The 57,671-nt window shown below is 71.2% G+C and carries 54 protein-coding genes (1 of these 54 running past the window's edge); 30 read left to right on the top strand and 24 right to left on the bottom strand.

Annotation, left to right across the window (positions count from 1 at the left end):
- Positions 1-769 carry the 5' portion of an ECF subfamily RNA polymerase sigma factor, BldN family gene (locus VHU88_21395; protein ID HEX3614254.1) on the bottom strand. The gene continues 32 nt to the left of window position 1, outside the view, so only the first 769 of its 801 coding nucleotides appear in the window; its start codon is at positions 767-769; its stop codon lies beyond the left edge, outside the window.
- A gap of 355 nt (positions 770-1,124) precedes the next feature.
- Positions 1,125-1,994: an HAD-IB family hydrolase gene (locus VHU88_21390; protein ID HEX3614253.1), complete on the bottom strand. Its 870-nt coding sequence runs from the start codon at positions 1,992-1,994 to the stop codon at positions 1,125-1,127.
- A 107-nt stretch (positions 1,995-2,101) separates the two neighbouring features.
- On the opposite strand from VHU88_21390, the gene VHU88_21385 reads away from it, so the two are divergent.
- From VHU88_21385 to hemB, 7 genes are all read left to right on the top strand, one after another.
- Positions 2,102-3,610 carry an AMP-binding protein gene (locus tag VHU88_21385; GenBank protein HEX3614252.1) on the top strand — a complete coding sequence of 503 codons (1,509 nt, stop codon included), beginning with the start codon at positions 2,102-2,104 and terminating at the stop codon, positions 3,608-3,610.
- Positions 3,607-3,879: a glutaredoxin family protein gene (locus VHU88_21380; protein ID HEX3614251.1), complete on the top strand. Its 273-nt coding sequence runs from the start codon at positions 3,607-3,609 to the stop codon at positions 3,877-3,879. Before VHU88_21385 ends, VHU88_21380 begins: the two co-directional genes overlap by 4 nt.
- Positions 3,880-4,041: 162 nt before the next feature.
- Complete coding sequence (locus VHU88_21375) at positions 4,042-4,815, top strand: redox-sensing transcriptional repressor Rex (GenBank protein ID HEX3614250.1); 774 nt, start codon at positions 4,042-4,044, stop codon at positions 4,813-4,815.
- Complete coding sequence (locus VHU88_21370) at positions 4,812-6,170, top strand: glutamyl-tRNA reductase (GenBank protein ID HEX3614249.1); 1,359 nt, start codon at positions 4,812-4,814, stop codon at positions 6,168-6,170. The genes VHU88_21375 and VHU88_21370 overlap by 4 nt, the downstream gene beginning before the upstream one ends.
- Positions 6,167-7,129 carry a hydroxymethylbilane synthase gene (gene hemC, locus VHU88_21365; GenBank protein HEX3614248.1) on the top strand — a complete coding sequence of 321 codons (963 nt, stop codon included), beginning with the start codon at positions 6,167-6,169 and terminating at the stop codon, positions 7,127-7,129. The genes VHU88_21370 and hemC overlap by 4 nt, the downstream gene beginning before the upstream one ends.
- A gap of 76 nt (positions 7,130-7,205) precedes the next feature.
- On the top strand, positions 7,206-8,855 hold the full coding sequence (locus tag VHU88_21360) for a bifunctional uroporphyrinogen-III C-methyltransferase/uroporphyrinogen-III synthase (GenBank protein HEX3614247.1): 1,650 nt from the start codon (positions 7,206-7,208) through the stop codon (positions 8,853-8,855).
- Positions 8,856-9,013: 158 nt separating this feature from the next.
- Complete coding sequence (hemB, locus tag VHU88_21355) at positions 9,014-9,997, top strand: porphobilinogen synthase (protein HEX3614246.1); 984 nt, start codon at positions 9,014-9,016, stop codon at positions 9,995-9,997.
- On the opposite strand, the gene VHU88_21350 is transcribed toward hemB, so the two are convergent.
- Positions 9,957-10,733: a hypothetical protein gene (locus VHU88_21350; protein ID HEX3614245.1), complete on the bottom strand. Its 777-nt coding sequence runs from the start codon at positions 10,731-10,733 to the stop codon at positions 9,957-9,959. The two genes, hemB and VHU88_21350, sit on opposite strands and share 41 nt — an antisense overlap.
- 408 nt (positions 10,734-11,141) lie before the next feature.
- On the opposite strand from VHU88_21350, the gene VHU88_21345 reads away from it, so the two are divergent.
- Genes VHU88_21345 through ccsB form a run of 6 tightly spaced genes read left to right on the top strand, consistent with a single transcriptional unit; the run spans position 11,142 to position 17,216 of the window.
- Positions 11,142-11,834 carry a hypothetical protein gene (locus VHU88_21345; protein HEX3614244.1) on the top strand — a complete coding sequence of 231 codons (693 nt, stop codon included), beginning with the start codon at positions 11,142-11,144 and terminating at the stop codon, positions 11,832-11,834.
- A gap of 57 nt (positions 11,835-11,891) precedes the next feature.
- Positions 11,892-13,190, top strand: coding sequence for a glutamate-1-semialdehyde 2,1-aminomutase (hemL, locus tag VHU88_21340; GenBank protein HEX3614243.1), 1,299 nt, complete (start codon positions 11,892-11,894; stop codon positions 13,188-13,190).
- Positions 13,187-13,825, top strand: a complete 639-nt coding sequence (locus VHU88_21335; GenBank protein ID HEX3614242.1) for a histidine phosphatase family protein — start codon at positions 13,187-13,189, stop codon at positions 13,823-13,825. Before hemL ends, VHU88_21335 begins: the two co-directional genes overlap by 4 nt.
- Positions 13,825-14,583, top strand: a complete 759-nt coding sequence (locus VHU88_21330) for a cytochrome c biogenesis protein CcdA (GenBank protein HEX3614241.1) — start codon at positions 13,825-13,827, stop codon at positions 14,581-14,583. Before VHU88_21335 ends, VHU88_21330 begins: the two co-directional genes overlap by 1 nt.
- A gap of 3 nt (positions 14,584-14,586) precedes the next feature.
- The gene (locus tag VHU88_21325; protein ID HEX3614240.1) at positions 14,587-16,173 is read left to right on the top strand and encodes a cytochrome c biogenesis protein ResB; all 1,587 of its coding nucleotides are present in this window, start codon (positions 14,587-14,589) and stop codon (positions 16,171-16,173) included.
- On the top strand, positions 16,170-17,216 hold the full coding sequence (ccsB, locus tag VHU88_21320) for a c-type cytochrome biogenesis protein CcsB (GenBank protein ID HEX3614239.1): 1,047 nt from the start codon (positions 16,170-16,172) through the stop codon (positions 17,214-17,216). The genes VHU88_21325 and ccsB overlap by 4 nt, the downstream gene beginning before the upstream one ends.
- Positions 17,217-17,243: 27 nt before the next feature.
- Here the strand turns inward: ccsB and VHU88_21315 are convergent, their stop codons facing one another.
- The gene (locus VHU88_21315) at positions 17,244-17,624 is read right to left on the bottom strand and encodes a PLD nuclease N-terminal domain-containing protein (protein ID HEX3614238.1); all 381 of its coding nucleotides are present in this window, start codon (positions 17,622-17,624) and stop codon (positions 17,244-17,246) included.
- Positions 17,625-17,742: 118 nt separating this feature from the next.
- Here VHU88_21315 and VHU88_21310 point away from each other — a divergent pair, with 118 nt between their 5' ends.
- Complete coding sequence (locus tag VHU88_21310) at positions 17,743-18,045, top strand: DUF4229 domain-containing protein (GenBank protein ID HEX3614237.1); 303 nt, start codon at positions 17,743-17,745, stop codon at positions 18,043-18,045.
- Positions 18,046-18,195: 150 nt separating this feature from the next.
- On the top strand, positions 18,196-19,428 hold the full coding sequence (locus VHU88_21305) for a hypothetical protein (protein HEX3614236.1): 1,233 nt from the start codon (positions 18,196-18,198) through the stop codon (positions 19,426-19,428).
- Positions 19,429-19,435: 7 nt separating this feature from the next.
- Here the strand turns inward: VHU88_21305 and VHU88_21300 are convergent, their stop codons facing one another.
- Both VHU88_21300 and VHU88_21295 read right to left on the bottom strand, forming a co-directional pair.
- Positions 19,436-20,308 (bottom strand): 1,4-dihydroxy-2-naphthoate polyprenyltransferase, encoded by an 873-nt coding sequence (locus VHU88_21300; GenBank protein HEX3614235.1) that lies wholly within the window; start codon positions 20,306-20,308, stop codon positions 19,436-19,438.
- Between the two features lie 21 nt (positions 20,309-20,329).
- A complete protein-coding gene (locus tag VHU88_21295; protein HEX3614234.1) occupies positions 20,330-21,490 on the bottom strand; it encodes an AMP-binding protein in 1,161 nt (386 codons plus the stop codon).
- 152 nt (positions 21,491-21,642) lie between these two features.
- Here VHU88_21295 and VHU88_21290 point away from each other — a divergent pair, with 152 nt between their 5' ends.
- A complete protein-coding gene (locus tag VHU88_21290) occupies positions 21,643-21,957 on the top strand; it encodes a hypothetical protein (GenBank protein ID HEX3614233.1) in 315 nt (104 codons plus the stop codon).
- Positions 21,958-21,968: 11 nt separating this feature from the next.
- On the opposite strand, the gene VHU88_21285 is transcribed toward VHU88_21290, so the two are convergent.
- A complete protein-coding gene (locus tag VHU88_21285; GenBank protein HEX3614232.1) occupies positions 21,969-22,877 on the bottom strand; it encodes a 1,4-dihydroxy-2-naphthoyl-CoA synthase in 909 nt (302 codons plus the stop codon).
- A 63-nt stretch (positions 22,878-22,940) separates the two neighbouring features.
- On the opposite strand from VHU88_21285, the gene VHU88_21280 reads away from it, so the two are divergent.
- From VHU88_21280 to VHU88_21255, 6 genes are all read left to right on the top strand, one after another.
- Positions 22,941-23,909, top strand: coding sequence for an o-succinylbenzoate synthase (locus VHU88_21280; protein HEX3614231.1), 969 nt, complete (start codon positions 22,941-22,943; stop codon positions 23,907-23,909).
- Positions 23,906-25,600, top strand: coding sequence for a 2-succinyl-5-enolpyruvyl-6-hydroxy-3-cyclohexene-1-carboxylic-acid synthase (gene menD / locus VHU88_21275; protein HEX3614230.1), 1,695 nt, complete (start codon positions 23,906-23,908; stop codon positions 25,598-25,600). Before VHU88_21280 ends, menD begins: the two co-directional genes overlap by 4 nt.
- Before the next feature lie 180 nt (positions 25,601-25,780).
- Positions 25,781-26,335 carry a signal peptidase II gene (gene lspA, locus VHU88_21270; GenBank protein ID HEX3614229.1) on the top strand — a complete coding sequence of 185 codons (555 nt, stop codon included), beginning with the start codon at positions 25,781-25,783 and terminating at the stop codon, positions 26,333-26,335.
- A 42-nt stretch (positions 26,336-26,377) separates the two neighbouring features.
- Entirely contained in the window at positions 26,378-27,349 is a 972-nt protein-coding gene (locus VHU88_21265; GenBank protein ID HEX3614228.1) for an aldo/keto reductase, read from the top strand.
- Positions 27,350-27,734: 385 nt separating this feature from the next.
- A complete protein-coding gene (locus VHU88_21260) occupies positions 27,735-29,237 on the top strand; it encodes a toluene monooxygenase (protein HEX3614227.1) in 1,503 nt (500 codons plus the stop codon).
- Positions 29,238-29,320: 83 nt separating this feature from the next.
- Positions 29,321-31,156 carry a long-chain fatty acid--CoA ligase gene (locus VHU88_21255; protein HEX3614226.1) on the top strand — a complete coding sequence of 612 codons (1,836 nt, stop codon included), beginning with the start codon at positions 29,321-29,323 and terminating at the stop codon, positions 31,154-31,156.
- Positions 31,157-31,163: 7 nt separating this feature from the next.
- Here the strand turns inward: VHU88_21255 and VHU88_21250 are convergent, their stop codons facing one another.
- Entirely contained in the window at positions 31,164-31,871 is a 708-nt protein-coding gene (locus VHU88_21250) for a hypothetical protein (protein ID HEX3614225.1), read from the bottom strand.
- 223 nt (positions 31,872-32,094) lie between these two features.
- Between VHU88_21250 and VHU88_21245 the strand changes: the two genes are divergently transcribed.
- Positions 32,095-32,655 (top strand): YbhB/YbcL family Raf kinase inhibitor-like protein, encoded by a 561-nt coding sequence (locus tag VHU88_21245; GenBank protein HEX3614224.1) that lies wholly within the window; start codon positions 32,095-32,097, stop codon positions 32,653-32,655.
- A gap of 113 nt (positions 32,656-32,768) precedes the next feature.
- Here the strand turns inward: VHU88_21245 and asnS are convergent, their stop codons facing one another.
- Positions 32,769-34,178 carry an asparagine--tRNA ligase gene (gene asnS, locus VHU88_21240; GenBank protein ID HEX3614223.1) on the bottom strand — a complete coding sequence of 470 codons (1,410 nt, stop codon included), beginning with the start codon at positions 34,176-34,178 and terminating at the stop codon, positions 32,769-32,771.
- A 193-nt stretch (positions 34,179-34,371) separates the two neighbouring features.
- On the opposite strand from asnS, the gene VHU88_21235 reads away from it, so the two are divergent.
- On the top strand, positions 34,372-35,754 hold the full coding sequence (locus tag VHU88_21235) for an FAD-binding protein (protein ID HEX3614222.1): 1,383 nt from the start codon (positions 34,372-34,374) through the stop codon (positions 35,752-35,754).
- 67 nt (positions 35,755-35,821) lie between these two features.
- Here VHU88_21235 and rpsD read toward each other — a convergent pair whose 3' ends face one another.
- The 6 genes from rpsD to VHU88_21205 all read right to left on the bottom strand — a co-directional run bounded on the left by rpsD (position 35,822) and on the right by VHU88_21205 (position 40,962).
- A complete protein-coding gene (rpsD, locus tag VHU88_21230; protein ID HEX3614221.1) occupies positions 35,822-36,433 on the bottom strand; it encodes a 30S ribosomal protein S4 in 612 nt (203 codons plus the stop codon).
- A gap of 257 nt (positions 36,434-36,690) precedes the next feature.
- Positions 36,691-37,248, bottom strand: coding sequence for a hypothetical protein (locus tag VHU88_21225; protein HEX3614220.1), 558 nt, complete (start codon positions 37,246-37,248; stop codon positions 36,691-36,693).
- Between the two features lie 182 nt (positions 37,249-37,430).
- The gene (locus VHU88_21220) at positions 37,431-37,781 is read right to left on the bottom strand and encodes a hypothetical protein (protein ID HEX3614219.1); all 351 of its coding nucleotides are present in this window, start codon (positions 37,779-37,781) and stop codon (positions 37,431-37,433) included.
- A 210-nt stretch (positions 37,782-37,991) separates the two neighbouring features.
- Positions 37,992-38,705 carry a pentapeptide repeat-containing protein gene (locus tag VHU88_21215; protein ID HEX3614218.1) on the bottom strand — a complete coding sequence of 238 codons (714 nt, stop codon included), beginning with the start codon at positions 38,703-38,705 and terminating at the stop codon, positions 37,992-37,994.
- Between the two features lie 153 nt (positions 38,706-38,858).
- Positions 38,859-39,734 carry a hypothetical protein gene (locus tag VHU88_21210; GenBank protein ID HEX3614217.1) on the bottom strand — a complete coding sequence of 292 codons (876 nt, stop codon included), beginning with the start codon at positions 39,732-39,734 and terminating at the stop codon, positions 38,859-38,861.
- A gap of 205 nt (positions 39,735-39,939) precedes the next feature.
- Positions 39,940-40,962: a hypothetical protein gene (locus VHU88_21205; protein ID HEX3614216.1), complete on the bottom strand. Its 1,023-nt coding sequence runs from the start codon at positions 40,960-40,962 to the stop codon at positions 39,940-39,942.
- A gap of 252 nt (positions 40,963-41,214) precedes the next feature.
- Between VHU88_21205 and VHU88_21200 the strand changes: the two genes are divergently transcribed.
- Positions 41,215-44,184 carry a glycine--tRNA ligase gene (locus VHU88_21200; protein ID HEX3614215.1) on the top strand — a complete coding sequence of 990 codons (2,970 nt, stop codon included), beginning with the start codon at positions 41,215-41,217 and terminating at the stop codon, positions 44,182-44,184.
- Between the two features lie 145 nt (positions 44,185-44,329).
- On the opposite strand, the gene VHU88_21195 is transcribed toward VHU88_21200, so the two are convergent.
- Positions 44,330-46,213: a helix-turn-helix domain-containing protein gene (locus VHU88_21195; GenBank protein ID HEX3614214.1), complete on the bottom strand. Its 1,884-nt coding sequence runs from the start codon at positions 46,211-46,213 to the stop codon at positions 44,330-44,332.
- Between the two features lie 83 nt (positions 46,214-46,296).
- Positions 46,297-47,019, bottom strand: a complete 723-nt coding sequence (locus VHU88_21190) for a maleylpyruvate isomerase family mycothiol-dependent enzyme (GenBank protein HEX3614213.1) — start codon at positions 47,017-47,019, stop codon at positions 46,297-46,299.
- Positions 47,020-47,121: 102 nt separating this feature from the next.
- On the opposite strand from VHU88_21190, the gene VHU88_21185 reads away from it, so the two are divergent.
- Complete coding sequence (locus tag VHU88_21185) at positions 47,122-47,952, top strand: hypothetical protein (GenBank protein ID HEX3614212.1); 831 nt, start codon at positions 47,122-47,124, stop codon at positions 47,950-47,952.
- Here VHU88_21185 and VHU88_21180 read toward each other — a convergent pair.
- The 7 genes from VHU88_21180 to VHU88_21150 form a co-directional block, all read right to left on the bottom strand.
- On the bottom strand, positions 47,939-48,979 hold the full coding sequence (locus VHU88_21180; GenBank protein ID HEX3614211.1) for an alcohol dehydrogenase catalytic domain-containing protein: 1,041 nt from the start codon (positions 48,977-48,979) through the stop codon (positions 47,939-47,941). The two genes, VHU88_21185 and VHU88_21180, sit on opposite strands and share 14 nt — an antisense overlap.
- 9 nt (positions 48,980-48,988) lie before the next feature.
- Positions 48,989-50,287 carry a malate dehydrogenase gene (locus VHU88_21175; protein HEX3614210.1) on the bottom strand — a complete coding sequence of 433 codons (1,299 nt, stop codon included), beginning with the start codon at positions 50,285-50,287 and terminating at the stop codon, positions 48,989-48,991.
- An 8-nt stretch (positions 50,288-50,295) separates the two neighbouring features.
- On the bottom strand, positions 50,296-50,919 hold the full coding sequence (locus VHU88_21170; protein ID HEX3614209.1) for a BMC domain-containing protein: 624 nt from the start codon (positions 50,917-50,919) through the stop codon (positions 50,296-50,298).
- A complete protein-coding gene (gene eutJ, locus VHU88_21165) occupies positions 50,919-51,752 on the bottom strand; it encodes an ethanolamine utilization protein EutJ (protein ID HEX3614208.1) in 834 nt (277 codons plus the stop codon). Before eutJ ends, VHU88_21170 begins: the two co-directional genes overlap by 1 nt.
- Positions 51,753-51,808: 56 nt before the next feature.
- On the bottom strand, positions 51,809-53,221 hold the full coding sequence (locus tag VHU88_21160) for an aldehyde dehydrogenase family protein (GenBank protein HEX3614207.1): 1,413 nt from the start codon (positions 53,219-53,221) through the stop codon (positions 51,809-51,811).
- 130 nt (positions 53,222-53,351) lie between these two features.
- Positions 53,352-53,645 carry a BMC domain-containing protein gene (locus VHU88_21155; protein HEX3614206.1) on the bottom strand — a complete coding sequence of 98 codons (294 nt, stop codon included), beginning with the start codon at positions 53,643-53,645 and terminating at the stop codon, positions 53,352-53,354.
- 58 nt (positions 53,646-53,703) lie between these two features.
- Positions 53,704-54,003, bottom strand: a complete 300-nt coding sequence (locus VHU88_21150) for a EutN/CcmL family microcompartment protein (protein HEX3614205.1) — start codon at positions 54,001-54,003, stop codon at positions 53,704-53,706.
- Positions 54,004-54,216: 213 nt separating this feature from the next.
- Between VHU88_21150 and VHU88_21145 the strand changes: the two genes are divergently transcribed.
- The 4 genes from VHU88_21145 to VHU88_21130 form a co-directional block, all read left to right on the top strand.
- Entirely contained in the window at positions 54,217-55,218 is a 1,002-nt protein-coding gene (locus VHU88_21145) for a hypothetical protein (GenBank protein HEX3614204.1), read from the top strand.
- 7 nt (positions 55,219-55,225) lie between these two features.
- A complete protein-coding gene (locus tag VHU88_21140; GenBank protein HEX3614203.1) occupies positions 55,226-56,203 on the top strand; it encodes an HAD family hydrolase in 978 nt (325 codons plus the stop codon).
- The gene (locus VHU88_21135; protein HEX3614202.1) at positions 56,200-56,616 is read left to right on the top strand and encodes a PEP-utilizing enzyme; all 417 of its coding nucleotides are present in this window, start codon (positions 56,200-56,202) and stop codon (positions 56,614-56,616) included. Before VHU88_21140 ends, VHU88_21135 begins: the two co-directional genes overlap by 4 nt.
- Positions 56,617-56,655: 39 nt before the next feature.
- A partial coding sequence (locus VHU88_21130) for a hypothetical protein (GenBank protein HEX3614201.1) occupies positions 56,656-57,671 on the top strand: 1,016 nt, incomplete at its 3' end.

Below are 57,671 nucleotides of genomic sequence, written 5' to 3'. Positions count from 1 at the left end.
GCGTGCGCACCGCCCGGTACTGCAGCGTCTTGATCGCACCCTCGTTCTTGCCCATCACCCGGGCCGTCTCGGCAACCGAGAGCCCCTGCAGGAAACGCAGCACCAGGCACTCCTGCTGCTGCGGGTTGAGCCGTTTGAGCGCCTCCAGCAGCGTCGCGTTCGTCCACGCGCGCATCACGGCGTGCTCCGGCCCTTCCGTCGCCTCGTCGCCGCTCTCGGCGGCGACCATGTCGGCGGTGGTGATCTCCAGCCGGAACCGGCTGGACTTGAAGTGGTCGGCGACCAGGTTCCGGGCGATCGTCACCAACCAGGCCGCGAAGTCGCGGCCCTGCCAGGTGAAGGTCCCGATGCGGCGCAGGGCGCGCAGGAAGGTCTCGCTGGTCAGGTCCTCGGCCAACTGCCGGGAGCCGACCCGGTAGTAGACGTAGCGGTAGACGGTGTCCAGGTAGCGGTCGTAAAGCGCGGCGAACGCCTCGGTGTCGCCCGCCTTGGCGGCCTCGACCAGTTGGCCGACCGGGCCGGTGGGGCTGCGGTCGTCGGGGGTGGGCGGCAGGGCCGGTTGGGAACGCTCGACCGACGGGGCCGGTGCGGGGACGCCGTACCCGGCGCCGGCGCGAGCTGCGCTGACGTTGAAGGTGACCGAGGGGCCGCGCGGCTCCGGCGGAAGGCCGGGCCGCGAGCCGGTCGATCCGCGCGGCGGCTCGTGCGCGGAGTGCACGGCCGCGCACAGGCCGGGCAGGCCTGATGCGGACGACGAGGGATGGGACATCGGCTCCCCGGGCGGACGGAGGCGGACGGGCAGTTGGGACGTGCGGTTGGGACGTGCGGTAGGGACGTGCAGCTGTTGCGCGGGCAGCGCAGCTGAGCGACGGGCCACCGGCGATGCGACCGGCGTCCGGCTCGGATCAGCCGCGCTGCTTCTCGTCAACCGCCCGAGCGTGCGCCGGCATGGCATCCGACGTACGGCACTCGTTCGGCCGACATTTGCGATGGTAGGCGCGGATTCGGATGTCGAACAGCTTTTGTGGACGAACCTTGACCATTGCGGCCGATCACGTGAGAACCGGGACGAACGTGGGCATCAGTAGGCATACCGCGCAACTACCGGCGTGCGTTGGTGATCACTATTGGCGGCGTCGATGCACCGATGCTGCCGCGGCGATTCCGCCCGCCAAGGCCCCTGCTCCGGCCGCTGTCGGCAATCCGATCTTCGCGGCTTTCCGCTTGGTCCGGTAATCCCGGATCCGCCATCCGTTCGCCTTTGCGTGGGCCCGGAGTTCTGCGTCCGGATTCACTGCACAGGGGTGTCCGACCATCTCCAGCATAGGTATGTCGTTGGCCGAGTCGCTGTACGCGGAGCAGCGCTCCAGGTCCAGGTGCTCGACCGCGGCGAGCGCCGCGATCGCCTCCGCCTTGGCCGGTCCGTGCAGCGGTTTCCCGTGCAGCCGGCCCGTGTACCTGCCGTTTTCTATCTCGGCCACGGTGCCCAGCGCCCCGGTCAGGCCCAGGCGGTCGGCGATGGTCCGGGCCAGTTCGACCGGCGATGCCGTGACCAGCCACACCTGTTGGCCGGCGTGCAGATGCATCTGCGTCAACGCGCGGGTTCCCGGCCAAATTCGTTTGGAGATCAATTCGTCGAAGATCTCCTCACCGATCGCCTGGATTTCCTCCACCGGTCGACCCTCGATGAACGAAAGGGCGGTGGTCTGGGCCGAATTCATGTGGTCGAGATCCTCGGAACCGGCCACGACGAACTTCAGTTGCATCAGCGCAAAACGTGCTATGTCCCGGTTTGTGAAGAATCGCCGGGCGTAGAGGCCGCGCGCGAGGTGGAAGATGGAGGCGCCGCGCACGACGGTGTTGTCCACGTCGAAGAAGGCCGCCGCGGTGGGGTCCGGCGCACTGCGGCGGGTGTGCGGGGGCGCCGTCCGCGCCCCTGGGACCGGGCCGGCTCCGACTCTCGAGTCGCTTGCCGGAGGCAGGCTGCCAACCATCGCGTTCGAGCCTAACCCGTGCCGCCGACCGTCCGGATCGTCCGCGCGGACAGCCCGGCGAACTGCGGGCGAACTCCAGCGACCCTCAACTGGCAGACTCGGTCGACGTGAGCGCCGCACCCGCAGCCAACCTCGCCGACCTGACGCAGGCTGCCGCCGCACGGACCCCGGACCGGCCCGCGCTTATCGTCGGCGACACCCGGCTGACCTGGGCCGATCTGCAGCGGCGGGTCGAGGACCTGGCCGCCGAACTGCTCTGCCGCGACCTGCGGATGGCCGACCGCGTCGGACTGGCCGCGGGCGGCGCACTGGAGTTCGTCACCGGCTACCTGGCCGCGCTGCGCGCCGGGCTGATCGTCGTCCCGATCGACCACACGGCCGCGGCGGGCGAGGTCACCCGCGCGCTGACGGCCACCGGTGCGCGCCTGCTGCTCGCCGACGCGCGCGGCGAGTCGACGACCCGCGCCGGCGCGGAGGCGGCGGCTCAGGCCGGTTCCCCGGCGCCGGTCCTGGTCCTGGACGCCGCCGGGCCCGCGTCGCGCCCGGCCGGTGCCCGAACCCGGGTCGACTACGGCGGCGAGGCCACCGCGGTGCTGCTCGAGACGGCCGGGACCGGCGGCCGGGCCAAGCGCGCGATGCTCTCCCACCGGGCCCTGCTGGCGAACCTGGCCCAGTGCGCGGCGCTGGACCCCGCGCCGGTCATGCCCGGCGACACCGTGCTGCTGGCGCTGCCGCTGTTCCACGTGTTCGGGCTCAACGCCGTCCTGGGCCACGCGCTGCACGCCGGCGCGACCGTGGTGGCGGCCGACGCCGCAGACCCGGCGGCGACGTTGGCGCTGATCGCCCGGGCCGGCGTCACCAGCGTCGCGGGCACGCCCAGCATGTTCGCCGGCTGGGCCGCCCAGCCGGCGGCCCGTGCGGCGCTGTCCGGGGTCCGGGTGCTGGTCAGCGGTTCGGCGCCGCTGTCGGCGGGGGAGATCGAGGTCTTCCGGGAGGCCACCGGCAAGACCGTCTGGCAGGGCTACGGGCTGACCGAGGCGGCCCCGGTGGTGTCGGCGTCGATGCGGTCGAAACCGGGTTCGGTGGGTCGGCCGATACCCGGCATCGAGGTCCGAGTGATGGACCGGGCCGGCCATCCGGCCGCCGATGGCGACCCCGGCGAGCTCGAGGTCCGCGGGCCGAACCTGTTCTCCGGCTACTGGCCCGACGGCGCCTCGGCCCCGGATCGCGACGGCTGGTACGCCACCGGCGACATGGGCTGGTGCGACGCCGACGGCGACCTGTTCATGGTCAGCCGGCGGCCGGACGTGATCACGGTCAGCGGCTTCCCGGTCTATCCCCGCGAGGTCGAGGACGTCGTCTGCGCCCACCCCGGCGTCGAGCAGGCGGCCGTCGTCGGGATCGCGGACGACGCGGCCGGTCAGGTCGTGAAGCTGTTCGTGGTCGCCGCGGCAGACGTGGGACTCACCGCGGATACGCTGCGGGCCTGGTGCGCCGAGCGGCTGGGCCGGTTCAAGGTGCCGCGGCAGGTGGAGTTCGTCGCCGACCTCCCCCGATCGATCGCCGGGACCATCGCCCGCGGCCGGCTGCGCGCGACCGACGAGGGGGAGCAGTGACCACCGAAGGTCCGCCGGTCCGCGTGACGCTGTACTCGAAACCGGGTTGTCACCTCTGCGAGGTCGCCGCCGCAGTGGTCGCGGAGGTCACCGCGGAGCTCGGCGTCGGGTGGACCGAGATCGACATCACGACCGACGACGAGCTGTACAAGCGCTGGTGGGAGCAGATCCCGGTCACCCTGGTCGACGGCGCTCAGCACGACTTCTGGCGGGTCGACCCGGACCGGTTGCGGGCCGCCCTGCGCCCCGGAGGCCGTCTCACATACTGAGACAACGGGGTCGCGCGAGTTTGTTCCCGTGTTCACAAGTGCTTACTCTGGCGTCCGCCCCGAGGGTTATCGGACCGGAGGCCGAGTGGACGAGCGCAGCGAGCGAACGAGTGTCACAGTGCCCGCCAACTGCGACTCGCACAGGCGAACGCAGGCGTCGCGGTGAGCGAGAACCGCGCCGGCGCCGCTACTGGGCGCCCTCTCGCCATCCGCCCGAGGTCTCGATCCAGCCGACGGGTCGGCCTGCCGGACGCCACCGTCGCCCGGTTGCCGGAGTACCTGCGAGCGCTGCTGGCCTGCGCCGAACGGGGGGTCCAGACCGTATCTTCCGAGTTGCTGGCCGCGGCCACCGGGGTCAACTCCGCCAAGCTGCGCAAGGACCTGTCCTATCTCGGCTCGTACGGGATCCGGGGGGTCGGCTACGACGTCGAGTACCTGGTCCGCCAGATCTCCCGCGAACTCGGTTTGACCCAGGACTGGGCCGTCGCAATCGTGGGTATCGGGTCGCTGGGCCACGCGCTGGCGAACTACGCGGGATTTTCCTCGCGCGGGTTCCGGATCGCGGCGCTGATCGACGCCGATCCCGATCGGATCGGGGAGAGCCTGGCCGGGGTGCGGGTCGAGTCGTTGGCCGATCTCGAACACCTGGTGGCCGCCCGCGGGGTGTCCATCGGCGTGATCGCCACGCCGGCTGGTGCGGCGCAGGCGGTGTGCGACCGGCTGGTCGAGGCCGGTGTGACGAGCATCCTGAACTTCGCCCCGATCCTGCTCACCGTCCCGCCCGGCGTCGACGTGCGGAAGGTGGACCTCTCCTTGGAGCTGCAGATCCTGGCCTGCCACGCACAACGCAAGGCGATGGCTCCGCAACTGCCGTCCGGGCGGACCCGCACCAAGCCGGAACGCACGGCCGCCGAGCCGGCGGTGGTGACACCGTGAGTGTGTTGGTGATGGGGTTGTCGCACCGGACCGGTCCGGTGAGCCTGCTGGAGCGGGTCACGATCGGCGGCGACGCGCTGGTCAAGCTGATGACCGACGCCGCGGCGGCCGAGCACGTCCTGGAGATCGCGGTGCTGTCCACCTGCAACCGGGTGGAGCTCTACGCCGAGGTCGACAAGTTCCACGGCGGCCTGGCCGACCTCTCCGAGCTGCTGTGCCGGCACAGCGGGCTGGGCCTGGAGGAGCTGCGGCCGCACCTCTACGTGCACTACGAGGACCGCGCCGTCCAGCACCTGTTCTCGGTGGCCGCAGGCCTGGACTCGATGGTCGTCGGCGAGAGCCAGATCGTCGGGCAGGTCCGTTCGGCCCTGGCGCAGGCGCAGGAGCTGGGCACGGCCGGTCGGGTGCTGAACGAGCTGGTGCAGCACGCGCTTCGGGTCGGCAAGCTGACCCGCACCTCCACCGGCATCGGCGCGGCTGGGCGGTCGTTGGTCGGGGTCGCGCTCGAGCAGGCCGGCAGTGCGCTGGGCGGCCTGGCCGGTCGCCGCGCCGTGGTCGTCGGCGCCGGTTCGATGAGCGCGCTGGCCGCGACGTCGCTGCACCGGGCCGGCGTCGGCGAACTGCTGATCGCCAACCGGACCCACGCCCGCGCCGAGCACCTGGCCCGGGAGCTGGGTGGTCGTGCCATCCCGCTGGGCGAGGTCCCGGGCGCGCTGGCCGAGGTCGACCTGGTGGTCTGCTGTACCGGGGCCACCGAGCAGGTCATCGGCGTTGCCGAACTCTCCGCCGCGCTCGCCCGACACCCGCGGGGCCGGCTGGTGGCGATCGACCTGGCGATGCCGCGCGACATCGACCCGAGCGCAGCGGAACTGCCTGGCCTGCGGCTGATCGACCTGAACACGCTGGCCGACGACGAGACAGCGGGCGGTAGCCCGGCCGAGGTCGAGGCCGCGCGTCGGATCGTCGCGGCCGAGGTGGCGGTACACGCCGCCGAGCAGCGGGCCTCCCACGTGGCCCCCACTGTCGCCGCGCTGCGCACGATGGCCGACGACGTCGTCTCCGCCGAGATGCTCCGACTTTCCGGGCGGTTGCCCGACCTGGACCCGCGAGCTCGCGAGGAGATCACCCGTGCCGTGCGGCGGGTGGTCGACAAGTTGCTGCACGGCCCGACCGTGCGGGTCAAGGAACTGGCCAGTGGGCCGGACGGCCACGCCTACGCGGCCGCACTGCGCGAACTGTTCGACCTGGACCGCAACGCCGTCGAGGCCGTCACCCGCGCCGATCTCGCGGCCGAGGACATCGCCGAGGCCGACCTCGCGGCGATCCCACCCGGCTCCGGTTTGGGGCTGCTGTGACGGCGGTGCTGCGGCTGGGCACTCGGGGCAGTGCGCTGGCCCTCGCCCAGGCCGAGGACGTCGCGAACGCGGTCACGGCGGCCACCGGCCGAGCGGTCGAGCTGGTCCGGATCAGCACCGCCGGGGACAGCTCCGCCGAGCCGCTGGACCGCATCGGCGGCACCGGGGTGTTCGTGGGGGCGCTGCGCGAGGCCCTGCTGCGCGGCGAGATCGACTTCGCTGTGCACTCGTTGAAGGACCTGCCGACCCAACCGGCCCCCGGCCTGGTCGTCGCCGCGGTGCCGCAGCGCACCGACCCGCGCGACGCACTCGTCACGCGCGGGCTGACGCTGGGCGAGCTGCGGCCCGGTTCGCGGATCGGCACCGGCTCGCCGCGGCGTGCCGCGCAACTGGCCGCGCTCGGCTTCGGGCTGGAGGTCGTCCCGATCCGCGGCAACGTCGACACCCGGCTGCGGATGGTCGCCGCAGGCACGTTGGACGGGGTAGTGGTCGCGCGCGCAGGCCTGCTGCGCCTGGGTCGCGACGAGGAGATCTCCGAGGTGATCGACCCGCTGCAGATGCTCCCGGCCCCCGGGCAGGGCGCGCTGGCGATCGAGTGCCGCGAGCCGAACGATGCCGCCGCCACGGAACTGTTCGCACTGCTCGCCGCCCTGGAGGACCCGGACACCCGGGCCGTGGTCGACGCCGAGCGCACGGTCCTGGCCACCTTGGAGGCTGGCTGCTCCGCGCCGGTCGGCGCGCTGGGTGAGGCGGCCGAGGGCGACGAGGAGTACGAGGCCGAGATCTACCTCCGGGCAATCGTCTGCGCCCCGGACGGGTCGCACAGCGTGAAGCTGTCGACCACCGGGCCCTTGACCGACGCGGATTCCCTGGCCCGCAAGTTGGCCGAGGAGATGCTCGCCGAGGGTGCGGCGGACCTCATGGCCGAGCGCCCGCCGGCCGAGCGAGAACCGGGATGAGGCAGCGATTGAGACCGCTGCCGGCCGCACACGCTTTCCGACCCGCACCGAGCCACTCCGGAACGGAGTACGACAGATGAGCCCGACTCGCAAGGCGCCCGTCAAGGCGGTTGCACCCGAGGCCCCCGCGGCGCGTAGGACGGCGTCCGGAACGGTTGCCTTCGTCGGTGCCGGCCCAGGCGACCTCGGGCTGCTCACGGTCTCGGCCACCGAGCTGTTGGCCGAGGCCCAGGTTGTCGTGCTCGGGGACCACGCCCGCGAGCAGCTGCTGACCTGCTGCCCGCCCGACGTCGTCGTCGTCGACGGCGCGTTCGACCCCAGCGGCGCCGTGTTGACCCCGGCCGCTCGCGCGAAGGCCGTCATCGGTGCGACCAAGGGTGGCCGCCGCGTGGTCCGTCTGATGGACGGCGACCCGGCCCTGCACGTCGGCCTGGCCGAGGAGGCCGCCGCCTGCGTGAAGGCCGGTGTCGAGTTCCAGGTCGTGCCCGGCGTCCCGGCGATGTCGGCGGTGCCGGCGTTCGCGGGCGTGCCGCTGACCAGCCGCACCGTGCGCGAGGTGCGGGTCATCGACGCGCACGACCCCAAGACCGACTGGTTCTCGGTGGCCAGCAAGGACGCGACGCTGGTCCTGACCAACTCCTCCGACGCGGGCCTGATCCGCACCGCGGCCGCCAAGCTGATCGAGGCCGGTCTCGACCCGGCCACCCCGGTGCTGACCACCTGGGCCGGCACCACCACCGCGCAGCGCACTGTCGCCTCGGTGTTGGTCGACGTCGCTGACGCGTTGCCGAACGAGCCGCTGACCGGCTCTGCGGTGACCGTCATCGGCGACGTGGTCGACCTGCGGGCCACCCTGTCCTGGTTCGAGACCCGGCCGCTGTTCGGCTGGCGGGTGCTCGTGCCGCGCACCAAGGACCAGTCGGCGGGCCTGGTCTCCCGGCTGCGCTCGTTCGGCGCGGTGCCCGAGGAGGTGCCGACGATCTCCGTCGAGCCGCCGCGGGCCCCGCAGCAGATGGAGCGGGCGATCAAGGGCCTGGTCACCGGACGCTACGAGTGGACCGCGTTCACCTCACGCAACGCGGTCAAGGCCGTGCGGGAGAAGTTCGAGGAGTACGGCCTGGACGCCCGGGCGTTCTCCGGGATCAAGGTCGCCGCAGTCGGTGAGCAGACCGCTGCCGACCTGGCCGCGTGGGGCATCAAGGCCGATCTGGTGCCCAGCGGTGAGCAGTCCGCCAAGGGTCTGCTGGCCGACTGGCCGCCGTTCGACGAGGTCTTCGACCCGATCAACCGCGTCTTCCTGCCCCGCGCCGACATCGCCACCGAGACCCTGGTGGCCGGCCTGATCGAGCTGGGTTGGGAGGTCGACGACGTCACCGCGTACCGGACCGTGCGCGCCGCCCCGCCGCCCGCCCCGGTCCGCGAGGCGATCAAGAGCGGCGGCTTCGACGCGGTCGTGTTCACCTCGTCCTCGACGGTGCGGAACCTCGTCGGCATCGCCGGCAAGCCGCACGCCGGGACGGTCATCGCCTGCATCGGCCCGGCCACCGCGGCCGCGGCCGAGGAGCACGGCCTGCGGGTCGACGTGCTGGCGCCGAACCCCTCGGCGCGCGACCTGGCCGACGCCCTGGCCGAGTACGGCGCCTCCCGGCAGGCCGAGGCCGTCGAGGCCGGCGAGTCCGCCCTTCGGCCGTCGGAGAAGCGCACGGCGGTCCGCCGCCGGCGCTGAGCGCCGTCCGGGTGGTTTGCAGTCGTCGACTTTTGTCCCTGCCTGTCGGTCGTTATAACGACCGACAGGCAGGGACAAGCGCTGACAAGCATGGATAACCGTCGACGACCGCAAGCCCAGCGGCCTCACGGCCTCGACGCGCGACCTAGGCTTTGGACATGACCCAGGGCGGATTTCCGGCGGTGCGGATGCGTCGGCTGCGGCGGACGGCGGCGCTGCGTCGGCTGACCGCGGAGACCTCCCTGGAGCCGCGGCACCTGGTGCTGCCGATGTTCGTCAAGGAAGGCGCCGGCGAGCCGACGCCGATCGCCTCGATGCCCGGCGTCGTGCAGCACTCGGCGGACTCGCTGCGCAAGGCCGCGGTCGAGGCGGTCGAGGCCGGGGTCGGCGGGCTGATGCTGTTCGGGATCCCGACGCACAAGGACGCCACCGGCTCCGGGGCCGACGCAGAGGGCGGCGTGCTCAACGTCGCGCTGCGCGACCTGCGGGCCGAACTCGGCGACTCGACCGTGCTGATGGCCGACCTGTGCCTGGACGAGTTCACCGACCACGGCCACTGCGGGGTGCTCGGTCCGGACGGTGGCGTGGACAACGACGCGACCCTCGAGCGCTACGCCCAAGTAGCGCTCGCCCAGGCCCGCGCGGGCGCCCACGTGCTCGGGCCCTCGGGGATGATGGACGGCCAGATCGGCTACGTACGAGCCGAACTCGACGCGGCCGGGTTCACCGACGTCGCGCTGCTGGCCTACTCGGCCAAGTTCGCCTCGGCGTTCTACGGCCCCTTCCGCGACGCGGTCGAGTCCAGCCTCGACGGCGATCGGCGGGCCTACCAGCAGGACCCGGGCAACGGCCGCGAGGCCCTGCGCGAGGTGCTGCTGGACGTCGCGGAGGGCGCGGACCTGGTCATGGTCAAGCCGGCGCTGGGCTACCTCGACGTGGTGTGGCAGGTCCGCGACGCCGTCGACATCCCGGTGGCGGCCTACCAGGTCTCGGGGGAGTACTCGATGATCGAGGCCGCTGCGAAGGCCGGATACTTGGACCGCGAACGCGCCATCGAGGAGTCGCTGCGCTCGATCCGGCGGGCCGGGGCCGACATCGTGCTCACCTACTGGGCACTCGAGGTCGCCCGTCGCCTGGGCTGAGCAAGCCCAAGGTCGTCATCTTGTGGGGCGCGGCGCCGACGAGCTTGTGCGGGCGCTGGTCCGAGACGCTCAGGATCGCCGCCCCGCAGGCGATCAACAGGAAGCCGGCAACGGCCAGTGCGAGGTCGCGCCGCCACCTGCGGGCGGCCGGGTCGCCCAGGGCAGCTGCGTCGCCGCCCGCCGAGAGGGCCACGTCGCCGGTCAGCGCGGCTGCCCCGGCGGGGTCGGCGAGGTCGCCGGCGGCCAACAGGTCCTCGCCACCGGTGAGCACGAACTCCAGCACCTCGACCGCTCCGGCCGAGTTCGGGGCCCGGTCGAACCAGGGGTGCCCGTCGGTCCGCTCGGCCCGCCACGACGGCGCGATCTGCTCCAGTGCCGGGCAGCGCGGGCCGACCAGCACCCGGGCGCCGGCCGCGTCGACCAAGGCGAATGGGGAAGCGGCGAACGACTCCACGGTGTCGCGGGTCGTCCCGTCGGTGGCCGACTGGCTGGCCAGGTACCAGACGCACTCCCGGCCGGACAGCGGTGCGCGCAGCGTCCCGCCGGGTCCCGGTGCCACGGTTCCGCGCACCACCACCCGCCCACCGGCCCGGGCCTTGCGCAGGTCGCCGAGCGGCAGCACTTTCCGGCCTGGCAGCAGCCGCAACTGCAGCCCCGCGCCGATCGCGCCGAGAGTCCCGATGATCGAGAGGAACGCACCGACGAGAACGAGAATCAAACCGATCGTGACCTGCACGCCGACCACCGTAGTGTTCGCCGATGGAGGGGCCGGCCGGTCGCGGTCCGCTGCGGCGGGCGAACCGCCGCGGACGAGTTCGCATCAGGCACGAAGTCGGCAAATTCCGGTGTCGGGTCGCGTGTCGGACTCGGCACATAAGGCACAGTTCGTAACGAACTGAGTCCGAGAATGGACACAGCAGGACGAACTGGCACACGCCGGGCGGAGTCGATTCACGTTCGGGAGGCCGAAAATGTGCACTGCGGCCGAATGGGTCATTGTTTGTCCCCAACGCAACCAAATCGACCGCAGCGGCGTCCAAGCCGTGAGGCCGCGTTCGGCCGGCTTGCCGTGCCCGTCCACACCCGGGGTACGCGGACCGGGCCGATCGCGCCGAGCAAGAACTCGCACGAGGAGGTGCCTGGCTTGACGACGCAGCGCGTGCCCGGTCGCGGCCGGACAATTGGGGTGGGCTTTCTGGCTGCCGGTACGGCGATCGCGGGGGTGATCACGGGGCTCGGTGTCCCGTCGTCGGCCTCCGAGGCCAACCACTCGACGGCGGCGGCGGTCGCGGCTCCCAACGGACCCAACTACGTGGCCGCGGCGGCGATGCCGCAAGGCGCGCGCTTCGGCTCCTGGACGGAGGGCCCGGTCAACAGCGGCACGCCCGCCAAGGCCCCCTTCTGCCTCGACGGTGTCTTCGACTCCTCCGACACCGGCAACCGCGCGTACTTCGGCAAGTCGAAGGTCGCCGCCGAGGAGTTGGTCAGTGTCCTGTCCGACACCGCGTCGGCCGACGCCCTGGTCACCAAGCTGCAGGCCAAGATCCAGGCCTGCTACCAGCAGTGGCTGAACATGGACATCCCTGCGTACCGGGGCGGCAAGCGCAGCGCCAGTTGGGCCCGCTACGCCTCCGGCGGCACGGCGACCGACCCGACCGTCTACGGCGTCTTCACCGTCCCGCCCGCCGGCTTCGACCACGCGACCAACCTGTTCGCGGTCGGAAAGCGCGGCAACAGCGTGATGGTGCTGCACCTCGTGCTGGTCGGCGACCGCGCCGACGCCCCGGTCGAGCAGTTCCGGGCGACCGCCTCGGCGGCGCTGGCCGCGCTGTACTGAGGTCCTCGCGGGCCGCGGTGGTGCGGACCACTCCTGGTGGTTTGAGACCATTGCCGGGTGAGTTCCACTGACCGTTCCGAGTCGCTGTTCGAACGTGCCCAGGCGGTCACCCCGGGTGGGGTGAATTCGCCGGTGCGGGCCTTCCGCGCGGTCGGGGGCACACCACGGTTCTTCGCCTCGGGTAACGGCCCGTATCTGGTCGACGTGGACGGCAACACCTACGTCGACCTCGTCTGCTCCTGGGGCCCGCTGATCCTGGGCCACGCCGACCCGCGGGTGGTCGCCGCGGTGCAGGCGGCCGTTGCGTCCGGGACGTCCTTCGGAGCCCCGACACCCGGTGAGGTCGAACTGGCCGAGGCGATCATCGCCCGTGTCCCGGTTGTCGAACGGCTGCGATTCGTCTCCTCCGGCACCGAGGCCACGATGTCCGCGGTGCGCCTGGCCCGCGGGGTAACCGGCCGGCCGGGGCTGATCAAGTTCGCCGGCTGCTACCACGGCCACGTCGACTCGCTGCTGGCCGCGGCCGGTTCCGGGGTGGCGACGTTCGCGTTGCCCGAGGGCGCCGGGATCACCGGTGCCGCCGTGGCCGACACGGTCGTGGTGCGTTACAACGACCTCGACGCCGTCGCCGCCGCGTTCGCCGCCCATCCCGACCGGATCGCCGCGGTGATCAGCGAGGCCGCGCCCGGGAACATGGGGGTGGTCCCGCCGGACCCAGGCTTCACGCTCGGGCTGGCCCGGCTGTGCCGCGAGAACGGCGCCCTGTTCATCTCCGACGAGGTCATGACCGGCTTCCGGGCCGGCCCGGCCGGCTGGTTCGGCATTGAGGGCGTCGCCCCGGACCTGATCACGTTCGGCAAGGTCATGGGCGGCGGCTTCCCGGCCGCGGCCTTCGGCGGCCGCGCCGACGTGATGTCCGCGCTGGCCCCGGAAGGCCCCGTGTACCAGGCCGGGACCCTGTCCGGGAACCCCGTCGCGATGGCGGCGGGCCTGGCCACCCTGCGCGGTGCTACCCCCGAGGTGTACGACCACCTGGCCAAGGCCGGGGAGGTGATCGCGGTTGCCGCCTCCGAGGCGTTGTCCGCGGTCGGCGTCGAGCATCACGTGCAGTTCGCCGGGACGATGTTCTCGATCTTCTTCACCGCCGATCCGGTGCACGACTATGCGGGCGCGAAGACCCAGCGCACGGACCGCTTCGGGGCGTTCTTCCACGAGATGCTCGCCCGCGGCGTGTACCTGCCGCCGTCGGCGTTCGAGGCCTGGTTCCTGTCCGCCGCCCACGACGACACCGCGATCGGCCGCGTGCTCGACGCGCTGCCGCACGCCGCCCGCGCCGCTGCGGAGGTAGCCGAATGACCACGACCCTGGTGCACGTCGTCCGGCACGGCGAGGTGTTCAACCCGGAGAAGGTGCTCTACGGCCGGATCCCCGGCTACCACCTGTCCGAACTCGGCACGAAGATGGCCGAGCGGGTCGCGGAATCCCTGGCCGGGCGCGATGTCACCGCGGTGATCGCCTCGCCGTTGGAGCGTGCCCTCCAGACCGCGGCGCCGATCGCGGCGGCCTTCGACCTCGAGATCGACACCGACCCGCGGCTGATCGAGGCGGCCAACCACTTCGAAGGGTTGAGCTTCGGGGTCGGCGACGGATCGCTGCGGCAACCCCGGCACTGGCCCTACCTGTGGAACCCGTTCCGTCCGTCCTGGGGCGAGCCGTACCGGGACCTGGCGCACCGGATGCTCGCCGCGGCAGCCGCGGCCCGCAAGCAGGCGGCCGGTCACGAGGCCGTCTGCGTCAGCCACCAACTGCCGATCTGGATCATGCGGCTGCGCGTCGAGGACCGGCGGCTCTGGCACGACCCGCGCCGCCGGCAGTGCTCGCTGGCCAGCATCACCACGATCCGCTACGAGGGCGAGAAGATCCGCTCGATCTCGTACACGGAGCCGGCCGCCGATCTGGTCCCCAGCAAGATCGGACCCGCAGGCGCCTGATGCTCCGCGCCGACAGCACGTTCTCCCATCAGGTGACCTCCGGGTCGCTGTTGATCGCCATGCCGGTCGCCCTGCTCGCGGGCCTGCTGTCGTTCCTGTCCCCGTGCGTGCTGCCACTGGTCCCCGGCTACCTGTCCTACGTCACCGGCCTGGCCGGCGCCGACCTGGCCAACCAACGTCGGGGCCGCGTGCTGCTCGGCACCAGCCTGTTCGTGCTCGGGTTCGCCACGGTTTTCGTGTCCTACGGGGCGGCGTTCGGCTACGTCGGGTCCGACCTGGTCGAGCACACCGACGCGGTCAACCGGGTGCTCGGGGTCCTCACGATCGGGCTCGGGCTGAGCTTCCTCGGGCTGCTCCCGCAGACCCAGCGCGAGTTCCGCTGGCTGCACCGGGCACCGTCGGCCGGTCTGCTGGCCGCGCCGGTTCTCGGCGTGCTGTTCGGGGTCGGCTGGTCCCCGTGCATCGGGCCGACACTGGGTGCCGTGCAGGCGCTGGCGTTCGACAGCGCCAGCGCCGGCCGGGGGGCGCTGCTGACCTTCGTCTACAGCCTGGGGCTAGGGCTGCCGTTCGTGGCGGTCGCGGTCGGGTTGCGGCGGGCGCTGGGGGCGCTGAGCTGGGTCCGCGAGCACAACCGGTTCGTGATGCGCACCGGCGGGGTGATGCTGTGCATCCTCGGCGTGCTGCTGCTCACCGGCGCGTGGACGTCGCTGTCGGTGCACCTGCGCACCTGGACCGCCGGCTTCGAGACGGCGGTCTGAGCGATGGCCCTGACCACCAAGTTGCCGGAGACCCCGGCCCCGCCACCGCTGGGCAGCGTGGGCATGGTCCGGTGGGCCTGGCGCCAGTTGACGTCGATGCGCACGGCCCTGCTGCTGCTGTTCGGCCTCGCGCTGACCGCGATCCCGGGGTCGGTGATCCCGCAGCGTCCGGTCGACCCGATCGCCGTCGGGCAGTTCAGGTCGCACCACCCGGATGTGGCGCGCTGGTACGACCGCCTCGACCTGTTCGACGTGTTCGCCTCGCCCTGGTTCTCCGCGGTCTACCTGCTGCTGATGATCTCGCTGGTCGGCTGCGTGGTCCCGCGCAGCAAGGTCTACCTGAGCGCGGCGCGGGCCCGCCCGCCGGCCACTCCCCGGTACCTGGACCGACTGCCGGAGCACCGGTCGCTGACCGTCGAGGCACCGGTGGAGTCGGTCCTGGCGGCCGCGGCGAAGTCGCTGCGCGGGCGGCGGTTCCGGGTCGACACCGACCCGACGTCGGTCGCCGCCGAACGCGGCTACCTGCGCGACACCGGCAACCTGGTCTTCCACCTGTCGCTGGTGGTGATCCTCGTCGGCATCGCCTTCGGCCACCTCTACGGATTCAAGGGCAGCGCACTGGTCGTCGAGGGCCATGGCTTCTCCGACACCGTCACCCAGTACGACAACCTGCGGGCCGGTCCGCTGTTCGACACCGACCACCTGCCGCCGTTCGAGCTGAAGATGGATTCCTTCGACGCCCGTTACCAGACCGACGGTCGGCAGCGCGGCGCCGCCCGGGACTTCGACGCGAACGTCACGTACACAGCGCGGCCCGGTGCCGCCCCGGAGTCGCGGCAGATAAAGGTCAACCACCCGCTGGCGGCTGGTTCGACCAAGGTCTTCCTCGGCCCGCACGGCTACGCGCCGCTGGTCACCGTGCGGGACGGCAAGGGCGACGTGGTCTTCACCGGCCCGGTGCCGTTCCTGCCGGTCGACCCGGTCGGCCTGAGCTCCCGCGGCGTGATCAAGGTCCCCGACGCCGCCCCGACCCAACTAGGGTTCCAGGGCTTCTTCCTGCCGACCGCGGCCTTCGACCTGCAGCGCGGCCCGTTCTCCACGTTCCCGCAGCCGCTGAACCCGCGGCTGGTGCTCAACGTCTGGTCCGGCGACCTCGGACTGGACAACGGTGTCCCGCAGTCGGTCTACCGGCTGGACACCTCGCACATGACCCAGGTCCGGGAGACCGCGGACGTCGGCTCGCCGCCGATCACCAACTCACTCGCCGTCGGCGGCACCATGGCCTTGCCCCGCGGCCTGGGCACGCTGACCTTCGACGGCTACCGGCAGTGGGTCGTGCTCCAACTCGCGGCCGACCCGGGCCGCGACCTGACCCTGGCCGGCGCCATCGCCGCGATCGCCGGCCTGCTCGGCTCCTTGTTCGTCCGCCCGCGCCGGGTGTGGGTGCGCGCGGCCCCGGATGGGGCCGGGCGTACCTTGGTCGAGGTCGCAGCCCTGTCGCGCAGCGACGGGGTGGACTTGGCCGAGGACGTCGAGGCCACCCTGGGCGCTCTCAGCGTCCCCATCGCAAGCAGGATCAGCAGGGAGTGAGTGTGCCCGCGCCCCACACGTTGGCTGTGGCCAGCGACCGGTTCATCCACTTCGCGATCGTGGTCTACGCGCTGGCGATGCTCGCGCTTGCCGCGGAGTGGGCCTTCGGCAGCAAGACCCGCTTCACCGCCGAGGCGCTGAACGTGGCTGAGCCTGCTCTCGCCGCGAAGGCCGAGCTGGCCACTGTCGGCGCGTCCGCCACCCCGCAACATCTGCTGCCTGTCCCACCTATCGAGGGCGTCGGATCGGTGGGACTGGCAGCAGAAGTGGGGGAAGTCGGGGAGGTGGACGAGAGGGCCGAGAAGTTCGGCCGGATCGGGCTGTCGCTGACCGCGTTGGCGTTCACGCTGCACCTGGCCGGGGTGGTCTGCCGCGGCTGGTCGGTGCACCGCGTGCCGTGGGGAAACATGTACGAGTTCTCCACGGCGGCTGCGCTGGCGGCCACCGGGGCGTACCTGGTGCTGGTCCGGCGCTACGACCTGCGTTGGCTCGGGGTGTTCGTGGTCACCCCGGTGCTGCTGACGCTCGGCCTGGCCGTCACGGTCCTCTACACCGACGCCGAGCAACTGCAGCCCGCGCTGCAGTCCTACTGGTTGGTGATCCACGTGATCGCCGCCGTCACCAGCGCCGGCATCTTCACCGTCGGCGCCGCGATCAATGTCCTCTACCTGATCCGCGAGCGGGCTGAGCGGCGCAGCGTGATCCCGGTCGGTTTCGCACGGCGACTCCCGTCCGCGGTGGAGCTGGACCGGCTGGCCTACCGGGTGCACGCGTTCGTGTTCCCGCTGTGGACCTTCGCGGTCATCGCCGGCGCGATCTGGGCGGAGAACGCGTGGGGTCGCTACTGGGGCTGGGACCCGAAGGAAACCTGGGCGTTCATCACCTGGGTGGTCTACGCGGCCTACCTGCACGCCCGAGCCACGGCGGGCTGGAAGGGCCGCCGTGCGGCGGCGATCGCACTGACCGGGTTCGGATGCTTCCTGTTCAACTACTTCGTGATCAACCTGGTGATCACCGGGCTGCACTCCTACGCCGGTACCTGACCGCGGCACAGCGCCTGACCGGCGCTGTCACTCCGGGCGGTCGGTCTCCGGCTCCGAGCCGTCGCCGGGCCCGAGGTCCTCCTCCAGGCGGCGGAGTCGACGCTGTTGATCGGCGCGGGCGTTGAGCAACGCCAGGAACTCGGGGTCGTCGTCCGGCGCGGGCCGGGACACGTAGGCCTGCTTGCGCCGCAGCGGCATCGTGGGCGCGGGACGGCTCGGGACGCCGGCTGCTTGCGGGCGACCGAGCAGGAACCAGGCGACGGCGCCGAGCGGCGGCAGCGCAACGATCAGTACGGCCCAAGCCCACCTGGGCAGGGTGCGTACCGCGGCGCCGGGCGTCTGGAGCAGCTCGACCAGCGCCCACAGCACGACGCCGACGACGAGCAGGACCAGAAGTTCCTCGGGCATGCCACCTCTTTCGTGACGCTTCACTTCAGCGTAGTGCGGCGCGGCAGGCCGATACGGGGCTTGGTCCGATATGCCGGCCGACCCCGACCAAGTCGTGGCCTCGTGTTTGACTTGCGGGGTGCATCTACCGCCGTCGCTGTCCTACACGCTGCGTCGTCTGGGTCTTTTCGTGGGTGTCCTGGGCCTCGCGTCAGTGACGCTGCGTGGTGTCGACCCGATCGTCGTGCTGATGGTCGCCACGCTGGTGTCCGGCGTGCTCAGCTACGTCCTGCTCGCCGGGCCGCGTGAGCAGATGGCCCGTTCGGTCGCCGGTCGGTTCACGCGGCTTGGCTCCCGGATCGACGCCGGCGCGGCCAAGGAGGACGCGGCGTTGGACGCCGCCGAGGCCACCCGGAGCAAGGGCGAGAAGCCCGCTCGATGAGCCGATAGCGCGGGTTACACCCAACGGAGTAATGGCGCATCCATTGCGTTGCGCAACGACTAGCGTGCGTATTCGTGAAGTCCGAATTCGCATCTTTGTCGGGGTGACGTGATGGCACGTAAATTGTCGAATTCCGGAATCCGTCCCGAATTGTCTCTCTGGGCGGAGGCGATCGGCGGATCGATGCGGGAATGGCGCGCTCGGCGTGAGCTGGGCAAGCGCGGCAGCGACGTGTTCATGGCTGCTGAGCCCCACTACTACGACCCGGAGGAGCCCTACTCGTTCCTCCCGCCCAGCGTGATGACCCCGGCGCCCCGGATCACCGGCTACGGCCGTGGCCGCCGCCGCACCGCGTTGGCCGTCGCGGCGATCGTTGCGGCCGCCGCGATCCCGGCTTTCGCGATCACCTCGGTGTTCAACCGCTCCAGCGACTCCGACGGCGTGACCTCGGCTGCAGTCAACTCCGGTACCCCGGCGAACGGTTCGATGGAACTGGACTCCGCCGGCGCTCCGGCCGGCCAGGCGGGCCCCGCGGCTCCGGCCGCTCCTGCGGCTCCGGTCGTGCCGGTCGTGCCCGCTGTGCCCGCTGCGCCCGCTGTGCCCGCGGCGCCGGCCGCCCCGGCGGTTTCCGCACCGACCAAGGCCACCGCGCAGCCGACGCAGACCGCGACCTCGGCCGTCGAGAACAGCGACGAGAATTCCGGGACCGAGACCTCCGCAGCCAAGTCCGCCACGGCTTCGCGCGAGCAGCCGGATTCGGATTCCGGGTCGGATTCCGAGGCGGATCTCCCGCACGCCCGTCGGCCGATCTCGACGCAGCCGGAATCGTCTGCTCGGCAGTTGGACAACCGGCCCGTGCGTATTCACCACGCCCGGCCGCGCAGCGGCGACCTGAGCACCGGATCGGACCGCGAGGTCCAGGCCCCGACGACGACCAACCCCAGCACCCCGCAGGCCCCGGCCACTCACTCGACCACCCCGCAGGGCCCGACCGACTACGGGTGGCCGGAGACCACGAGGTCCCCGGCCACCCGCACGGCCCCGGCCACCCGCACGGCCCCGGCGGACCGCTCGACCGCTCCGGTGGAGCGCCCCACGGCCCCGAAGACCCCGGCCGAGAGGTCCGAGCCCGTCTCGCGCGGTGGGGACGCGTCGGCTCCGGGCGCCACGACGAACGAGCTGGGGGAGACGGCCGGCAAGCCCGAGACCGAGAGCGTCCCGCAGCAACCCCCGGCCGCGCCCGCGGCGGCCCCCGCTCAGCAGCCGGCCAGTGCGTCGACCGGCGTGACCCCGGCCGCGCCCGCGGCGGCCCCCGCTCAGCAGCCGACCACTTCGTCGACGGGCGTGACCCCGGCCGACCCGGCCGCGCCGCAGGCCCGCTGAACTCCGCTCAGGAGCCGGCGGCCAAGGCGAAGGCGAGCAGGAGACCGAAGCCGAACTGCGCCCGGGCGGTGCCGGCCAGGGCCGGGATCAGATCCCGACCCGAGGCGCCGCGCAACACCGGGCGCAGCGCCGGCGCGGCCAGCGGCAATGCCAGCAGCGCCAGCAGCGTCCACGGGTGGTGCGGCACCAACGCCAACGGGAACAGGAACGAACCGAGCACCAACGCGCCGAAGAGTTGCCTGGTGGCGCGGTCGCCCAACCGGACCGCCAATGTCCGCTTGCCGGCTGGGGCGTCCTTCGGGGCGTCGCGCAGGTTGTTCACGACCAGTACGGCGCAGGCGAGCATCCCGACCGGGAACGACGCCACCACGGCCGGCGCGGTCAGGTCGCCGGTCTGGACGTACGTCGTCCCCAGGACGGCGACCAAACCGAAGAACACGAACACCGAGATCTCGCCCAGCCCGCGGTAGCCGTACGGGCTGCGCCCACCGGTGTAGCCCCAAGCTGCGGCGATCGCGGCCGCGCCGATCAGCACCAGCCACCACGACGAGGTCGCCGCCAGCACCAGGCCGGCCACTCCGGCTGCCCCGAAGCACGCGAACGCGGCTGCCTTCACCTGGCCGGGCGGGGCGATCCGCGAGCCGACCAGGCGCATCGGGCCGACCCGGTTGTCGTCGGTGCCGCGCACGCCGTCCGAGTAGTCGTTGGCGTAGTTGACGCCCACCTGCAGCGCCAGCGCGACGACCAGCGCGAGCAGTGCCTTCCACCCCACGGCACCGTCGGCGTTGGCCGCGGCCCCGGTCCCGACCGCGACGGGCGCGACCGCGACCGGCAGCGTGCGAGGCCGTGCCCCCGCCACCCACTGTGCCGCCGTCGCCATCTCGTTCTCCCGTTCTCGTACTCAGGGCAGCCGGACCATGACCCGAACTCTTGCCCGGTCCACCTTGCCCGACGGCAGCTTCGGGATCGCCGACCACACCACGAAGTCGTTCGGCGCGTGCGGCGCGCCGAGCCGGCCGGCCACCAGCTGACGCAGTTCGGCGCGGTCGATCTCGGGCCCGGTGGGCACCACAACCGCGACCACCCGTTCGCCCCACTCCCGGTCCGGCCGGCCCACGACGACGACCTCGGCCACGCTCGGATGCCCGGCCAGCACGGCCTCGACCGCCTGCGCCGGGACCTTCACCCCGCCGGTAATGATTACGTCGTCGGCCCGGCCGAGCACGTGGAGCACTCCACCGGAGTCGATGCGCCCGAGGTCGGACGTGGTGAACCAGGCGCCGGTGAACCCGGGTGCGGCCCCCGCCGGCCCGCCCTGGTCCGGCCCCGGCCCCAGGTAGCCCCGGGCCAGCAGCGGTCCGGTGATCCGGACCAGCCCGCCCGCCCCGATCATCAACCGGACGCCGGGCAACGGCAGCCCGTCGTAGACGCAGCCGCCGCAGGTCTCGGTCATGCCGTAGGTGCGCACCACCCGGGCGCCGTGCTTCTGGGCCCGCTCGACCAGCCCGTCCGGGATCGGGCCGCCGCCGATCAGGATCGCGTCGTAGGCGTCGAGTTCGACCCCGGCGTCGAGCAGCCGGATCAGCTGGGTGGGCACCAGCGCGGTGTAGTGCCGCAGCCCCGGCTCGAGTCGGCCGGTGCCGTCGGCGAACGTGCCCGGGTCGAAGCTTGCCCCGACCGTGACCACCGGTTCCACCCCGGCGGCCCGGCACCGGGTGAGCACTGCCAACCCGGCGACCCGGGCCGGGGACATCGCCAGCAGCCACTGCCCGGGCCCGCCGAGGTGAGTGTGGGTGGCCTTTGCCGAGTACGCCAGCGCCGTGGCGGACAGGCGCACGCCCTTGGGCCGACCAGATGTCCCCGAGGTGGCGATGACCAGCGCGGTGTCGGCGGGCACCCCGGCCGCGGCTTCGGGCAGCAACGACTCGGCCAGGCGTCGGCCCTCGGGGCCGGGCGGGGTCAGCAGCAGGGCTGGGCCGGAGCCGTCCAGTGCCGCGTCCAGGGCCGGGCCGGGCAGCGCGTCGCGGTCCACGGCCAGCGCCAGCAGCGGTCGGTCGTCCACGGGCGCTCAGCGTAGGTGGCGGCCCGTCACGCCGGGCGTGGCGGTGCTTGTCCACAGGCCCCGCTCTGTCCACAGGCCGGTGATCGGGGGCTGCTGCTGGGCGCGGCGGCCGGCAGGCTGACGGTGTTCGGATTCGGGCTTGGGGAGGGCCGATGACAGGTCGAGATGCGTTCGACGCAGCGGTGCTGGCGGAGCTGCGGCGTCGTCTGGTGGGGCCGTTGCCGGGGGAGCCGCCCGGCAGTCGTTACCTGCGTGGGGTGGGCCTGCTGGCCACCGTCGAGCCGGACACGGTGAAGTTCTGGCTGGACGTGGTCGTGTACGGCGTCGCCTCCCGGGAGACCCACGCGGTGCCGGAGTGGTCGACGGTCGCGGTCGGGTCGCCCTCGGCGCTGGGTCGGGCCCTGGCCGCCGAGATCACCATGCTGTTGAGCGAGCGGCTGTCCCGGGCGCGGGTCGTGAGCCGGTAGTGGGTGGTAGCTCAGAAGTACCAGGGGAAGCGCGACCAGTCCGGGGCACGCTTCTCGAGGAACGAGTCCCGGCCCTCGACGGCCTCGTCGGTCATGTAGGCCAGGCGGGTCGTCTCCCCGGCGAAGATCTGCTGGCCGACCAGGCCGTCGTCGATGAGGTTGAACGAGTACTTGAGCATGCGCTGCGCGGTCGGGCTCTTGGCGTTGATGATCGTCGCCCAGCGCAGCGCCTCCGCCTCGAGCTCGGCGTGCGGGACCACCTTGTTCACGGCACCCATTCGGTACGCGTCCGCGGCGGAGTACTCCTGGCCCAGGAAGAAGATCTCCCGGGCGAACTTCTGGCCCACCTGCCGCGCCAGGTACGCCGAGCCGTACCCGCCGTCGAAGCTGCCCACGTCGGCGTCGGTCTGCTTGAAGCGGGCGTGCTCGGCCGAAGCCAGGGCCAGGTCGGCGACCACGTAGAGGGAGTGCCCGCCGCCGGCCGCCCAGCCGGGGATCACGGCGATGACCACCTTGGGCATGAACCGGATCAGCCGTTGACACTCCAGGATGTGCAACCGCCCGGCCCGGGCCGGGTCCACCGTGTCCGCGGTGTCGCCGGCCGCATACTGGTAGCCGGTGCGGCCGCGGATTCGCTGGTCGCCGCCGGAGCAGAACGACCACACGCCGTCACGCGGCGAGGGCCCGTTGCCGGTGAGCAGGACAGCGCCGACGTCACTGGACATCCGCGCATGGTCCAGCGCGCGGTAGAGCTCGTCGACGGTGTGCGGTCGGAACGCGTTGCGCACCTCCGGCCGGTGGAACGCGATTCGCACGGTGCCGGACGCGACGGCCCGGTGGTAGGTGATGTCGGTGAAGTCGAAGCCGGGCACCGTCCGCCACGCGCTCGGGTCGAACAGCTCCGAGACCTCGTTGTCCACCACGTGTGTCCTTTCCGCTCCGCGTCGGGTCACCGTATCCGCGCGCTCGGGCAGGATGGCCGGGTGCTCGACGTCCACACCTATGCGATCCCGCTGCGCACCCGGTTCCGCGGGCTGACCATGCGCACCGGGGTGTTGCTGCGGGGTCCGGCCGGATGGGCGGAGTTCGCGCCGTTCGACGACTACGACCTCGCGGCGTCGGTCCCGTGGTGGCAGTGCGCGGTGGAGGCCGCCACCGTCGGGTGGCCCGCGCCGGTGCGCGATCGGGTGCCGGTCAACGTCACCGTGCCTGCCTGCGACCCCGAGCGGGCGCGCGCCATCGTCGCTGCGTCCTCGGGCGCGCACACGGCGAAGGTCAAGGTGGCCGAGGCTGGGCAGTCGCTCGCCGACGATCTGATCCGGGTGTCCGCGGTGCGCGACGCCCTGGGCCCGGCGGGGCGGATCCGGGTGGACGCAAACGGCGGCTGGCCGGACCCCGACACCGCCGCGGCGGCGATCGTCGCGCTGGACCGCGAGGTCGGCCTGGAATACGTCGAGCAGCCGTGCGCCACCGTCGGGGAACTGGCCGCGGTGCGCCGACTGGTGGACGTCCCGATCGCGGCGGACGAGTCCATCCGCCGCGCGGCTGATCCGTTGCGGGTGGCCCGGGAGCACGCCGCGGACATCGCGGTGATCAAGGTGGCGCCGCTGGGTGGGGTCGCCGCGGCGCTGCGGCTGATCGAGGCGATCGGGCTGCCCGTGGTGGTGTCCTCGGCGTTGGAGACCTCGGTCGGCATCGCCGCCGGGGTGGCGTTGGCCGCGGCGCTGCCCGAGCTGCCCTATGCCTGCGGGCTGGCCACCGTGGCGCTGCTGGAGCGCGATGTGTGCGCCGAGCCCCTGCTTCCGAAGGACGGTCATCTGCCGGTGCGCCGGGCCGTCCCGGACCCCGCCGCGTTGGCCGCGTTGGCCGCCCCCCACGATGTGGCCGTGGCCTGGGAGCAGCGACTGAACGCGGTGCGTGCCGCCGCGGCGGCAGGGGAGAGCATCCGGTGAACCCGTCCACCGCGTTGGCGCGGGTGCTGGTCGACGAGTTGGTCCGATGCGGCGTCACCGAGGCGGTGCTGGCGCCGGGCTCGCGGTCCGCGCCGTTGGCGTTGGCCCTGTACCGCGAGGACCGCATCCGGCTGCACGTCCGGATCGACGAACGCTCCGCGGCCTACCTGGCGATCGGCCTGGCCCGCGTCTCCGGACGACCGGTGCCCGTGGTCTGCACGTCCGGGACCGCCGCCGCGGCCCTGCACCCGGCGGTGCTGGAGGCCGACCTGGGCAACGTGCCCCTGCTGGTGTTGACCGCGGACCGGCCACCGGAGCTTCGCGGCACCGGCGCCAGTCAGACCGTCGACCAGTTGGGGTTGTACGGCCGGGCCGTGCGGATGTTCGCCGAGGTCGGGGTGCCCGAGCCGGTGGTCGGTCAGGTCGGCTACTGGCGTTCCCTGGTGGGCCGGGCCGTGGCCGCTGCCACGGGCACGGCCGTGGGCGGGCCGGTGCACCTGAACCTGGCGTTCCGCGAGCCGCTGGTGCCGGACGGCGACCCGTCCTGGCCGGAGTCCTTGGAGGGGCGGGAGGACGGCGCCGTCTGGGTGTGGGTGGACCGGATCGAGCCGGCGTCCATGCCGGTCTCCGAACTCCTCGGGGAGGGGATCCCGGAGCGCGGTGCGATCGTGGCCGGGGACGGCGTGATCACCGCGTCGAGCGTCGTGTCCCTGGCCGAGCACCTGGGTTGGCCGCTGTTCGCGGAGCCGACCAGCAACTGCCGGCTCGGGCCCAACGCGATCGCCGGCTACCCTCTCCTGCTGGCCGACGAGGCCTTCGCGGAGGATCCGCCCGACGTGGTGTTCACCGTGGGCCGGCCGAGCCTGTCCCGCCCGCTGCTGCGTTGGCTCGGTCGGGCCGGCACACAGATCGTGATGGATTCCAGACCGGTCTGGCCGGACCCGACTCGCAGTGCCTGCCGGGTGATCCCGCGCACGCCTTGGCTCAACCTGGACTCGGTGGCGGACACCGAGTCCGCGTGGTTGGGCCGCTGGCGGCGTGCCGGCCGGGCCGCCTGCGCCGTGCTGGACGCGGAACGTGAGTCGGCACGGTTGACCGAGGTCGGCGTCGCCGGAGTGGTCGGCGCGGCCCTGCCGGCCGGCGGCCTGTTGATCTGCGGCCCCAGCCGCCCCATCCGTGACGTGGAACTGACGCTGCCCGCCCGCGACGACATCACGGTGGTGGCCAACCGCGGGGTGAACGGGATCGACGGCCTGGTGTCCACCGCGATCGGCGCGGCGTTGGCGCACCAGCACGCGTGCGGCGGGGTGGATGGGCCGGCCGTTGCGCTGCTCGGCGACCTGACCTACCTCTACGACCGCAACGGCTTGCTGCTGGCCCCGGAGGACCCCCGCCCGGACCTGGTGCTGGTGGTCGTGGACAACGACGGCGGCGGCATCTTCGGCACCCTGCCGCAGGCCGGGCTGCCCGGCTTCGAGCGGCTCTTCGGCACCCCGCACGGGATCGACCTCTGTGCCGATGCGGCCGTGGCCGGCATCCCAGCAGTCTCGGTCACCACGGCCCACGAGCTGACCGATGCCATCCGGGAGGGCTCGGGGATCCGACTGGTCCGGGTGCCCACCGACCGGGCCGACGCCGCGAAACTCCAGATAGCGCTGCAGGAGGCGGTGGGGGCGGCGCTTCGACCGTGAGCGACTGCGACGAGCGAGGAACAGGCGAGTGAGGCGAGCGCAGCGTGAGAGCGAGCTCGCGAGCCATCGCAGGTGCCGAGCCGATTGAAGCCTGTTGACCGAAGGGAACACGAGCGAGGAGCGCAAGCGAACACCAGCACCGTGAGACCCTGGCCCCGGCGCCGAGGAACAGTTGGAGAAATGACCGATCTCGACGACGAATCACCGCACCTGGCGACTCGTACCTCGCGGGGGGTTGCCCTGCGGATCCGGCGCGGCCGTCTGGTGGTGCTGGTTCTCGCGGCGGTGCTGACCTACGCGACCGACCTGGTCACGAAGATCGTCGCGGTCCACCAGTTGGCCGGGCGAAAGCATCCGGTCGACGTGTTCGGGTCGGCGTTCAACCTCGAGTTGGTCCGCAACCCCGGGGCCGCGTTCGGTCTCGGCGTCGGCATGACGATCGTGTTCTCGGCGGTCAGCGTCGCGGTGATCGTCGCGATCCTGCGCACCGCGGCACGACTCGGCAGCACGTGGTGGGCGCTGGTGTTCGGCCTGGTGCTCGGCGGGGCTCTGGGCAACCTGACCGACCGCCTGTTCCGCGCCCCGGGCTTCGGCCGCGGGCACGTCGTCGACTTCCTGCACATCACCCACTGGCCGGTGTTCAACGTCGCCGACAGCGCATTCTGCGTGGCCGGGGGGATCGTCGTGGTGCTCGCGATGAAGAACATCCCGCTCGAGGGCCGCCGCTCCTACTGAGCCCCGGTGCACGCGGTCGGGCGAGCCGGGTAAGAAGGGCTCATGACTGACGACCGGATCCCCACCCGTTCCCTGGGCAGCAGCGGCCTGAACGTCGGCGCGGTCGGCCTCGGCTGCATGAGCATGTCCTGGGCCTACGACCCGTCCCAGAAGGACGACACCGCCGCCATCGCCACCATCCACGCCGCGATCGACGCGGGCGTCACGCTCATCGACACCGCGCCGGCCTACGGCCCGCACCACAACGAGGATCTGGTCGGCCGGGCACTGGCCGGCCGCCGCGACCGGGTCGTGCTGGCCACGAAGCTGGGCCTGTACGTCGACGTGAAGACCTTCGAGTTCATCAAGGACGGCCGGCCGGAGAACGTCGCGACCCAGCTGGAGGACTCACTCCGTCGGCTGCAGACCGACTCGGTCGACCTGTACCAGCTGCACCGCGTCGACCCGAACGTCCCGATCGAGGAGACCTGGGGCGCGATGGCCGAGCTGGTGCAGCGCGGCCTCGTGCGCGCAATCGGGCTGTCCGAAGCCACCGCGCAGGAGTGCGCCCGAGCCCACTGCGTCCACCCGGTGGCCTCCGTGCAGTCGGAGTTCTCGCTCTGGACCCGCGACGTGCTGGAGAACGGTGTGCTGGCCTGGTGCGAGGCCAACGGGGCGACGCTCATCCCGTTCGCCCCGCTCGGCCGCGGTTTCCTCACCGGCGCGATCAGCGCCGAGATGAAGTTCGAGCCCAAGGACTTCCGCGCCCGCAACCCGCGCTTCACCGACGAGGCCCGGGCCGGTAACCAACGGCTGGTGGACGAGGTCCGTGCGGTGGCCACGGAGCTGGGCGCCACACCCGCGCAGGTGGCCCTGGCCTGGACGCTGGCCACCTCCCCGGCGATCGTGCCCATCCCGGGCACCCGGCGCCGGGAGCGGGTGCTGGAGAACACTGCGGCGGCGAACGTCGTGCTGCCGGACCACCTCCACAAGCGCCTCGACGAGCTGCCCGCCCCGGTCGGATCCCGCTACTGACCTGTCCTGACAGGACCAGATCGGCCCTTCCCGGCCCCGGAACACGCGTCCCGGGGCCGGGATGTGACCGAGGCCATGCGGTTCCGGCCGGTTTCCGGCGAACGTGTTCGCGCCATTTTCTGGCGAGTCCGGGCCGCTGCCCGAACCCGTCGCGGCGCTCGGTACGTTGCCCCTGACCTGCGATTACATCCGACCGAGGCCCGGCGGCAGGCTGGTGGCGGGGGCTGCGCGCGGCTTGGGGGAGCGAGTTCATTCGTCCTGACGGGACGAAAGAAAGCGCCCCGTCCACCCGGTCGCGCCGCTGCAGGCCTTTTCGAACACCCGTAGAACAGGCTGCGACGCAACAGCTAGCACCGGGATCTCCCGGTGGATGGAGGAATTCGGCGTGACGATCCTCAAGCGCGAGGAATGGCACGACATCACTCGGCTCACGGACTGGGACTTCACCTACGTCGACCACCAGACCGTGTTCCCCGACTGGATGGCCGGCGGCGAGGACAGCGACCCGGGTACCTGGGCCAAGTGGCGCGAGGACTACCGCAACTCCTACGCCGAGTACGTCGGTACCCAGCGGGAGAAGGACGCTGCCGCCTACTCGGTCAAGGCCGCCCTGCAGCGCTCGGAGATCTACGACAACCTGCCCGAGGGCTGGAAGACCAACGCCAAGGTTCACTTCACCGCGTTGACCCAGATCGAGTACCTCGCGGTCCCGGCCGAGCTCAAGATGGCTCGTTTCGGCCTGACCGGCGGCTGGCGGAACATGGCCGTCTTCGGCGCGATGGACGAGATGCGGCACGCCCAGATCAACCTCTGGTTCTCCCACGAGTTCGTGCCGAAGGACATCCACTACGACTGGGCCGTCAAGAGCTACCAGACCAACAACTGGGTGATCATCGCCTGCCGTGCGCTGTTCGACGGCTTCATGACCTGCACCTCGGCCGTGGACGTCGCCCTCGGTCTGCCGTTCACCTTCGAGACCGGCTTCTCGAACCTGCAGTTCGTGGCGCTGGCCGCCAACGCCCTGGACTCCGGCGACGTCAACTTCGCCAACATGATCAGCTCGATCCAGACCGACGAGGCCCGGCATGCCCAGCAGGGCGCCCCGACCCTGGAGATCCTGCTGGAGAACAACCGCAAGGAACACGCCCAGTGGATCATCGACCGCTCGTTCTGGCTGTCCAGCCGGATCTTCGCGATCGCCACGGGCCCCTCGATGGACTACTACACCCCGCTGGAGGGTCGCGAGCAGTCCTACAAGGAGTTCATGGAGGAGTGGATCGGCGAGCAGTTCATCACCTCGCTGGAGGACTACGGCCTGGACAAGCCCTGGTTCTGGGACGAGTTCGTCGACGGCCTCGACCACGCGCACCACTCTCTGCACCTGGGCACGTGGTTCTACCGCTGGACCCTGTTCTGGAATCCGCCTGGCGGTGTCGGCAAGGCCGAGCGGGAGTGGCTGAACGAGAAGTACCCGCACTTCGACGACTCGTTCGGCAAGCACTGGGACGTCATCATCCACAACATCAACGACGGTCGTCCCGACCTCACGCTGCCCGGCGCCCTGCCGTGGGAGTGCAACATGTGCCAGCTCCCGCTGATGACCTCGACCTCGGTCTACTCGCAGAAGTACCCGGCCGTCCCGGGCTACAAGCTGGTCCACAACGGCTACAGCTACTGGTTCTGCTCCGACCCGTGCCGGCGGATCTGGTGGGAGGACCGCAACGCGATCATCCACCAGAAGACGATCGTCCAGCGCCTGCTCGGTGGCGAGGTTCAGCCGCCGGACCTCACCGGCCTGTTCGACTACATGGGCCTGGGGTCGGACGAGATGGGCGACGACGCCTACGGCATGGCCTGGGCGGCGGACTACGCCACCAGCCCAAGCTGACGCAGCACCGCGCAACGAACGGGAGCCCCGACCGATCCGGTCGGGGCTCCCGCCCGTTCGGCGCCCGTGATTAGGGTTGGAGCGTGACGACTACGCAGGCTCCCGCGCCCGTCTCCATCCCCGGACTGCTCGTCGAACGGACGACGGCCACCCCGTCCTCGCTCGCGTTCAAGTACCGCGCCGGCGCCGGTTGGACCAGCCTGACCTGGGCCCAGACCACCGAGCAGGTCCGCAACCTGGCCGCCGGGCTGATCGGGTTGGGCGTCGAGGCCGAGACCCGGGTCGCGATCCTGGCCGGCACCAGTTGGGAGTGGATCCTCGCCGATCTGGCCATCCTCGCCGCCGGTGGCGCGACGACCACGATCTACCCGTCGAACACCGCTGACGAGTGCGCCTACGTCATCGCCGACTCGGCCTCGCTGATCGTCATCGCCGAGAACGACGCCCAGGTCGAGAAGCTGCGCTCGGTACGAGAAAAGATCCCGACCGTCCGCAACGTGATCGTGGTCGAGGCCAATTCCGATGTGAACAGTGCCGACGGCGACTGGGTCCTCCGCCTCGAGGACGTCCGGGCAAGCGGTGCGAAGTCCCCGGAGGCGACCGAGGAGCGCTACCTGCAGCGGGTGGCCGGCATCGCCGCCGACCGCTTGGCGACGCTCGTCTACACCTCCGGGACCACCGGCACCCCCAAGGGCGTCGAGCTCACCCACGACAACTGGGTCTACGTCGGCGAGGCCTCCCGCGCGCTGGACCTCGCCCGTCCCGACGATCTGCACTTCCTCTGGCTGCCGATGGCCCACGTGTTCGGCAAGGCGCTCGAGGTCGTGATGATCGCCAATGGCACCGCCAGCGTCATCGACGGCAGCGTGGACCGGATCGCGGCCAACCTCGCCGAGATCCGCCCGACCGTGATGGCCGCGGCCCCCCGGGTGTTCGAGAAGATCCACAACACGATCGTCGCCACGGTCCGCAACGAGGGCGGCATCAAGCTCCAGTTGTTCACCTGGGCCCGCGGGTTGGGCCTGGCCGCCAGCCAGGCGCGCCAACAGGGCCGGTCCCCGTCGCCGTTGCTGCAGGCGCAGTTGCTGGTCGCCGACCGGCTGGTGTTCGCGAAGATCCGCAACCGGTTCGGGGGCCGGATCCGCACGTTCATCTCCGGTTCGGCGCCGCTGTCACCGCAGATCGCGGAGTTCTTCGACGGGGCCGGGATGCCGATCCTGGAGGGCTACGGCCTGACCGAGTCGGCTGCGGCCAGCTTCGTGAACCGTCCGGCCTCGGTGCGCTTCGGTACCGTCGGCCCGCCGCTGCCGGGCACCGAGGTGCGCATCGCCGAGGACGGCGAGGTCCAGTTCCGCAGCCGCGGGGTGATGCGCGGCTATCACGGCATGCCTGCGGAGACCGCGGCGACGTTGCTGCCCGGCGGCTGGCTCGCCACCGGCGACATCGGGGAACTCGATGAGGTCGGCCGGCTGCGGATCACCGACCGCAAGAAGGAACTGATCAAAACCTCGGGTGGCAAGTACGTCGCGCCCGCGCCGATCGAGGGCCGCATCAAGGCCGCCTGCCCCTACGTCGCCAACGTGGTGGTGCACGGGGAACGCCGGAACTTCTGCGTCGCCCTGATCACCCTCGACCCGGACGTGGCCAAGGGCTGGGCCAAGGCGACCGGCAAGCCGGAGGACCTGGCCGTGCTCGCAGCCGATTCCGACCTGCGCGCCGAGGTCGACAAGGCGATCCGTTCGGTCAACGCCGAGTTGCCGAGCTACTCCACGATCAAGGACTTCGCGATCCTGCCGGCCGACTTCACGGTCGAGGCCGGCGAGCTGACCGCGAGCATGAAGGTGCGGCGCAAGTTCGTCGAGACCAAGTACGCCGACGTACTCGACGGCTTCTACGCCGGTGCGATCGAAACGGTCTGAGCGCGGCTCACTGGCCGGCGGTCGCGCCGCTGCTCGACGAGGTGCCGGCCGACGTCTGCGGCTGCGAGACCGAGGTGGAACCGTTCGGCAGCGTGATCCCGAGGATCAGGGCCAGTGCGGCCAGGCCCGCCAGCAGCGGCAGGCCGCGGCCGAGTGTCACGTCGCGGCGGCGGTACCAGGGCACCGTGGGCAGCGCGTCGTTCGGCTTGCGGTGCTTGCCGTGCCCCGGCCGGTCGACGCGGCGCAGGAACGCACGCTCGGTGCTGTTCCGGCTGATCGCGCGGAGATTGGCGAACGGCGCCAGCACGCCCCACCAGCCCCGACGCATCGTCTCGCGCTGAACCTGTCGGGCGGTCTCCAGCCCGCAGTCGCGGCACAGCCGGGCGGCCACCGTCCGGGTGCGGGGTCGGAAACCGCCCGGGTCGACGGCGTGCAGGGTGACCCGCACCGCCGGCAGGCCCGCGCAGCGTTCACAGCCCCGCGGCCGGCGTGGGAACAGCACGCCGTGCTCGTGGGCCTGCTCGATCGCGTGCCAGGCCAGGTCGAGCTCGTGGTGCATCAAATCCGGGCCGGCCTTGGGATCGGCGGCAGGTTTCTCGGAGTCGTGGTCGATGAGGCACACCCAGGTCAGATAGGCGTCGCGCGCCTGATCCAACGTCGCGTCCTCGTCCAACCCCAGGGTGGCGTACGCCTTCCGCAGTTCCTTGACGTTCATCCCAGTGCCCCCGCCGAATCCGTAAACGGGCCGACCGGCCGCCCGCACCCCCCGGTGCGCGACCGCGTCGCGCCGATTACTGCCGCCCTTTGTCCAGATGTTGGCCGATCCGGCGGGAGCGGCGTGGGGGAATGGCGCCGAACCGGCCGAACGTCCTATCCGGCCATCCTCCGGACGCCCGGGACCGGTTGAACAGGCGCTGTGGTAGCAGGACAATCGCGACATGGCCCTGCCGTTGCGCGTCAGCCTCGTCTCGTTGTCCGTGCTGGTCGCCACGACCGGCGCTGGATCCGGTCCGGTTTTCGCCGCCGCGGCGCCCGCGGTGGCCTCGGGCGCCCCGCGGTTGGCCAGTCCGGACTTCGCGGCCGGCGGCCCGATCCCGACCCGCTTCACCTGCAAGGGCGCCGGCGATCGGCCGACCCTGAAGTGGTCCGGGGTGCCCGCGGCGGCGAACTCGATCGCGATCGTCGTGATCGACCCGGACGCCGTCAACGGCCCGTTCACGCACTGGATGGTCTACGGGATACCGGCCGCCCGGTCCGGCACCATCTCCGGCGGCGACCTGCCCGCCGGGGCGCACGAGCAGACCAACAGCGCCGGCAAGGTCGGTTGGAAGGGGCCGTGCCCGCCGGACGGCACGGGCATCCACCACTACCACTTCATGCTCTACGCCGACCGCGGCGCCGTCACCGGCGGGACGCCGGCCGACACCGAGGTCCAGATCCGCAAGCAGGCCATCGCCGGCGCGACCCTGATCGGCACGGTCGCCGCCGCCCAGCAGTAGCGCCCACACGCTCCATCTTCTGGCGTGTCCCGCGCCCTTCCCGGCTCGCGAAGGGCGCGGGACACGCCAGAAGATGAGAGGGCACGCCGCGCTGGTCTAGATGTGACGCGCCGTCAGAAGTCGGCGTTGCGTGGGGTCCGGGGGAACGGGATCACGTCGCGGACGTTCGCCATGCCGGTCGCGTAGACCATCGTCCGTTCGAAGCCCAGCCCGAATCCGGCGTGCGGGACGGTGCCGTAGCGCCGCAGATCGCGGTACCACCAGTAGTCGTCGCGGTTCAGCCCCATCTCGTCCAGCCGGGCGTCGAGAACGTCGAGGCGTTCCTCGCGCTGCGAGCCGCCGATGATCTCGCCGATCCCGGGAGCGAGCACGTCCATCGCGGCCACGGTCCGGCCATCGTCGTTGGCGCGCATGTAGAACGCCTTGATGTCGCGCGGGTAGTTCATGATCACGACCGGGCGGCCGATGAGTTCCTCGGTCAGGTACCGCTCGTGCTCGGACTGCAGGTCGGTACCCCACGAAATCGGGAACTCGAACTTCCGCCCGCCCGCGTCGGCTTTCTGCAGCGCGGCGATCGCGTCGGTGTAGTCCATCCGTTCGAAGCTGGACTCCACGAAGGACTCCAGCCTGCTGATGCAGGACGGGTCGATCCGCTCGGCGAAGAACGCCAGGTCGTCGCCACGTTCGTCGAGCACCGCACGGAACAGGTACTTCAGGAACGCCTCGGCCAGGTCGGCATCCGCGGCCAGGTCGGCGAACGCGATCTCCGGCTCGATCATCCAGAACTCGGCCAGATGCCTTGCGGTGTTGGAGTTCTCGGCTCGGAACGTCGGGCCGAACGTGTAGACCCGGCTCATCGCCAGGCAGTACGTCTCGACGTTCAACTGCCCGGAGACCGTCAGATGTGCCTCGCGGCCGAAGAAGTCCTCGGCGAAGTCGACCTTGCCCTCCGGCGTGCGCGGCAGGTTGGCCAGGTCGAGGGTGGACACCCGGAACATCGCCCCGGCGCCCTCGGCGTCGTTGGCGGTGATGATCGGGGTGTGGATCCAGAAGAAGCCGTGGTCGTTGAAGAACCGGTGCACCGCCATCGAAAGGCAGTGCCGCACCCGGGTCACCGCGCCGAAGGTGTTGGTGCGGGCCCGCAGGTGGGCGATCTCGCGCAGGTACTCGAACGTGTGCTGCTTGGCCGCGGCCGGATAGGTGTCCGGGTCGTCGACCCAGCCCAGCACGGAAACTGACGTGGCGTCGATTTCGACGCTCTGCCCCTTGCCCTTGGACTCCGCGACCGTGCCGGTCACCACCACCGAGCAACCGGTGGTCAGCCGGGTCACCTCGTCGGCGTAGTTGGGCAACTCCGGGCGGGCCACCACCTGCAAGGTCGCGAAGCAGGACCCGTCGTGGACGGCCAGGAAGGACAGCCCCGCCTTGGCGTCGCGGCGGGTCCGGATCCAACCCTGGACGGTCACGGTGGAACCGATCGCGGCGTCGCCGCGCAGCACCTCGGAGATTTGCAGCACGCTCACGACAAGCAGCCTATTGCGGGGGTCGCGGGACCGGACGCTGCGGGCGCAGTGCCACGAACGCGTCGGGTCGGGGCGATGACCCGGGTCGATGACAAAGCGCACTGGTTCCGCGCCCCCTCCCGAAGCACAGTGGCCTGAGGGGAAATGACCGTCGGGGCGTGGGCGTCCCGGGGGAGATCTGGGGAGGCCTACTTTGGCGCGCGCGCACGCAGTTGTGGTGGGTTCGGGACTGGCCGGCTTGACGGCGGCCCTTGCTGTGGCCGACGCCTACGAACAGGTGACGGTGTTGGACGCCGAGCCGCGTGAGCCGGTTGCGCTCGGGCGGCCGCGGCCGGACGCCGGGCACCTCGAGTTGCTCCAGCCGCCGGGCATCGCGGCGTTGGAGGTCCTTGCGGCCGGGTTCGCCGAGGGGCTGCGGGACGCCGGGGTCCCCGTGCTGCGCAACCTCGACGAGCTGCACCTGGAGATGTTCGGCCACGTCATGTGCCGCTCCGGCGCGCTGTGCGGGCCGCTGTACCGACCCACGACCGCAACCCTGGCCGACCACGTCGCGGCGCGGCTGCCGGGCAACGTCGAGATCCGGGACCGGTTCCGGGCCGTCGGGCTCACCGGCGTCGGCGACCGGCTGACCGGTGTGCAGACCGAGTCCTGGTGGGGCAACGAGTCGATCACCGCGGACCTGGTCATCGACGCCTCGGGCTCCGCCGGGGCGTGCGCACAGTTCCTGGCGGCGGCCGGTCGTCTGGCCCCGGCGATCGAACGCGTTCCCGTGGACCTGCGGTTCACCTCGCTGACCCTGGACCGGCCCGAGGAGCAGTCGGACTCGGCGCTTCTGTACTTCACCGACCCGCACCCGGGGCGTCTCTCGGGCGTCGGGCTTGGTCTGGTGGACGGCGACCGGTGGGTCCTGTCGGTCTTCGGCTACCGCGGCGCGCATCCGCCGATCGACCGCGCCGGCTTGCTCGCCGTAGCCGCCGACCTGCTACCCGGCGAGGCGATGAAGATTGTCGAGACCGCCTCGTTGGGTGTCGACACCGTGACCACGCACGTGCCGGAGATCGTCCGCCGCCGCTGGGAGACGGCCGAAGGGTTGCCCAAGGGCCTGGTCGCGATCGGCGATGCCTGGTGCAGTCCCAACCCGGCCCACAACCACGGCCTGATGCTCGCGACGGTGCAGGCAGCCGTGCTCCGGTCGGTCGTTCTCGACAGCGACGAGGAGGTGGCCGCTCGGTACTTCACCCTCGGGACGTCCGCCGTCGACCACGCCTGGCGCAGTGCGCTCGGGGCCTCCTGGGCCTACCCGGAGATCGGCGCCGCGGAGGCCAAGGCCTTCGACGAGACCACGATGCACGCCGTACTGGCGGCCGCGGAGGAGGACAACGAGGTCGTCAACCTGCTGCTGGCGATGAACTGGGGCATGACCCCGTCCGGTGGGATGGCCCAGGTCCGGCTCGCGAACGCGGTGGCGAAGTCGCGGCGGGTGGGCAAGCGCGACGCGCGCCGTGACAGCCGGGTCGAGCGCAAGGGCACCCGGGTCGAGCGTCGGGCGGAGCGCAAGCAGCGTCGAGCCGGCTGAGGTCCGAACTCCCGGAACGACGAAGGGGGTGGTGCGCCCCGCGGCGCACCACCCCCTTCGGGCTGTGTCAGCGGGAGTAGTACTCGACGACCAGCTGCTCGTCGCAGATCACCGGGATCTCAGTGCGGACCGGCGGGCGCTCCAGGCGGAACTTCAGATCGCCGTGGTTGACCTGCAGGTACGGCGGGATGACCTCGGCGGCGTTGGCACCGGCGGCGGCGACGAGGAAGTTCTTCTTGGTGCGGCTACGGTCGGCGACGGCCACGACGTCGCCCGGCTGCACGCGGAAGGACGGCCGGTCGACGCGGGCGCCGTTCACCTCGAGGTGCTGGTGGGTGACCATCTGCCGGGCCTGGTAGATCGTGCGGGCCAGACCGGAGCGCAGCACCAGGGCGTCCAGGCGGGTCTCGAGGTCGGCCAGCAGCACCTCACCGGTCTTGCCGGTGTGGGCGTGGGCGTGCTCGAAGGCGCGACGCAGCTGGGTCTCGCTGATGTCGTACTGGGCGCGCAGCCGCTGCTTCTCCAGCAACCGGACCTTGTAGTCGGAAGTCTGCTTGCGACCGCGGCCGTGCTGGCCCGGCGGGTAGGGACGCGCCTCGAAGTACTTGACGCACTTCGGGGTCAGCGGGATGCCCAGCGCGCGGGACTTCTTGGCTTTGGGACGCGAATTGTTCGCCACGTACTACTCCGTCTGATGCTGGTGTCTGAAAGGTCTGTACGCGGGCTGCGGGCATGGATAGCAGTGCAGCGGCGGCCTGTTCCCCGCAGGTTCACTTGCTTCCTGCGGTTGGCCTCCGTCGGCACCTACGTCCGACGGGCTGCACTCCCTCGGCGCTCGCGGCGCCTGCACGGTGCGGGTCTGGCGGAGGTCAGCCTAGACCACCGATGGCCCGAGCGCGCAATCCGGGTGCCCCCGGACGTGGGAGCAGCGCTGGTTCACTCCGGCTTGAGGTCGGCGCAGGCGATCTTCGGCGGGTTCGGCTGGTCCTCGTGGAAGCGCGGCTGCCGGACGAGGTAGATGACCACGGACTTGGCGGCCGGCCCGGCGGCCCCGGTGAAGGTCTTCTCGGAGTCGACGGCGACCTGCTTTACGCCCTTCGAGTTGACCTCGAACACCAGGTCGACGCGGATCACGTTGGGCACGGCATCCGGGCCGGCTGCGTCGAACTTGAAGTGGCCGCCGCCCGGGTCGGCCGCGGAGCAGGCGTCGGTGTCCACGTAGGCGGCGTAGCCGGCGGTGTTGTCGAACCCGGTGGAGGTGATCGAGAGCTTCGTCCTGCCGCCGCCCACGACCATCTCGGCGATCCCGGCCACGGCCGGTGACCCGGTCGGCGCGGACTTCACGCTGTTGAGCTGGCCCGAGTAGCCGACAGCGCCCTTCTGGCCTGCCACGAGGTCGCTGGGGGCGCTGGAACCTCCGCCGCCGCATCCGGCCAGGACCAGGGCGCCGGTCGACGCGGCCAGCACGCGCCGGGTCGTGCCGGAGAACTTCATGGGACTGGGGCTCCGCTTCGCCGGGGATCGCCGGCTCGCGGGAGCGCGGATTCCGACGCAGGGTCGCAGGCCATCGTAGGGCCGCGTTCGGGCGGGCCACTCACCCCCAACCGGGGCGCACCCCCTGCAAAACAGAACCGGCCGCGGCCCCCGAAGGGCCGCGGCCGGTTCCGGCGGGGTCGTCAGCAGGTCTCGGTGTACTCGGTCGAACCGGTGCACTTGGCGTTCTCGGCCGGGGTGTCCGCGTTCGGGCCGTTGGCATTGCCGTTGGAGTTGTTGTCGGTGTTTCCGTTTCCGACGTCGCAGAAGCCGTCGTTCTCGTTGCCGAGGTCGCCGTAGTTCTTGTTCTCGTTCCCGTCCTTCGGCGAGTCGGTCGGGCAGTTGGGGGTCGCCGTGGCGGTGACCGCCGCCGGGGAGAAGCGCACCGTGTCGGACGCGTGGCTGTTGCCGGCGGTCACGGCCAGCGCCGCCGGGATCAGCAGCGCACCGAGCGCGGCAAAGGCCCGGATCTTGATGTGCGAGGTGCCGATCATGGTCTGATCCCCTCCGCCGCGGGAGGTTCCCGACGGCCGTTCGACGTCTGCCGCGGTCAGCCTGCGCCGGTTCGCGGTGGTTATGAGCATGGTGGGCGTTTCGACCGATTTGCAGAGGCTTGCTCCGAACGGGTGGGTCGTCGAACGCAGTTGCGCCGCGACCCCGGAGGAGCCGCGGCGCAACGGGTACGACGCTGTTGTGACGGGGCGTCAGTCGTCGCCGGGGTGGTTGACCACACTGCCGTCGCCGTCGTTCTGGTCGCCCTGGTTGCCGTCGCCGACGTTGCAGTTGCCCTGGTTGCCGTGGCCCAGGTTGCCCCAGCCCTGGTTGCCGCTCCCGGAGCTGAACGTGCCCGGGCCGTCGCAGAACGGGCTGCCGGGGATTCCGTTCTGCGGGTGGGTGATGACCACCGACTCGTTCGCGTCGCCACAGGTGCCGGCCTTCGGGCCGTTGTTGACGGCGTCGCCGCTGTAACTGGCGATGAAGTAGTAGGTGCCGGGGACGGTCGGTGCGAACGCAGCCGAGGTGTAGGTGCCGTTGGCGGTCACCGTGATCGGCGGGGACGTGTTGGCCACCGTGGTGCAACCCGTGTCGTCCGGGCCGTAGGCCGTGACCGTGATGGTCCCACCCACCGCGACGGTGCCGCCGGAAAGCGTCACCTGGTCGTTGATGTGGACGCCCACTGGGCCGCCGGCCGAGGCCTGCGTGGTCATGGTCGGCGTGGTCAGGGCAGGCAGCGCGCCGGCGGGTTGGGCGGGTACGACCGAGGCGGCGACCAGCACCAGCAGCGCTGCGGCTACGGTGACCGGCCGGCAGTGCCTGCGGACCGGGGCCCAGGGATCCGACGTGTCGTCCAACCGGATTGCCGGCCACGGCTGCGCCGTGACCGCACCGGGGTAACGGCTGCGATCGTCCGTGTTCATCAGGTCTCCCGATTCGAAACATCGACTGCCTGATGAATCCACGAATCGGACGCAACCCGCCATCGGGTTGCGCCGTCCGGGCGGGCCGGGAACGGCGGTGCGCCGCGGTCCCGAAGGCCCGCGGCGCACGTGGAGTTATGAGCTGACGGTGACTCAGATGTCGCCGCGCTCGTGGGGGTCGCCGTTGCCGTTGCCGCTGTTGTTGTCGCCCGTGTTGCCGTTGCCGTTGTTGCAGTTGCCGACGTTGCCGTTGCCGTTGTTGCCGTAGCCCAGGTTCCCGTTGCCGTTGTTCGGCGAGTCCGGGCTGCAGCGGTGGGCCTCGTGGCGCTCGGAGTGAGTCGCCGGCGGGGTGAAGTTGTGCGGCGGGGTGACCGGCGGGGTGACCGGCGGGGTGACGGTCGGGCCGGCGTTCACCAGGAACGCGGTCGGGTTGAGGCCGTTGGAGCTGATCAGAGTGGTGCCGGCCGTCGGGTCCGCCTCGACGGCGCCGGCGACGAAGTGGTAGGTGCCCGGGGTCACGGAGCTGCCCACGACCCGAACGGGGACGTCCAGGATGCAGTCACCGCTGGTGCCGATGCTGATGCCGTTCACGGTGTACTGCGCGTTGCCGGCAGTGGCCTGCGGCAGGACCTCGCTGAAGATCGGGCTGGCGGCGGAACAGTTGAAGCTGCTCGAGTCGACGGTGATCGCACCGATGCTGAAGTCCGTGCTGGCGGTGCCGCACACGTCGGTCAGCGGCGCAGCGCCGGACGGGGCGCCGGGGGTGGCGGTCATGCAGAGCGGCGCGAGGGTCAGCGCGCTCAGGTCGAGCACGTCGGCGGTCTGGTTGGGGATCTCGACCTTGACCGTGACCGGAGCGCCGTTGATCGTCAGCGAGCTGGTCAGCGGGTCGACGGAAACGTTGGTCGCGGCGAACGCGGAGGAAATCGCGAAGCCGGCGCCGACGATGGCGCAGCCCGCGACCGTGCCGAAGCGGGTGAGGTTACGGCGCCGTCCGTGGACGGTCGCCCTGGTGCTGATGCTGTGCATGAGGTCTCCCGAACAGGCTGGCGCTGCATCGACAGCCGAGCCGGTTGACTCGTCCGCCCTGTCGCAGGCACTGGGAATGGATCGACCGGTTCATGAATCCACCGGAGTTGAGTGCCCGCCAGGAAATTGCGCCCTCCGGGGGACGCGCGCGCGGCGTCTCGTCCCGAACCGTCCGGTCCTGTCCGTTTGCTCCGCGGGGTGCTCGTCAGCCCCCCGAGAGGTCGGTCTGACCCGAGGCTGACTGCCCGTCAGAACCACCCGTGGTGGGCCCCGCGGCGGCTCCGTCGGCCGCCGCCGGGGTGGCCGGGGCCGCCGGGGTCGCCGGGGCAGCCGGGGTCGCCGGGGCAGCCGGGGTCGCCGGGGTCGCGGACACCGCCCAACTCAACGACAACCAGCCCTCGCGATCGTTCGACAACGCACCGTCGCCGGGAACCGTCCCCGCCCCGAGGCTGCCGCCGCCCGCCCCGCCCCCGCCGCTGCTGGTCGCATCGGCGGCCCCGGTCGCGGCACCGCCCACCCCTGCCCCGCCGCCGGCGCCGCCGCCACCGGGACCGCGCCCGCCCCCGTCATGCCCCGTCGGTCCGGTCAGCGCCTTCGCGACGCCGAAGCTCGGGGCGCTGCCGCCCTCGCCGGATCCCTTGCCGTAGCCGTCGCCGCCCCCGGCCCCGGCGTCGCCACCGGACCCACCGAACAGCGGCATGCCGCGGCCGTCGCCGTCCCCACCCGCGCCGCCGCCGCCGCCGGCGATCAGCAGGGCCAGGCCGGTGGTGTGGTCCAGGATCTCGGTCGCGCCGCCGCCGCCCGCGGCACCGGCCGCGCCGCCCGTACCGCCCGCGCCGGTGTTCAGCGCGCCGCCCGAGCCGCCGCGGCCGCGGTCCTGCCCGGCATCGGCGCCGGCCCAACCGGCGCGGATCCAGAGCTCGTCGCCGGGGGTCACCGGCAGCGCACCGTTGTGGATCAGCGCACCGCGCCCGCCGGTCACGCCGAAACTCGTGCCACCGGAACCGCCGGCCGCCCGAACCTCGATCTTGCTCACGCCCTTCGGCACGGTCAGCGTGATCAGCCCCGAGGTCGGGACGACCGAGCAGCTGACCGCCCCGGACTGCGCGGTCTTGCAGCCGTCGGGCATGGCGTGGGCCACCCCGGGGGCGGCGATCAGCGTGACGACTGTGGTCAGGCCACCGACGGCGGCAATCCGACGGACTGAAGAGAACGAGTCAGCAGCCATGCCAGTGCACCCCATCCGCCGGCCCGTGGGCCGGGATAACAAGTCGCGAAAGCGGTATTTCGAAGGGTTGCGCCCGCTTCGTCCGTTTTCCACGGCACTGCTCCGAACGGGTTGCCCACTCCCGTTGGCGTCAACCGCTCCTGTCGCAGCGCGTGGTGCAGGCGCCGCGATCACTAGACTCGACAACGCTGGGCCGGTCCGGTCGCCCGCAGCCACCGTCGATTCGCAGGGGACGCAGTCGAGTTGATCACCATGCAGGAAGCGCTGCTGGCGCTGACCGAGTACTGGACCTCCCGCGGCGCGATGATCGTGCAGCCGATGAACACCGAGGTCGGGGCCGGTACGGCGAATCCCGCGACGTTCCTGCGGGTGCTCGGCCCGGAGCCGTGGCGGGTCGCCTACGTCGAGCCGTCGGTACGCCCGGACGACGCCCGGTACGGCGAGAACCCGAACCGCATCCAGTGCCACACCCAGTACCAGGTGATCCTCAAGCCGGAGCCGGGCGACCCGCAGCAGCAGTACCTGGGCAGCCTGGAGGCATTGGGCGTCGACCTGCGCGCGCACGACGTGCGATTCGTCGAGGACAACTGGGCGCAGCCGGCGATCGGCGCCTGGGGGCTGGGCTGGGAGGTCTGGCTCGACGGCATGGAGATCACCCAGTTCACGTACTTCCAGGCCGTGGGTGGCCAGACGCTCGACCCGATCCCGGTCGAGCTGACCTACGGCATGGAGCGCATCATGATGGCGCTGCAGGGCGTGGGGCACTTCAAGGAGATCGCCTACGCGCCCGGGATCTCTTACGGCGAGGCGTTCGGGCAGGCCGAGTACGAGATGAGCCGGTACTACCTCGACGACGCCGACGTCGCGACCAACCGGTCCCTGTTCGAGTCCTACGCCTTCGAGGCCCGGCGCATGGTCGAGGCCGGGCTGCCCGTGCCGGCGCAGATCTATGTGCTCAAGTGCTCGCACGCATTCAACGTCATGGACGCCCGCGGTGCGGTCTCGACGGTCGACCGGGCCGCGGCCTTCAACGTCATGCGGAACCTGGCCCGTGAGGTCGCTGAACTGTGGATCGCCAAGCGCGCCGAGCTCGGCCACCCGCTGGGGATGCCGCCGGTGTCGCAGCCGCCGTCGTTGGCAGCGACCGGGGACGTCCCGACCGCGCCCGCGCCGCTGGTGTTCGAGATCGGCGTCGAGGAGATGCCCCCGCACGAGTGCGGCAACACCGTGGCCGCGGTGCGTTCGGCGCTGACCACCGCGCTGGCCGGCACCGGCCTTTCCTACGGGGCGATCACGGTCGACGCGACCCCGCGCCGGGTGGTCGCCACGGTGGCCGACGTCGCGCCGCGCGAGGAGGACTCGCGCCGGGTGGTGAAGGGGCCGAAGGTCGCCGCCGCGTACGACGCCGAGGGGAACCTGACCAAGGCCGCGGAGGGATTCGCCCGCGGGCAGGGCGTCGCGGCCACTGCGTTGGAGCGGATCACCCTGGACGGCGTCGAGTACGTCGGGGTCAGCACCGAGGTGGTCGGCCGGGCGGCGATCGAGGTGTTCGCCGAGATCCTGCCGGGCATCATCACCGGGCTGCGCTCGGAGAAGAACATGCGCTGGAACGCGCCCGGGTTGTCGTTCACCCGGCCGATCCGGTGGATCCTCGCGCTGCTCGGCGAGGCCGTGGTGCCCTTCCAGGTCTCGAACCTGTCCAGCGGTCGCCAGACCTGGGTGCACCGCAACGCCGCGGCGCCGGTCCTCGACGTCGCGTCGGCGCAGACGTTCGCCGGCGTGCTGGCCGGCGCGGGAATCGTGCTGGACACCGCGACCCGCCGGGCGGGAATCGTGGCCGGCGCCACCGAACTAGCTGCCTCGGTCGGCGCGACCGTCGATGTCGAGGGCGAGTCCGACGTGGTCGACGAGGTCACCAACCTGGTCGAGTCGCCGAACCCGCTGCTGGGCTCGTTCGCCGAGCGCTACCTGGAACTGCCGTCGGACATCCTCGTGACGGTGATGCGCAAGCACCAGCGCTACCTCCCGGTGCGGTCCGCCGGCGGCGCGCTGCGCAACCACTTCGTCGCGGTGGCCAACGGGGAGTGCGACGCCGACCTGGTCCGGGCCGGGAACGAGGCGGTCCTGCGCGCCCGCTACGAGGACGCCGCGTTCTTCTGGCGGGCCGACCTGCAGGTGACGCCGGAGGTGTTCCGGGGCCGACTGGACAAGCTGGTCTTCGCCGACAAGCTCGGCTCGATGGACGACCGGGCCTCGCGGATCCGGGCGATCGCGCTCGGCCTGGCCGCGCACGTGGAGCTGACCGAGGCACAGGGCGCGACACTGCGGCGGGCGGCGGAGTTGGCGAAGTTCGACCTGGCCACCGAGATGGTGGTCGAGTTGTCCAAGCTGGCCGGGGTGATGGCCCGCGAGTACGCGGTGCGGGCGGGGGAGACCCGCGAGGTCGCCGTCGCGCTGCACGAGATGGAGATGCCGCGCTCGGCCGGTGCCTCGTTGCCGAAGTCCACGCCCGGCGCGATCCTCGCGGTCGCCGACCGGTTGGACCTGCTGGCCGGGTTGTTCGGCACCGGTGCTGAGCCGAAGGGCTCGTCGGACCCGTTCGCGCTGCGGCGGGCCGCACTCGGGGTTCTCGCGATCCTGCGGGCCCATCCGCAGCTGTCCGCGATCACCGTCTCGACGGGGTTGGCGATCGCCGCGGCGCAGCAGCCGGTGGAGGTCACCGCGGCCCGACAGGCCGACGCGGCCGCGTTCATCACCGGCCGCTACGAGCAGGCGCTGCTCGACGCCGGGCACCCGCACAAGTTGGTGCAGGCCGTGCTGCCGCTGGCCGACCGGCCGCTGCGAGCCGACGCGACCCTGGAATCGCTTCCAGGTTTGGTATCTGACGCAGCGTTCAGTTCGCTCGTCGAAGCGGTGCTGCGGGTCTGCCGCATCGTCCCGGCCGGCACTGCCGGTGGTTTCGACGCCGCGTTGTTCGCCGATCCGGCCGAGAGCGGGCTCGCCGACGCGGTCGCCAAGGCCCGTGCGGAGCTGGGTGACGCAGCGTCAGATCTGACTCAGTTCGCTGCGGTCGGCGCCGGCCTGGTCGGCCCGATCAACGCGTTCTTCGACGCCGTGATGGTCATGGCCGACGACCCCGCGGTCAAGGCCAACCGGCTCGGCCTGCTGGCCTGCGTGCGCGACCTGGCCGCCGACGTCGTCGACTGGGAGGCGCTGGGCTGACGACCCCCTCCCTCGCACTTCTGCTGCCTGTCGCACCTATTGAGCGGGCCTGATAGGTGCGACAGGCAGCAGAAGTCGGGGGTTTGGGGGTCGGGGGTTTGGGGGTCGGGGGTTTGGGGGTCAGGGGTTGGGGTCGGGGTTGGGGTCAGCCGAGATCGGCGGCGCGGACCGCGATGTCGGCACGCATGCGGTCGTGATGGTGTCGCAGGTCCAGGCCGGTGAGCTTCTGCAGCTGCGCCAGCCGGTACTTCACGGTCTTCTGGTGCACGAACAACCGGGACGCGGTTTCCTGCTGCGAGCAGTCGGCGTCCAGGAAGGCGCGCAGCGTCTCGACCAGTGCCGTGCCGTGGGAGCGGTCGTAGGCCAGCGCCGGACCGATGTTCTCGATGACGAACCGGGGCAGGTCCAGGCTGCCCGGGCCGGCCAGCAGCAGGCCCAGGATGCCGAGCTCCTCGTGCAGCACAACGCGTCGACCGCTGGACTGACCCAACGCCCGGATCGCGGTACACGCCTCGTTGTAGGCCTCGGCCAACGCCATCGCGTTGCTGCGCGGGGCGCTGACCGCCCACCCGGCTCCGATGCCCGGGGCCTCCTTGTCGAGTTCCTCGGCCGTGCTCTGCAGCACCGCGCGCAGTTCCTCGACGTCGACCGAGCGCACCAGCGTCACGACTGTGTCGCCGTGCCGGGCCGCCAACCGCAGCCAGCCGGTGGCCGCCAGGTTCGCCTCGCAGACGGCCAGCAACCGGCGGCGCACCCGTTCGGCGTGCGTGCCGGTCCAGCCCTCCGCCTCGCCGATCTCGGCCAGCCGTCCGAAGCTGCACACGCAGGCGCGCAGATCCCCGCGCAGGTCGACGTTGACGTGCTTGGCCCGCGCCGCGGCGGCCCGGCGTTCGTCGGCCGGACCGGTCAGCAACGACAGCAGCACCTCATCGCGCAGCGCCGACCGGGCCCGCGCCGCGGCTTGCTCCTCGAGGTGGTGCAAGGCGCAGGCCAGCGCGGCCTGGGTCAGCGAGAGCTCGGTCTGCTCGTCGTTGGCCAGGGCGTTGTTCAGCATCGACAGCCAACCGAGCAGGTCGCCGCCCACGTGGACCGGGCGCACCGCCAACGACTGATCTTCGAAGGTCGTCCAGGACGTCCCGCGAGCTGACGGTGTCTGCGTTCGCAGTGCGGTACGGGTTCTCTCGGCCAGCGCGGCAGTGTCCAAGGTGGTGGGGCACCCGGCGATCACGTCGAGGTCGGTGTCGAAGAGCACCACCGAGGCCCCGGTCCGGGCGGCCACGATGCGCAGCACCCCGGACAGGCGTTCGCCGTCGATGAGGGCCTGGAGCAGTTCCTGTTGCAGCGAGAGCGCGTGGGTGACCTTGCTGAACTGGTTCTCCAGCACCCGGTGCGCGACCTCGACCTCGCGCAGGCTCACCTCGCGCTCGTCGTAGAGCCGGCCGTGGTGCAACGCGATCGCGGCGAGCTCGGCGAGGCCGACCAGGCTGGTGATCTCGCGTTCGGTGAACGAGGTCTCGCGGCGGCGCCACACCTCGAGCACGCCGATGATCTCGCCGTCCAGGGTCAGCGGCGCGCACATCGCGGACTTGGTGCTCTCGGCCACCGCCAGCGCCCGGAAGTCCCCGGAGATCACGTCATTGTTGAGGTAGTCGTCGACCTTGGCCGCGGCGCCGATCTCGAAGGCGTGCCCGGCCAGGCCCTGCCCGCGGCGCATCCGCAGCCGGGCGGTCGTCAGCTCACGGTTGCCGACGCACGCCCGCATGACCAACTCGTCGCCCTCGACCAGCAGGACGCCGGCGATGTCCGCGCGCAGCAGCGCGAGCGCCTCGTGGGTGACGGCGAACAGGCCCTCGTCCAGGTCGCGTGCGGCCAGCACCCGCGCGGCCACCGTCCGCATGGCGTCGATCTCGGTGGCGCCGTCGGACGCGGTGTCGAGTACCTCGAGCGCGACGGCCCGCACTGCCTCGGGGCCCTGGACAGTAGCTGCCGCGATGCGGTCGGCCGCGGACTGGACGGAATCGTTCGCCACCGAAAGGCAACCTCTCCGCGGGGCCGGGACCAGCCCACGGTAAGCGGCGTTCCGGCTCGCCGGCTAGCTCCGCGGGGTGTGGTTCAGGCCGCGTAGCTGCGCAGAGCCGACAGGACACCCTCCGCGCCCGGCCCGGCGGTCCGCAGATCCGCGGCTTGGGGGGTCAGCCGCTGGGCGGCGACTCGGCAGAACTGGCCGGCCGAACCGCTCACTCGCACCGGGGCTCCCGGCGGCCCGAACTCCCAGATCGTGCCGTCCGGCGCGGCCAGCTCGCACCGAACCGCGACAGCCGGCAGGTCGCGCAGCGCCAGGCCGTAGGGCAGGGTCCGGTGCGCCAACCACGCGATGTGCCGCAGCCGGGTGGTGTCCGGGAACGGCCGACCCAGCGGCTCGGCGACATCGAGTCCGTGCGCCCAGTGCTCGGCGATGCGGGTCGTGGCCAACACGGCCGGCCGCAGCGGCGCTTCGGCCCATGGGTAGCGCCGGTCCGGGTCGGCACCGCGCAGCGCCGCCAGCGACGGTTCGAGCCCGGCCCGCCAGCGCCGCAGGACATCCGGGCCCGTCGTGCGCTCCGCGGCCACCCAGGCATCGACGGTCGCGTCCACCGACGAGCCCTCGCCCAACCTGGTCGAGCGGCCCGCGCAAGTAGCCACGACGGCCTCGTTGGTCTGCGCCAGATGCAGGATGACGTCCGCGACGGTCCAGCCGGGGGCCCCGGAGGACGCCTGCCACTGCGCGTCGTCGAGCCCGGTCAGCACGGTCGCCAACGCCTCGTACTCGGCGGCGAGGTCCGTGATCACGTCCATGACCGGAGCATGGCAGAACGCAATCTGCCGTTTTCGCCCCCGTTCGTCCGCCCCGGATGCAAGCTGATGGGCAGGCGCCGGATTCGTGGCAGAGGAGCGGGCGTGGACCTGAGCGGACAGCCACGGCGCGCGACCGGCGCCGAAGCGTGGCGACTCCGGCGCCGGACGGTGGCCGTCGTTGCAGTCAGCTGCGCGGTGCTGACTGCCCCGGTCGGTTGTGCGCCCGAGTCGCAGAGCGGCACGGCTCGGCTGGTCTTGGGCCGAACAGTCGCTACCACCGGATGGACGACGAGGGACAACTCCTCGGTCGCCCCGGCGGCGCAGGCGAGCACGGTGCAGGCGGTGGCTGCCGGCCCAGCACCTGCACTGCCGCCGCCCCCGCCCGGCGTTCAGATCGATCCGGTCGCCGACTCGCACGATTTCGCGGTGTTGCAGAAGGACCTCGGCCCGGATTTCGTCGTCCAGCACGGCGTGAGCGAACCGGCCGTGCGGCCGGGCACCCCTTCTGCCGCCAGCCTGCCCGAGGGCGTGGTCACTGCACTGTCGATGAGCGCTTGGTTCGTGTACGGCGGTCCCGCGTCGAGCACCATCTGCCTGCCGGCCGGATCGCGACGAGCGCGCTGCGTTGCTCGGGTGCTTTCCAACGGGAGACGGGTTTTGGTCCAGCGACCCGCCCCGGTCGCCGGGGGCGATCAGCCGAGTGTCAGCGTGTACTTCGTCCGCTCCGACGACGTCGTCGTCCAGTTGAACCTGACCACTGCGGCCCCGGGCCGAAGCGCAAACCGGGACGGCGCGACGGCGCGATGGCTGGACTCGACGGTCGACCGACTCGGAACGGCCGCCACCGATCGCGGCATGGAGCCGTGGTTCTTCTGGCCGATCGTCCAACCGCCGGACAGAACGTCTGACAGCGCTCCGGTCAGTCGAAGGTGAGGAGAGCCTTGGTGGCCGCGCGGTCCCGCATCAGGCTGTAGCCCTCCACGGCCTGACTGATCGTCAGTTCGTGGCTGAACACGAAGTCGGGATCCAGGACCCCGGCGGCCAGTAGCGGAAGCAGCGACCGGCGGGCCCGGATGGAGTCGCCGATCGAGAACCGCAGCGTGATCTCGTCGGCGAACGCGGCCGCGAGCGGCAGCGGCCACTCGGGCTCAGCGTGGGCTCCGACCGACACGACCGTCCCGCCCTTGCGCACCGCGTCCAGCGCGGATTCCAACCCGACGGGGATGCCCACCGCCTCGATGACGACGTCCGCCCCGCGGCCGTCGGTCAACTCGTCGAGCACGATGTTCAACTCCGCCGGGTCGGCGCCGATCGCCCCGTTCGACCTGGCCAACTCCCGGCGTTCGCCGACCGGGTCGGCGACCACTACCGCGGCCGCGCCGATCACCTGGGCGCACAGCGAGACCAGTTGGCCGACCGGGCCGCCGCCGATCACCGCGACCACATCGGCGGGCCGCACACCGCCGTCCTGGCAGGCGATCCAACCGGTGGCCAGGTTGTCCCCGACCAGCAACGCTGCAGCGTCCGAGACTCCGTGCGGCAGCGGGCTCAACACGGTGTCGGCGAACGGGACGCGGACGAACTCGGCCTGGGCCCCGGGAAGTTCCGGGCCGAAAACCGTTCCGGTGCCGAAGAACTGACGATGCGGGCAGTGCCAGTGCGAACCGCGGTCGCACCACCAGCACACCCCGCACGCGGTGAAATCGCCGCTGCCCACCTCGGTTCCCACGCCGACCCGCCGGAGGGCCGATCCCGCGGCGACGACCGTGCCGACGAACTCGTGGCCGAGCACCGTGCCCGGGCCCATGCCGGTTACATGACCACCCGTCACATGCAGGTCGGTGCCGCAGATTCCGGCCGCCCGCACCTGCACGAGCGCATCGGTGTCGGCCAGCAGCACCGGATCCGGGACGGTCGTCAATGCGACCTGCCCCGGCGCCTGGAACACGATCGCGCGCATGACGGAGCGTCAGCTCACGGCGGCGATGCGCTCGGCGAGGTTCTGCGCCGCCTTGGCCAACGCGGCCTGCTCTCCTGCTTCCAGCGGAAGCTCGACGATTTCGGTCAGTCCGGCGCGGCCGAGACGCACCGGCAGGCCGACCCGGGTGTTCCGCAGCCCGTATTGGCCGTTGGGCACCACCGCGCAGGCCAGGATCTGGCTGCGGTCGTCCCGCGCCATCGTGGTGACCATCAGCGCCGCGGACTGGCCGGGGGAGAAGTAGGCCGACCCGGTCTTCAGCAGCGAGACCACCTCGGCGCCGGAGTCGCGGGTGCGTTCGACGATCGCGTCCAGCGTGGGCCGGTCGATCATCTCGGTCAGCTTCTTGCCGTCGCCGAAGGCCTGGCTCAGCGGGACGACCATCTCCGGGCCGTGGCTGCCCAGTGCGTAGGCGACCACGTCGTCCGGTCGGACTTTGCCGGTCAGGCCCACCAGCGAGCAGAACCGCGCGGTGTCCAGCACGCCGGCCATGCCCAGCACCCGCCCCGGCGGGAAGCCTGTCCTGAGCTGGGCGACATGGGTCATCTCCTCCAACGGATTGGAGACGACGACCACCACGGCGTTCGGCGCCACGGCCTTGATGCGCTCGCTGACCGAGCCCACGATCTCGGCGTTGACGTTGGTCAGGTCGGTACGGCTCATTCCCGGCTTGCGGGGACGGCCTGCGGTGACGATGACGTAGTCGCACCCGGCCACGCCGTCGACCGAGTCCGCGCCGGCGATCCGGGTGGACGACCCGCACAGCGCGGCCCCGTGCCACAGGTCCAGGGCGATGCCCGCGGCGAGCCCCTCGACGATGTCGGTGAGCACGACTTCGTCGAACAGATCCGACTCGGCCAGCCGCATCGCGGCCACCGCGCCGACGTGGCCGGCGCCGACCACCGCGGCTCGCGGGCGCCCGCCCGACCCGGACCCACCGGAACCCAGGGCAGGCAGCGCGGGCGCCGGGGCACCGCGCCGGAACAGGGCGTTGACCGTGCCGGCGTCGGGCTTCGCCGGGACCGGGGCCGGGGCGCGGACCGCGGGGGTGCCGGGCGAGGTCGACGCCGGCTGACGGCCCTTGATGGTTCCGGTGCCGGCCAACTTGTTCGGCGGCACAACGGGATCCGGCACGCGTTTGGGCGGGACCGGCGCCTCCTGGTCGATCCGGACGCCGATCTCCCGCGCGCGTTCGCGGGCCAGCGGGGTCAGCAGGTCCCCGCGGTTGACCCGCAGTACGCCGCCGTCGCTCCTGGCCGCGTCGACCTGTTCAGCTCCGATGACTGCCATGAGTTACCTCAGCCGTCCCGACCGGTGAGCTGCTCCAGAGCCGCAATCGCTGCCTGACTGGCCGCCTTGACCTCGCTCTCGGACCCGGAGATGAACATGCGGCCGAACCGACCGACGGCGCGGTTCTCCACGAGCTTGATGTTCGCGGCTTTCTCGGCCTCGTTGGCGGCCAACGACACGTACGCGGCCGGTGCCACCTCGAGGATGAACAGGCTCTCGCCGGGGATCAGCAGGCTGCCCTTGCGCCACTTGTTGAGCAGTTGCGCCTGGTACGGGCTGACGTTGGTGATGAACTGCGCCGAGGCGACCTTCGGGCGCAGCCGATCGGAATCGGTCAGGCCGAGGTGGCTGAGCACCGCGTCTCCGGCGGCAAGTACCTCGGCCTGCTGGGCGGAGTGGATCTCGAGCAGACCGAATTCGCGCTCGACGACCTGCAAGGCCGGTCGCACATCGGCGGCCTTCAGAGCGACGTCTGCGACGCGAAAGATCTCGTTCCCGGGCGCGACCTCGATGAAAAGTTCGGCCATGCCCGCCACCGGTACGTCACCGGGACTGGTGGCCGCGACATGCGCCGCTGCCTGGGGCTGCATGCGGTCGATGAACGCCCACGTCCGCAGCTGAAATTCCGCCATTACAAGACTCCTGACGTGCCATCAGTTGAGAGCGCGATGCCGAACGGGGTGATCAGCAGGGCGTGCGGGTACTCGGCGACCTCGTGGTCGAGGTAACGCGAGACCACCGCGCCGGCGCCGGGCACCATGAGCGCCCCGCCGACCAGGTGCACGGGCCCGGCGGGTCGATCGGTCATGAGTTGCCCGATGTTGTGCGCGATCCGCTCGATGCCGGGCCGCAGCACGGGCAGCCGGTCCGTTGTGCCGTCCTCCCGCTTGAGCCGCTCGGCCTCCTCCAGGCTGATCTTCTTCGCCCCGGCCAGGATCAGGTTCAGGTGGTGGCCACCGCCGGGCAGGTCGCCGAGGTCGACCAGTTCGCCGGCTCGGTAGACGCCGACACCCGTGGACCCGCCGCCGACGTCGGCGATCGCGCCGTCGCGGACCCGCAGCAAAGCCTGAGCGGCCGTCACTTCATCGACCAGGGCGACACATTCGAAGCCGGCGCGGTCCAGCACGAACCGGCAGGCCCGAGCGTCAGCCTCCGGTACGCCGGGCGGATACGCCGCTCCGGCTCGGGTCAACTGCACCCCGAGCGCGGCCTCGGCGGACTCCTTCAGGGCGGCGGTCGCGGCGCAGGCGGCGTGGAAGTCCACGACCACGCCGTCCTTGACCGCCTCCTCGCGGCGGAAGTCCAGATACACCGGGCGGTCCTCGGCGTCCACGACCGCGATCACGATCGTCGCGGTCCCCAGGTCGATGCCGACCCGCAGTGGGCCCGTCCAGTCCGCGGCCGGCGAGCGCAGCCGCCCCGCCGCAGCCTCGAGAAACTCCGCGACTTCTGCTGCCTGTCCCACGTTTCCGACGCCTCCGATACGTGGGACAGGCAACAGAAGTGGGGTATGGGCGGACGTCACGGTGCGGTCCCGAGGTGGGCCGGGACGTTGGCGCCGTAGAGGCCGCGCCAGGGCCGGGACTCGTAGGCCACGCGCTTGATGTTGATCAGGTGCAGCGGGCTCACGTTGTCCGAGACGATCGAGCCGCTCCACGTTCCGGTGCCGAGCATGAACGACGGCCCGATCTCGGTGGAGTAGCCCATCCCGCCGAACAGGCTGGGGGTGTTCACCGGGATCCGGGACGCGGGCAGTTCCGACAGGCGGGCGACCACGTCCGCGTCGCCGGCGTGGATGCCGAGGGTGTGTCCCTCGCCGCCGAAGGCGAGGATCTCACGGCAGCGCGCGATACCGGCCTCGAGATCCTCGGCCCGGTAGAAGGACAGCACCGGGCCGAGGATCTCGGCCGAGAGCATGTTCGCCGGACCGACCACGTCGAGCTCGGCGCCGAGCACCCGGGTGTCCTCCGGCACCGAGATCCCGGCGCGCTGCGCCAGCTCCTTCGCCGACTGCCCGACGTTGTCCGCGCGCAGTCCGCCGCGTTCGTCGAAGATGACGTCGGCCAGTCGGGCCTGCTCGTCCTTGTTCAGCATCGCGGTGCCGCGCTTGCGGAACGCCTCGATGCCCTTGTCGTAGATCGGGCCGTCGATGACCACGGTCTGCTCGGCGACGCAGGCGGTCCCGTTGTCGAACGACTTGGAGGTGACCACCATCAGCGCGGCCTCGTCGAGGTTCGGCACGCTGCGGTGGACGTAGACCGGTACGTTGCCGGCGCCGACGGCCAGGCACGGCTTGCCCGCCTGATAGGCAGCGCGCACCATCCCGGCGCCACCGGTGGCCATGATCAGCGCGGTGTCCGGGTGGCGCATCAGCTCACCCGTCGCCGCGACACTGGCCCGGGACAGGCATTGGATGATGTCTTTCGGCGCGCCGGACCTCACGGCTGCGGCGCCCATGATCTCCGCGGTACGGGAGCAGCACTTGACCGCGCGTGGGTGCGGGGCGTGCACCACCGAGTTGCCCGCCTTCACGGCGGCCAGGCACTTGAAGATCACCGTCGAGGTCGGATTGGTGACCGGGATGATCGCCGCGATCACGCCGACCGGCGAGCCGATCGCGGTCATCCGCCCGGGCTCGTCGACCCACAGCACGCCCTTGGTGCGCATCCCGACCATGGACCTGGCGCAGAAGTCGGCGTTGTAGAGGTTCTTGAGGATCTTGTCCTCGTAGACGCCGTAGCCGGTCTCGTCGACGGCGAGCCGGGCCAGGTCCGCGGCGGCGTCGGCGGCGGCCGCGGCCATGGCGGCCACGATCCGGTCGATCTCCTCCTGGGTCGCCCCGGCGAAGGCGTCGGCGGCGATCTTGGCGCGACGTGCCGCGTCGCGGGCCTCAGCGAGCGCGGCCAGGTCGGCGTCCAGCGTCTCGATCGTCAACCTGACCTCCAATCAGATCGCGCGGCAGGGCGGGGACGACGGCCCCGGATGGCTGCCTGTCGGCCTGCAGGAGAGCCGACAGGGGTGCATCGGGGGACGACGTCCCAAAGGTCGGGGCGCCCCACGGGGCCTACTTGGTCGGCGGAGCGATCGCCTTCGCGAGGATGCCCTCGACCTCGTCGTGCGGCCGCGGGATCACGTGCACCGAGACGACCTCGCCGACCTTGCCCGCGGCGACCGCGCCGGCGTCGGTGGCCGCCTTGACCGCCCCGACATCGCCGCGAACCATGACCGTGACCAGACCGCCGCCGATCTGCTCGCGACCGATCAGGACGACGTTCGCGGCCTTGACCATGGCGTCGGCGGCCTCGATGGCGCCGACCAGACCCCGGGTCTCCACCAGGCCCAGCGCGGTGGTCGGGATCGAACTGTTCACCGGCATCGGTTCTCCACTCTGCAGTGCTCCGTGCGGAGCGGTAGGTCTACGCGGACTTGCTGAATGTCATCGCGCCTTCGACGACCACAGAGTCGACGATCGCGACAACCGCGGCATCGGTCGGAACCTCTCCGGTGCCGGCGCTGACCCGGGCCGCGCTGCCCCGGGTCACGACGACCATCTCGCCGACTCCCGCGCCGGTCAGGTCGACGGCGACATACGGGGTCTGGCCGGTCACCTCGCCGGTGGTCGGGTTGACCGCGTCGACCAGCAGCAACTTGTAGGAGTGCAGGCCGGGTTGCTTGATCGTCGAGACGACCTGCCCGCTGACGCGTCCCAGCTCCACGGCACCTCCAGGCGCAGTTGTCCGAATTGGCGCGGGGACCGACGTTACGCAGGTCTGCCGGGGCACAGCGTTGTCGCTGCGGGATAACGATGTGTCCTCGGGATTACCGGTGACGCCATCGGCGGGCCGGTGCGGCCGTGGTGAGGTGGGGCACCGGTCGATTGAGGTCGTGGCCCGCTGCCGCGCCGACCGCGCAAGTGTTCCGGAGGACAGATGATTCGCGACGAAGACGTCGAGTTCCACGCCACCGATGCCGGCGACCCGACCTGGGCCGAGACCAATTACTGGGGGTTCTACAACGCGGAGGCGCAGCTCAACTGCGGCGTCTACGCGCTGTTCCGTCCCAACCTGGGTGTCGTGCAGACCACCATCTGCATGAACACCCACGAGGACGCGCTGCAGCCGTGGCGCGCCGACTACGCCGACTACCGCGGGCACTGCCCGATCCCGGAGCCGCGTTCGCTGGCCAACTACTCCCTCGCCAGCGGCCTGACCGTTCGCACGATCAAGCCGAACCGCGACTGGCAGATCAGCTACGACGACGGCAAGGGCGTCACCCTCGACATCCGCTGGACCGGCCTGCACGACCCGTTCGACATCCAGGACCCGGAGATGGACCCGATCAAGGCCGCGCAGCTGGCGGCCGCGGACTTCGCCTGGGGCACTGCTTACAACGGCCACTTCGACCTGACCGGCCACGCCCAGGGCGTGGTCGACATCCGTGGCAAGCGCTACGAGATCGACTGCGTCTCGACGATGGACCACAGCTGGGGACCGCGGGCCGAACGCGGCGCTCCCAACATGAGCTGGTTGCACGCCCATTTCTCCCGCGACTACGCGGTGCACGCCATCTTCACCTTCGATCAGACCGCTCCCGGCGGAGGAACCGAACTGTCGCTCTCGCACGGCTACGCGCTCGACAACGGAAAACTGCTCGGCCTGGCGGCCGGGCACGGCACGACCAAGCGCGATGACGACCTGTTCCCGATCGACATCTCGCTTGCGGTAACCGACATCTCGGACCGGACCCACGTCCTGCACGGGGTGCCGACCAGCCGGTTCGCCTGGCAGTGCTGGCCGAACATGATGGGCTGGAACCCGTTGAACAAGTGGAGTTCCGACCAGGCTCCGGGCGCGACCGGCTGGGGCGAGGTCATGGACTTCTACGAGATCCCGCAACTGACCGCGGTGAATGCCGCACGTCGGGCGGGCTGAACCAAACATGCCGCCCACCCGCACCGTGATCTTCGACATGGACGGCACTCTCGTCCAGTCGCGCGGTGCTGCCTGGGAGGTCTTCCAGGACACGATCACGAAGTTCGACCTCCCGATGACCCGGCGGGAGGAGTTCTTCGACCTGTTCCGGTCGAACTTCTATCAGGCGTTGCGCGACTACGTCGGCGAGCCGACGAAGGCCGCGGCGGTGGGTGAGCACTTTCTGATGGCATTGCGCGAGCGGTACACCCCGGAACTGATCCCGGGCATGACCGACGTCGTGCACGCCCTGGCCGGGCACTACTCGCTGGCCGTGATCTCGTCGAATGCGATGGGCGCGATCCGCCGCACGCTCGACCACTCCGGAGTCTCCACCTGCTTCGCCCATGTGTTCTCCGGAGACGTGGAGAACGACAAGTCGGCCAGCATCCGACGGATCCTGGCCGACCCGTCGTACACGACGATCCGACGCTGCGCGCCGGACTACGTCGAGGAAGGGCACATCGGGCCGCAGGCCACCGCGGCCCAGATCGTGCTCATTACCGACACCATCGGCGACGTCGCCGAGGGAATCGAGTGCGGCATCAGGGTGATCGGTGTCGCGTGGGGAATGCACTCGGCCGAGGAACTGCGTGCGGCCGGTGCCGAGTTCGTCGCACTGTGGCCGCAGGAGATCGTGGCCGCACTGCTGCCCGACGGCTCCTGCGCCACTGGTGGGTGCGAGTGCCTGACCTGCTCGGTGGCGTCCGCGGTCCCGACCAGCCAGGGCGTCCGCGCCCAGGTCGCGGCCGCGGGTCGGGTCCGGCGGGCCCGCAGAGGCCCGTCGGCTCTGAGCCCCGCACCGGCAGCCGCCGCCTCGCACGGCTGTGGGTGCGACCCCTGCAAGCAGAACGACCAACCGTCCCGCGCCTCCGGGTCGGGGCACGCCGACCCCTATCTGTCCTACGCCCTGTCCATCATCGCCGCTGGAGGAAGAATTAAATGACCGTGATCGCTGAGGGCTACAACGCCTTCGAGACCAACAAAACCGCTACCGGAACGGTCAAGTACTTGAAGGACCCGGCCTCGGTGATGGGGTTGATCAAGAGTGGGAAGCTCGGCGAGCACATCCTGCTCGTGCGTGGTGGCACGACCACCTTCCTCGCGCCGGCCCTGACGATGGGCGCGATCGGCGTGATCACGATGTCCGGTGCTCCGGAGTCCCACCTGGGCATCCTGTCCCGCGAGTTCCAGATCCCGTGCGTGATGACGGCCTACCTGACTTCCAGCCCCTCGCGCTACATCGTCGGCGACGCCGGCGACGAGCACTTCGCCGAGGTCGTCGCCCAGCTCGAGGGCAAGAACGTGACGCTGGACTGCTCCGACCACGACACCGGCAGGGTCATCCTCAACGGCTAGTCGCCGCCCCGACACCCATCGACCATTGAGAGAGGTTCCATGAGCGCGAGCGGCAAGGCCGATTATCTGAAGCGGTGGAACGACGCGGGCGACGAGGGCCTGCGCTTCCAGAATCTTGAGTACATCGGCAACTTCAAGGGGATGCCGGGTGTCCCGGACGGCATCCTCGGCGACCGGATGATGCGGGAACGCGCGAAGTCCGGTGTGTTGGAGAAGGTAGCCAAGGAAGAGGTCCTCAAGGACGAGTTCACGATCGATGAACTCAACGACCTGAACAACTATCTGGCGTGGAACATCTGGGACGTGCTGGTCATGCGCGCCACCGAGGGTGTCTCGGGCATGATCCCGCGTCAGGAGTACGAGATTCTCTCGTTCATGCAGGAGTTCTACCGTTATCCGCAGTTCATGCGGATGATGACGGACAACCTCGGGGCCGAGGGCATCATGGACATCGGTGCCAGTGCCCGTAAGGAGATCGGCACCAAGATCAACTGCGTGCACGACTGGTGTCTGGGTGCGGTCGCGTTCGGCATGGGTCGCTGCGGTCTGCTGGCGCTGGAGGCCATCGGCCCCGACGACTACGTCGAGGAATCGAACATCATCCTGAAGTTCATGCAGCGGGTGCTGTGGGGCAAGCGCCAGGACGGCTACATCCTGAACTCGCAGGACCGCTACCGCTGCCAGATCCACGACCAGTCGATCATCGACCAGATCATGGGTCAGACGGTGGACTTCGAGGAGGGCTCGGAGGACTACGGCCGCTTCACCGGCTTCAACGCCACCGCCGAGTTGCTCTCCTTCTTCGACCACTACGACTGCCGGCTGGGCCTGGGCGACACCGGCCCGTACCCGCTGCCCGACGGCCGCATCCTCATCATCCGGGACCTGTTCGTCAACGAGGAGATCTATCACTGGAGCGACGTCTGCGACGGCCTGCCGTACTCGTACACCCTCGCCGTCGTGCTCGACCCCGAGAAGTTGGGCCTGGAAGAGATCCGCGTGAACGACATCTCGACCACGTTCACCCAGCCGAAGAACTACATCACCGCGATCAC

The organism is Sporichthyaceae bacterium, assembly GCA_036269075.1.
Taxonomy (GTDB): domain Bacteria; phylum Actinomycetota; class Actinomycetes; order Sporichthyales; family Sporichthyaceae; genus DASQPJ01.
This window is presented reverse-complemented; position numbering and strand designations above follow the sequence as displayed.

Bases quoted from the DNA above. Each gene is read 5' to 3' on its own strand.
- VHU88_21335 (HEX3614242.1), top strand. From the start codon at position 13,187: ATGACCACGACCCTGGTGCACGTCGTCCGGCACGGCGAGGTGTTCAAC.
- VHU88_21180 (HEX3614211.1), bottom strand. From the start codon at position 48,979: ATGCGCGCGATCGTGTTCCAGGCGCCGGGGCAGGTCGCATTGACGACC.
- VHU88_21190 (HEX3614213.1), bottom strand. From the start codon at position 47,019: ATGGACGTGATCACGGACCTCGCCGCCGAGTACGAGGCGTTGGCGACC.
- VHU88_21200 (HEX3614215.1), top strand. From the start codon at position 41,215: ATGCAGGAAGCGCTGCTGGCGCTGACCGAGTACTGGACCTCCCGCGGC.
- hemB (HEX3614246.1), top strand. From the start codon at position 9,014: ATGACCCAGGGCGGATTTCCGGCGGTGCGGATGCGTCGGCTGCGGCGG.
- lspA (HEX3614229.1), top strand. From the start codon at position 25,781: ATGACCGATCTCGACGACGAATCACCGCACCTGGCGACTCGTACCTCG.
- VHU88_21210 (HEX3614217.1), bottom strand. From the start codon at position 39,734: ATGCACAGCATCAGCACCAGGGCGACCGTCCACGGACGGCGCCGTAAC.
- VHU88_21220 (HEX3614219.1), bottom strand. From the start codon at position 37,781: ATGATCGGCACCTCGCACATCAAGATCCGGGCCTTTGCCGCGCTCGGT.
- VHU88_21245 (HEX3614224.1), top strand. From the start codon at position 32,095: ATGGCCCTGCCGTTGCGCGTCAGCCTCGTCTCGTTGTCCGTGCTGGTC.
- VHU88_21140 (HEX3614203.1), top strand. From the start codon at position 55,226: ATGCCGCCCACCCGCACCGTGATCTTCGACATGGACGGCACTCTCGTC.
- VHU88_21135 (HEX3614202.1), top strand. From the start codon at position 56,200: ATGACCGTGATCGCTGAGGGCTACAACGCCTTCGAGACCAACAAAACC.
- VHU88_21300 (HEX3614235.1), bottom strand. From the start codon at position 20,308: ATGGCGACGGCGGCACAGTGGGTGGCGGGGGCACGGCCTCGCACGCTG.
- VHU88_21145 (HEX3614204.1), top strand. From the start codon at position 54,217: ATGATTCGCGACGAAGACGTCGAGTTCCACGCCACCGATGCCGGCGAC.
- VHU88_21330 (HEX3614241.1), top strand. From the start codon at position 13,825: ATGCTCCGCGCCGACAGCACGTTCTCCCATCAGGTGACCTCCGGGTCG.
- VHU88_21325 (HEX3614240.1), top strand. From the start codon at position 14,587: ATGGCCCTGACCACCAAGTTGCCGGAGACCCCGGCCCCGCCACCGCTG.
- VHU88_21315 (HEX3614238.1), bottom strand. From the start codon at position 17,624: ATGCCCGAGGAACTTCTGGTCCTGCTCGTCGTCGGCGTCGTGCTGTGG.
- VHU88_21215 (HEX3614218.1), bottom strand. From the start codon at position 38,705: ATGAACACGGACGATCGCAGCCGTTACCCCGGTGCGGTCACGGCGCAG.
- VHU88_21360 (HEX3614247.1), top strand. From the start codon at position 7,206: ATGAGCCCGACTCGCAAGGCGCCCGTCAAGGCGGTTGCACCCGAGGCC.
- VHU88_21250 (HEX3614225.1), bottom strand. From the start codon at position 31,871: ATGAACGTCAAGGAACTGCGGAAGGCGTACGCCACCCTGGGGTTGGAC.
- VHU88_21205 (HEX3614216.1), bottom strand. From the start codon at position 40,962: ATGGCTGCTGACTCGTTCTCTTCAGTCCGTCGGATTGCCGCCGTCGGT.
- VHU88_21170 (HEX3614209.1), bottom strand. From the start codon at position 50,919: ATGGCGGAATTTCAGCTGCGGACGTGGGCGTTCATCGACCGCATGCAG.
- VHU88_21265 (HEX3614228.1), top strand. From the start codon at position 26,378: ATGACTGACGACCGGATCCCCACCCGTTCCCTGGGCAGCAGCGGCCTG.
- VHU88_21390 (HEX3614253.1), bottom strand. From the start codon at position 1,994: ATGGTTGGCAGCCTGCCTCCGGCAAGCGACTCGAGAGTCGGAGCCGGC.
- VHU88_21225 (HEX3614220.1), bottom strand. From the start codon at position 37,248: ATGAAGTTCTCCGGCACGACCCGGCGCGTGCTGGCCGCGTCGACCGGC.
- VHU88_21175 (HEX3614210.1), bottom strand. From the start codon at position 50,287: ATGGCAGTCATCGGAGCTGAACAGGTCGACGCGGCCAGGAGCGACGGC.
- VHU88_21290 (HEX3614233.1), top strand. From the start codon at position 21,643: ATGACAGGTCGAGATGCGTTCGACGCAGCGGTGCTGGCGGAGCTGCGG.